Here is a 45,243-nt window from a genome sequence, read left to right as displayed (position 1 = left end):
CTCTTGCAAGGCGGCCGGGCTTCCCTGCGTCCACTCCATTACATTGGGCGTATGGCTGAATTCACCGCGTTGCAGCAACTCGCCCATGCCCACCGGGTGGGCATCACCTTCCGTGGCTGGGATGGCGAGGAACGCAGCGTCACAGCGGATACGCTGACCAAGGTTCTCACCGCACTCGGTGTGCCCTGCGAAACGGACGACGACGTCATGCAGTCCATGGACGATTGGCACCTTGCACTGTGGCATCGCACACTGCCTCCCGCCGTCGTCGTTCGCCAGGACTCCGTGACCGCGGTACCGGTGACCGTGCCCGCCGGTCTAACGCCGCGCGTGTGGGTCGAACTCGAGGACGGATCGGAGCGGGACGTTGCCTGCACGGTCATCGAGCGCAGGGCAGATCAGGAACAACTGTCCGCAACCATCCCCGGTGACCTGCCGCAGGGCTGGCACATGCTGAGGGTGGCGGATAAATCCTGTGTGCTTGTGGTGACACCGCAGCGGCTCACCACCACCGATCGGCTGGACCGGACATGGGGCCTCATGGTGCAGCTGTATTCGGTGCGGTCGGAGAAGTCATGGGGAGTGGGGGATCTGTCGGATCTTGCCTCTTTGGCCGAGGTTGCTGCGGACAAGGGCGCCGGTTATGTGCTGATCAATCCGCTGCATGCGGCCGAACCGAAGCCTCCGGTGGAGCCTTCCCCGTACCTTCCCGCCACACGCAGATTCCTCAACCCGCTGTATCTCAGGGTGGAGGAGGTCCCGGAGGCCGCGGGGCTGCCGCTGGCTGAGGTCGCGGCACAGTTCGAAGACGCCAACCGCAACCCGCACGTGCTGCAGCGGGATCCGGGTTTTGCTGCCAAACTGCAGGCTTTGGAGCTTGCCTTCAACCAGCCTCGCATGGCTGAACGATCACAAAAGTTCGCGGATTTCTGTGCAGGGGAGGGCCCTGGGCTGGACCGGTATGCGTTGTGGTGTGCGCTCGCGGAAACACTCCCGCCGGGCGCTCCGGAGTGGGTGGATGAGGTGTTTGCTGAGCAGCAACGCACCGTTCTTGCGGACCGGATCGAGTTCCACAAGTGGCTCCAATGGCTGTGCGACCAGCAATTGGAGGCTGCCCAGGCCGCGGCCATCGACGCGGGAATGAACATTGGAATCATGCATGACCTCGCCGTCGGTGTGCACCCCGCGGGGGCCGACGCCTGGACGTTGCGCAACGTCCTTGCCCCGGGCGTTTCAGTAGGCGCCCCACCGGACATGTTCAACCAGCAGGGCCAGAACTGGAGCCAGCCGCCGTGGCATCCGGAGCGGCTTGCCGAGTCGGGTTACGCCGCCTACCGGGACATGCTCCGCACTATTCTGCGGCATGCCGGCGGCCTGCGCATCGACCACATTCTTGGTCTCTTCCGATTGTGGTGGATCCCGGCAGGCGCCGATCCCGGTGAGGGCGCCTACGTCTACTACGACAGCGACGCGCTGATCGGAATCCTCGCGCTGGAAGCGGAACGGGCGGGCGCCGTCGTCGTCGGTGAAGACCTGGGGGTGTTTGAACCGGGCGTCCAAGAGGATCTGGCCGAGCGCGGAATCCTGGGCACATCAATTCTGTGGTTTGAGCATTCGGATGCTGGCCCACGCCCGCCCGAGGAATACCGGCGTGCGTGCCTCACCAGTGTCACCACCCACGACCTGCCGCCTACCGCGGGATACCTTGCCGGCGAGCATGTCGACCTGAGGGAGGAGCTGGGCCTCCTCAACCGGCCGATCGAGGAGGAAAGGGCGTTGGATAGGGAAGCGCAGGAAGCGGTCCTTTCACTGGTGCGCTCGCGGGTTCCTTCCATGCCCGACGACGGTGCGCCGTTCGCGGTGCAGCGCACGGTTGAGGCGCTGCACGCCTTCATTGCCCAAACCCCTTCCCTGCTGCTGGGCGTTGCCTTGACCGATGCTGTGGGTGAGCGGCGAACCCAGAACCAGCCGGGCACGTCGGACGAGTACCCCAACTGGCGGATACCGCTCGCCGGGCAGGGGCGCGCCGTGATGGTGGAGGACCTGCCGGGCAATGAGCGTTTTGAGTCGCTGGTGAGGGCACTGGGTCCCGGGTTCAGCCGATAGTCCGTGTCCGCCGATGAAGCGGTGGTCAAGCGAGCAGATGTCCCAGCCGCGAACCCTGCACCAAGTCATCGAACTTCAGCTGCTACGGACAAGACGGCGTTAAACCGGCGGCGCCTCCGAAAGCCGAACGAAGCGAGCCCCTTGCACCAGCATCCCGGGCAAGGCAGCCGCGACGCCGGCAGCGGTCCCGCCCAGCGGCCGGTTGGCGTGCGCAATGACAATGTCCCCGGCAGAAGCAGAGCCGACCGACTGCGCAACGGTCTGCGCCGGGAACGTAGCTCCCGCGTCACCGTTGATGCTGAAATTCACCGGCACCAGCCCAAGCGCACGGACAACTTCGGTGGATACGTCGTCCAGGAATGCGGTGCCCGACCTGAACCAGAGTGCGGGCTTCCCTGTGAGTTGCAGGAGCAGTTCCTGGTTGACCATTACCTCGTCATACACCTCGCCGGAGTTACGCGTTCCCGGTAGCCCGTATGCAGTGTTGCCCGTCATTGACAGGGGGAGGTGCTGGGAGCCGTGGTTTGCAACTTCGATCAGCGGATCCGCAGCCAACTCCTCGGCGAGTGCCGGGTTGGCGTGGACCCAGCGCGCATTGAGGAAGAATGTCGAGGGCACCTGGTGCGTCCGCAGCGCGTCGATCAGGGGCCGGTCCAATGCCTCACCGCCGGGTCCGCCGCAGCAATCGAAGGTCAGCGCTATGCCCTGCGAACCAGGCGGAAGCCTGAGCGCAACGCCCGGAGCTTCCAACCCCCAATACCCCGGAGTGCGCGCGCCGAACTGGGCAATAATCTGGTCCCGGTTGGGCAGCACCGGCGCAGCAGGCGATGGCGCGGGAGGGGGCGGGGCAACGGAAGGCGATGGCGGCGGGCCGGAAGGGGACGACGACGGCGAGGGGGGAGCAGGCGACGAGCTCACCGAAGGACGGCTGCCCTGAGGCGTCTCGGCGGCGCAGGCGGTGAGGGCCACACCGGCCAGCCCTGCCAGAACGGCACGCCGTCCCAGCCAGCCTGGATCGCGATTTCCCTCCATGCGGTCCAGTCTCGCATGCTAGCCAGCCATCCGGCTCACGGGAGTGCGGGATGCGAACAAACTTGTAGTGAAACGAACACTTAACGAGCCTGCACAGTTCCGGCACGTCCGGGACCGTGCAGCCTGCACCAGGTACTGGATGCCGCTGACGGTTTGGCCCGCCGGGGTATCTTTGGCAGGGGTTCCAAGTGGAGGAAAGAGGCACAGTGCTAGAGCTGTTCGAAGGACCAAGCATCATCTACACGGTGATGGGTCTTGTGGTGTTTGCCGCCGCACTCCTACCAAGGCTGCTGCACAAGGCGCCGGTCTCAATGCCGATGATCTTCCTCGGAGCAGGTGTCCTGGCCTTCACTTTTATCGACTACCTGCCCAACCCGGACCCCGTGGAATACGGCGAGATCACAACGCACCTGACGGAAGTCTGCGTCATCGTTTCGCTGATGGGGGCGGCGCTCGCATTGGACCGAAGAATTGGATGGCGCCGCTGGGCCACCACATGGCGCCTTCTGAGTATCGTGATGCCATTGTGTATCGTCGGACTCGCATTTCTAGGGTTCGGCGTGCTTGGCCTTGGTCTGGCCAGCGCCATTCTGGTGGCGGCAGCGCTGGCACCCACAGACCCGGTGCTCGCTTCGGAGGTGCAGGTTGGAGAGCCCGCTGACGATGACGAGGAAGCAAACGATGAGGATGAGGTCCGGTTTGGTCTGACGTCCGAAGCCGGTCTGAATGACGGACTGGCTTTCCCCTTTGTCTATTTGGCGATTGGAATCAGCCTCGTCGGGGCATCACCTTCGGATTGGTTTCCTCAATGGTTCGCAGTTGATGTGCTGTGGCGCATCGGCATCGGCGTACTGCTGGGGATAGGAACGGGTAAGCTGCTTGGAAGGCTCTTCTTCTCCGCGCAGTATGATTCCTTGCGGCTCTCAAACCATTCGGAAGGTTTTGTAGCGCTGGCAGCAACGTTCCTCGCCTACGGTTTGACCGAAACCTTCGAAGGCTATGGCTTCGTGGCCGTCTTTGTTTGCGGAACCACTATCCGTGCTGCAGAAAGAAACCATGGGTATCACAAAGTGCTTCACAGCTACGTTGAGCAGCTCGAACGCCTGCTTTCCGTGGTCATCCTGGTTCTTCTGGGCGGTGCAATAGCCCGCGGGTTGCTGGCTGGCATTGGGTGGGTCGAGGTGCTCGTGGCATTGGCCTTCCTCCTCCTCATTAGACCGTTGACCGGATTTCTGGGACTGACCGGTGGTAAAACGGGCAAATGGGAGCGCATTGCCTTGGCATTCTTCGGCGTACGGGGAATCGGTTCGCTCTATTACCTTGGATACGGCTTGAGTAATGGTGAGTTCACTGCTGAAGCCGATGAACTATGGGCCTTCGTGGGTCTCGTGGTTGCGATGTCCGTGGTGCTGCACGGTGTAACCGCGACTCCCGTGATGAGCGCGTTGGATAGGTTACGCCAACGCGAAGCCGGCCGACTTGGTGACGAGGGCGAAGCTCCGCGCACCGCGGTCTAACCGCTTGCCTTCCACCAGAACCCGGGTTCATCCTTTCGAACTAGGCCAAACGGGGGAGCCGCCGCACCCCTCCTGCTGGCTACACTGGCACCCATGACTGATCCGGCGCGCCCCCACCACCGAGAGCCGCAACAGTGAACCTGCCGGTCTGGTTGAAATCCCACACTCCCGACGCCGGGGAAAGCCGCTGGGAGCGGCCCGGACCCACCGCGGACCAGCAGCGCAGGGACGTGATCGGCGTTGTCATCTTCTTGCTGATCAGTGCATTGGCGTTGGAACTTAGCCGTGGTTTTGGTTCAATGGCGGAGGAGGACAGCCCCATCTGGCTACAGCACGCGGTGCTGGCGCTGATGATTTTGCCGCTGGTGCTGCGGCGGAAGTATCCGGTCATTGTGATGCTGGTGATGTCTGCGCTGTTCATTGGGCTCAGCCTGTGGATCCCGCTGTTGTCCGTGCAGATTTCCTATCAGGCGGCGTACTTCGCATCCTTGTACTCGGCCGTGGCGTGGGCCAAGGACCGGCGGACGCTCTGGCTGGGAACCGCAGTGGTAGTGCTGGCCATGGCACTGTGGGTCATCCTCGCCTTGACGGTCGCCAACACCTATGACGGTCTGCTGGAACAGGCCCGGGAAGGCGACGAAACCTACCGCGGGATCCTGGATCCGTTGACTTCGGTGTCGCTGTACAACGTCATTGTGAACTTTGCCTACTTCGGCGGGGCAATCCTCGCTGGCATGTCCTCCTGGCGTAACGCCCTCCAGCGCACTCAACTCGCCGGGCAGTCCGAGCAGATCGCCCGGCAATCGGCTGAGCTTGCGCGACGCGCCGTCATCGAAGAGCGATTGCGGATTGCCCGCGAACTGCACGACGTCGTAGCGCATCACGTGTCGGTGATCGGCGTTCAGGCCGGCGCTGCCCGCCGGGTGATGGACAAGAGGCCCGACGTCGCTGCTGAATCCCTGCGCACCATTGAGCAGGCCAGCCGCCAGGCGGTGACAGACATGCGCAACCTGCTGGGCGTGCTCCGGTCGGAAACCGGCGTGCTGACCGAAACGGATGACGGCGGCCGGAGGCCGGAACCCGGGCTCGACGACCTGGAGGAATTGGCTAGGCAGCACCGGGAACTTGGCCTCAGGGTGAGCTTTGACCGGGTGGAGGATGTCCCTGGCGCACTCGCTCAAGTCTCCGCACCGCTAGCCCTATCCCTTTTCCGGACGGCGCAGGAATCGCTGACCAACATCCGCAGACACTCGACGGCAGGGTCCGCCGTGATGACCCTGCGCACCGGACTCTCCGGCGAACAGCGCTGGGTTGAGCTCGAAACGGTGGACAATGGAAGACCGCGCCCCCGTGCCGAATCCGGCTCCGGGTTCGGGTTCCAGGGTATCCGCGAACGCGTGGCTCTGCATCGGGGAACGGCGGAAATTGGGCCCAGGTCCGACGGCGGCTGGCGCGTCCGTGCCCGGTTCCTGCTTCACTGACATTCAGAGGACATTTCATGGACATTATCCGCGTTCTGCTCGCCGACGACCAGGCACTGGTCCGTGCCGGTTTCGCCACCATGCTCTCCGTTGAAGACGATATCGAAGTGGTGGGCCAGGTAACGAACGGCCGGGAAGCAGCGGCGTTCGCAGCCGAACACGACGTCGATGTCATCCTCATGGACGTCCAGATGCCCGTAATGGACGGCATCAAGGCCACCGAGCTGATCACCAGGGCAGGGCGCGGGAAAGTCATCATCCTCACCACCTTCGAACGCGAAGATTATCTCTTCGATGCCATCCGCAGCGGGGCCAGCGGGTTTCTGCTGAAGAATGCTGAACCCGAGGACCTGATTGCCGCAGTGCAGGCCGTCGCGGGAGGGTACGCGCTGCTTGCGCCCGAAGTGACCGTCCGGGTGATCGAGCGTTTCGCCAGGCAGCTCGACGCCGAAGGCCGGGATGCTCCCACAAGCCAACCAAGCGGTGAACTGCAGAAGCTCCTGGAATCCCTGACCCAGCGGGAGAAGGAAGTCCTGGCCAGCATGGCCACCGGACTGAGTAACGCCGAGCTCGCCCAAAAACTTTTCCTCGCCGAGGCCACCGTTAAGTCCCATGTTTCATCGCTGCTGGCCAAGATCCAGGTCCGGGACCGGGTGCAGGCAGTGGTTTTTGCTTACGAGAGCGGGCTCATCCGTCCGGGGGAGTAAAAGTTCAGTCCTTCGGCCCATCCGCTCGGCGGCCGGGCTGCCTAGGGTTGACTCCAGGAAGACAAACAGGAGGAGCAACCCATGCTGCAGGTTCGGAACCTCACTCGGCGGTTCGGTGAGAACACCGCCGTTGACAACGTAAGTTTCACTATCCCGTCCGGGAAGATGACCGGATTTGTTGGAGCAAACGGCGCCGGCAAGACCACCACCATGCGCATGATCATGGGCGTTCTCACAGCACACGCTGGTGATGTGCTGGTGGATGGCCGACCCATCACGGCCGCTGACCGGGCCACCTTCGGCTACATGCCGGAGGAACGCGGACTGTACCCGAAGCAGCCCATTCTCGATCAACTGATCTACCTGGGCCAGCTGCACCGAATGACCGCCTCCGATGCCAGGGCGCAGGCTGAGGAGCTGTTGGAACGCTTCCAGCTGGGAGGCAGGGGGAAGGACAAGCTCGAGTCGCTGTCCCTGGGAAACCAGCAGCGCGTGCAGATCGCGGCATCGCTGCTTCACCGTCCGTCCGTCCTCATTCTTGATGAACCCTTTTCCGGCTTGGATCCAGTGGCCGTTGATTCGATGGTGGAGCTCCTGCGCGACCGCACGGACCAGGGGGTTCCGGTTCTTTTCTCCAGCCATCAGCTGGATCTGGTTGACCGGTTGTGCGACAACCTCGTAGTGCTGCAGCAAGGGCGGCTGGTTGCCTCGGGCTCCGGTGATGATCTCCGGGCAAAGGCCCCGCGCCGCCACCGGCTGTCAGTCTCGCCGGACGCCGGCTGGGTGCGGGAGGAAAAAGGGGTGACGGTCATCGACGTGGCAGGCCAGGAAGCGGTCCTGGAACTCGAGAACGACGACGCCGCGCAGCACCTGCTCGCCGCGGCCATGGCACGCGGCAGCGTGCAGGAATTCAGCCGAATCAGGCCCAGCCTGAGCGAAATTTACCGGGAGGTATCACAGTGAGCGGCACCCAAACCAGTGTGAGGGATCCACACGGCCGCGCGCCGTCGTCGTCCCCGGTTTCATTGCCACCCGGCACCCAGCCGCCATGGCTGATCGTCACATTGCGCGAGGTCCTGGTCAAGGCTAAGGACCGCGGCTTTGCAATCAGCACAATGATCACGCTGGTGCTGATTGTCGCGGGCGTGGTGTTCAACGCCTTCATGGCCAACCGCGGCGAGGACTTCACCGTAATGGTCACCTCCGATGCTGGGCAGGCGGTGATCCAGTTGGCCGACGAGGCAGGCCGGGCCGACGACGGCAACGTCACGTTCACAGCGGTCACGGCGGATGATGACGACGGCGCGCTGGAGCAGGTTCGTACCGAGGACGCGGATGCAGCACTGCTGCAGGAATCCGACGGAATCTGGACGCTCACCGGTAAGAACGAGGTTTCCACAGGCCTCGCCCAGCAGGTAGGGGAGTCCTTGGACGCCTATGTGCTGGACCAGAACGCGGCAGCTGCCGGGACCACCGGTGAGGACCTGCTCGCGGGTTCCGAGCTGGAGGAGTCGCTGCTGGAGGGCAGCGCAGAAAACCAGCTGCTCGCCACCATTGCCGGGTTCATTTTCAGCTTCCTGTTCTACATGGCCTCCATCATCTTTGGCATGGCGATTGCCAACTCGGTAGTGGAGGAGAAGCAGAACCGGGTGGTGGAAATCCTGGCTACTGCCATACCCATCCGGCAATTGCTCTATGGCAAGGTGCTCGGCAATACCATCCTCGCCATGGTCCAACTGGCACTCTACGGCGGGGCCGCGCTGCTTGCGCTCAACCTCACGGACACCGCAGATCTGGTGGGCAGCATCATTCCCGCCTCCGGCTGGTTCATGGTGTTCTTCCTCTTTGGCTTCCTGATCCTGGCGGCAATCTGGGCGGTGCTCGGATCCCTGGCCAGCCGCCCTGAAGACCTGACCAGCAATTCAGCACCAGTGATGGCATTGATTTTCGCTGCACTGTTCGCCGGGCTCTTCGCGTCCGGGCAATTGCTGGTGGTTGCGTCCTATGTGCCGGTGGTGTCCTCGGTTGCGATGCCTATTCGGATGTTGAACTCGCCGGTGGCATTGTGGGAGCCGCTTCTGTCACTGGTGATTGCCCTCGCCGCCGCGGTAGCGCTGTTGCACTTGGGCGAGAAAATCTACCGCCGCGCAGTGATGCAGAGCGGCGGGGCATTGACACTGCGCAAGGCGCTGAAACTGGAGCAGTAGCGTCCATTGTGCGGGGACCTTTTCACGCACACGGGCGTTGATACATGCGGGCACCCAAATGCTTTGGGTGCCCGCATAGGAAAGAGGTTTCGCCATGGCAGGATTCAGCTCGTTGAGCAAGATCGCGAGGGAGCTCGCGAGAAACCCGAAGGTCAAGAGCGCCCTCACCAGTCCTCAGGCGAAGCAGGCGGGCAGCCGGATAGTGGACAGGGCTGCCTCGATTGCGGACAAAGCGACCAAAGGCAAACACCAGAGCAAGATCGAGAGCGCCCGGGAGCAGGCACGAAAGCGTCTGGGACCCTCCGGCGACGGACCTCACGAGCCGGGCCGCCCAGGCTTCTGACTCGAACCGGTGTCCACAACGGCCGCGCGACCCGACCGCTCACCGCACTTTTTCTGCCGCTTATCGCAGCAGCGGTCGATCTTTGCCTCAAGCAACTGTGACGTAGCGCACAATGTCCAATGGTGCGTATTACCGTCCTAGCACCGTTTGCTGAAGTCACAGAGGAGCATCGATGAGTTGGCTCGACAGGGAACACACCATTGCACCACCCGGATTCAACCGATGGCTTATTCCACCGGCGGCGCTCGCGGTTCATTTGTGCATTGGCCAGGCCTACGCCACCAGTGTGTACAAGAACTCCCTCGTTGAGCACTTCGACGCCAGCCTGACCGAGATCGGGATCATCTTCTCGATCGCGATTGTCATGCTCGGGTTGTCGGCCGCCGTGATGGGTACCTGGGTGGACAAGAACGGTCCGCGCATGGCGATGTTCACTTCAGCACTGTTCTGGGCCGGTGGGTTCCTGGTCGGTTCCCTCGGCATTTTCACCAATCAGCTGTGGCTCGTGTACCTGGGCTACGGTGTCATCGGGGGAATCGGGCTAGGCATCGGCTACATCTCGCCCGTATCCACGCTGATCAAATGGTTCCCCGACCGCCCCGGACTTGCCACGGGCATGGCCATTATGGGCTTCGGCGGCGGCGCGCTGATCGCCAGCCCAGTTTCCACCGCGCTCCTCAAATTCTATGACCCCAATACGGGTGTGGACGGCGCGGTCGCCAGTGGCGAGGCCGTTGGCAGCCTGTTCCTGACCCTCGCCGTCGTCTACCTGGCGTACATGATGTTTGGCGCCTTCACCATCAAGGTTCCGGCCGCGGACTGGAAGCCGGAAGGCTTTGACGCGTCCAAGGTGAAGACCAAGGCATTGGTCACCTCTAATCACGTGTCAGCAGCCAACTCGATCAAGACCAAGCAGTTCTGGCTGGTCTGGATTGTGCTCTTCTGCAACGTCACGGCAGGTATCGGGATCCTGGAACAGGCTTCGCCGATGCTTCAGGACTTCTTCCGCCAGCCTGATGGGTCCACCGCGGTGACTGTGGCCGTAGCCGGCGGATTTGTGGGGCTGCTGTCCATCGCCAACATGGGCGGGCGCTTTGTCTGGTCCTCCACCTCGGACATCATTGGCCGCAAGAGGATCTACCTGGTGTACCTGGGAGTCGGAGCCGTGCTCTACACCGTGCTGGCGCTTGCCGGAGCGAGCACCACGCTGCTGTTCGTCTTCCTGGCCTTCTTCATCATTTCCTTCTACGGCGGCGGATTTGCCACCGTACCCGCCTACCTGCGCGACCTGTTCGGAACATTCCAGGTGGGCGCCATCCACGGGCGGCTCTTGACCGCGTGGTCGGCGGCGGGCATCGCCGGACCGCTCATTATCAATGGGTTCCTCGACGCTCAAGGAACTCCGGGCGAGCTCACAGCGGCCGCCTACCAGCCGGCGCTGTTGACCATGGTGGGGCTGCTCATCATCGGATTCATCGCCAACCTGATGATCAAGCCTGTGGATTCCAAGCACCACGAACCCGCCAAGACAACACCCAAAGAATCCGCAATGGAGGCATGAGATGACAGTCAAAGCACGACTCATAGTTGTTTGGGCACTTGTAGGACTGCCGCTCGCCTACGGCGTCTTCCAGACGCTGACGAGGGTGCCCGCGCTGTTCGGGTAGGCCTCAGACGCAAAATCGCCGAGAAGGGGCGCAGGTTCGTTGGGATAACCCGGCGAATCCTGCACTTAACCGACTAATCTGTATCCGTATGACTGAGGTATCCGGCATCATCGATGCCGCCCTTCAACGGGAAGCGTCCTGGGAGCGGGCGGAAGCGCAGAACCAATTCGCCACCGGCCTCCAGTATTACGGTGCGTCAGTCGGCGCGGTTCGTGGAGCTGTGCGCGATGCAGGGCGCAAGTACCCGGACCTGACCCACGATGAGGTCACCGCCCTGAGCTCCGAACTGTGGGCTGTGCCCGTTTTCGAACGTCGTCTGGCGGCAGCGGTGCTCCTGCAGTCGAACGCCCGGCTCCTCACCAACTCGGACCTGACACGGATCGAGGGCTTTATACGTGAGGCGCACCTGGCTGCGCTGGTCGATCCGCTTGCCGCCGACGTCGTCGGTCCGCTGATCCAGGGGCTGACCGGGCAGGAGCGAACCCGGGCGGAGTCAGTCCTTGATCGCTGGAAGGTGGATCCGGAACGCTGGCTCCGGCGGGCGGCGCTGCTCGCCCCGCTCCGCACCGTGCGCGCGGGAGGGGGTGACTGGAAGTCGCTGGTCCGCCGCGCGCACAAAGAGACAGCGAACGACGACGACGTCGCCCCGGCTCAAACAGGGTCAGCCGCGGCCGCGAATTGGGACATGTAAAGCCGGTAGTAGGCGCCCTGTGCCTCGAGCAGTTCAGCGTGGCTGCCCTGCTCCACAATCCGGCCATCCTCCATCATCAGGATGGTATCCGCATCGCGGATGGTGGAGAGCCGGTGCGCGATGACAAAGCTGGTCCGCTCAGTGCGCAGGGCTGCCATGGCGTGCTGCACCAACAGCTCGGTCCGGGTATCCACCGAACTGGTGGCCTCGTCCAGGATCAGCAGCGACGGGTTGGCCAGGAATGCCCGGGCAATGGTGATGAGCTGCTTCTCGCCCGCGCTGACGTTGTTGCCCGTTTCGTCGATCACCGTGTCATAGCCGTCTGGAAGTGCGCGCACAAAACGGTCCACGAAGGTGGCCTTCGCCGCCTCCATGACCTGCTCCTCCGTGGCATCCAGGTTGCCGTAGCGGATGTTCTCGTAGATGGAACCGCCAAACAGCCAGGCGTCCTGCAGCACCATGCCCACCCGGGACCGCAACTCGGCCCGGCTGATTTGCGTGATGTCCACACCGTCCACGGTGATCCGCCCGGAATTCAATTCGTAGAAGCGCATCACCAGGTTCACCAGCGTGGTTTTGCCTGCACCGGTGGGGCCCACAATGGCAACAGTTTCCCCGGGTTTGGCGGCGAAGGAGAGATCCTCGATCAGCGGCTTGTCGGGGGTATAGCTGAAGGTGACGCGCTCAAACTCTACGTGTCCGTCCGTCTTGGCCGGCAGTGATGTGGTGGCGGTGTCCGGCTCCTGCTCCTCGGCGTCGAGCAGTTCAAACACCCGCTCGGCCGAGGCAACCCCGGACTGCAGCATGTTGGCCATGCCCGCCATCTGGCTCAGCGGCTGGTTGAACTCGCGGGAGTACTGGATAAACGCCGTCGCATCGCCCAGCGTCATGGAACCGGAGGCCACCCGCAGGCCGCCCACCACGGCGATCCCCACGTAGGAGAGGTAGGAGATGAACTGCATGACCGGCATGATCATTCCGGAGACAAACTGGGCACCGAAGGATGCCTTGTACAGCTCCTCATTCTTCTCGTCGAACTGGGCCAGCGATTCCTTCTCGCGTCCGAATACCCGGACCAGGTCATGCCCGCTGAAGGACTCTTCAATATGGCCGTTGAGCTGCCCGGTGTTCTTCCATTGAGCAGCGAACAGCTTCTGGCTGCGCACGCCGATCAGCCCGGCACCCGCGGCTGACAGCGGCAGGGCTATGAGTGCAATCAACGCCAACTGCCAGGAGACCAGGAACATCATCACGGTGATGCCGATCAGGCTCAGCGCCGACATGATCAGCTGAGCGAATGCCTGCTGCAGCGCCTGCTGGACATTGTCGACGTCGTTGGTCACGCGGGAGAGCAGGTCGCCGCGCTGCCGGGTATCGAAGTAGTTCAACGGCAGCCGGTTCAGCTTGGCTTCGACGTCGCGGCGCAGGTTGTAGACCACGCGCATGACCACCTTGTTCAGGTAGTAGCCCTGCAGCCACATGAACAGGGAGGAGACCAGGTACATAACCAGGACAATGGCGATCAGCCTTCCCAACAGCATGAAGTCGATCCCGGCCCCCGGCGTGAGTTCCATGCCGGAGAGCAAATCGGCGAACTGATCCTCCCCCTCCGCGCGCAGACCCTCAATCACCTGCTCCTGGCTGGCGCCGGCCGGCAGGTCCTGGCTGATGACACCGTTGAAGATCACGTCCATCGCGTTGCCGAGTACGCGCGGCGCAATGACATTGAGCACGACGGCGATCACCACCATCGCGAGCACCACCGCAATGGCTGCCTTCTCCGGTTTCAGCAGCCCGAAGAGCCGCTTGGCGGCAGGCCAGAACTGCTTCGCCTTCTTGGCCGGCGCACCGCCGAACATATCGCCGTCGGCCTCGGTGGGCTGGTATTTCTCCTCAAGGACCTGCGCTTCAGCGTCGGCCGCCGCACCGGGAGTGGGCGCCACTACCGGATCAATGGCCGGGCCGGTATCAGGCTTGGCACCCTTGTTCCTGCTCATGCCACCTCCTCCGCCGTGGTCTGTGATTCAACGATCTCCTGGTAGGTGGGTGAGGTCTCCAGCAATTGCTCATGCGTACCCCGCGCCACTATCTGGCCGTGCTCCATGACCAGGATCTGGTCGGCGTTGATGATCGTGGCGACGCGCTGTGCCACGATGATCACCGTCGAATCCCTGGTTTTGTCCTTCAGCGCCGCACGCAGCCGCGCATCGGTGGCCACGTCCAGCGCGGAGAATGAGTCGTCAAAGAGGTAGACCTTGGGCTTGGCCACCAATGCCCGCGCAATGCAGAGCCGCTGGCGCTGCCCTCCGGAGACGTTGGTGCCGCCCTGCGAAACCGCCGCATTCAGACCGTGCTCCTTGGCTTGGACAAAATCCGCGCCCTGGGCCACTGTGAGCGCTTCCCACAGGTCGTCGTCGTACGCGTCCGGATTCCCGAACCGCAGGTTGTGGGCAATGGTGCCGGAAAACAGGTATGGCCGCTGGGGGACCAGCGCCACACGCTCAGTGATGTCATGGCGCGCCATCTCGGTGACAGGAACGCCGTCGAGCATGACCTGGCCGCCGCCCACGTCGAAAAGCCGGGGCAGCATGGAAATCAGCGTGCTCTTTCCCGAACCGGTACTGCCCACAATTGCGGTGGTCTGCCCGGGCCGGGCGATGAAACTGACATCGTTGAGCACCGGCGCCTCAGCGCCCGGATACGCGAAGGTGACATTGCGGAACTCGACCACGCCGGCCTTATCCGCCGGCTGCTGTGGCTGAACTGGCTCGTGGATGGAGGGTTGGATGTCCAGCACTTCGCTGATGCGCTCGGCACAGACTGCGGCGCGGGGAATCATCATTGCCATGAAGGTGCCCATCATGACCGCCACCAGGATCTGCAACAGGTATTGCAGGAACGCCGTGAGCGCACCGACCTGCATTTCTCCGGCGTCCACCCGCAGCCCGCCGAACCACAGCACCGCGGCTGTCGCCAGGTGCAGGATCATTCCGATGGCCGGGAACATCAGCACAAAGAGCGCACCGACTGCCAGCGACACGTCCGTCAGCTCCCTGTTTGCCTTGCCGAACCGCTGGGCTTCAAACGGTTCGCGGACAAAGGCCCGCACCACGCGGATGCCGGTGATCTGCTCCCGTAGAACGCCGTTGATGTTATCGATCTTCACCTGCATGGTGCGGAACAGCGGCATCAACCGCCAGACCAGGAAGCCAACAACCACAAACAGGGCGGGAACGGACACCCACACCAGCCAGGAGAGCTCCAGGTCCTCGCGCACCGCCATGAAGATTCCGCCGATGCACATGATGGGAGCGGCAACCATGAAGTTCAGCCCCAGCAGCACGAGCATCTGTACCTGCTGCACATCATTGGTGCCGCGGGTAATCAGGCTCGGCGCCCCAAATTCGTTGACCTCCTGCGCCGAGAAGCCGGAGACCTTGTGGAAGACGGACTTGCGCACGTCCCTACCCACCGCCATGGCCGCCTTTGAACCGAAGTAGACCGCCGCGATTGCGGCTGCCACCTGGATCAGGCTCACGCCGAGCATCGTCATCCCGGTATCCCAGATGTACCCGGTATCGCCTTGAGCCACGCCCTCGTCGATGATCTGGGCGTTCAGGCTGGGGAGATACAGTGCGGCAATGGTTGCTGCCAACTGCAGGACCACTACTGCCAGGACCAGACGGGAATAGGGCCGCAGATAGTGGCGGACCAATTTGATCAGCATTGCCGGTTCCTCGAATTGCGGGCTGACAGGAGCTCGGTCCTCTTGAGGGGCAGCCGGATGGGCCGCGGGAAGACCGCACTTCAGCGTATGCCCGGGATTCAGGTCCGTCTATCAGCCGAAAGGAGGATTCTCACCAGCCGGGGTCATCCTGTGATCTCGCGCACAGTCAGGGTTCTGAGTCTCTTGTTGCCTAAGGCCACGGCTAGGATTGGACGCGCAGGCCGTCATTACGGGCGCCATGCAACTCACTATCGTTGGGGAACACCTTGAAGATCATGAAAGTCGCGGCCATCGCCGCTGTCGCCCTCGCTGCCCTCACCGGGTGCGGCGAATCCACCGAGTCGTCCGCCGCCCCCTCAGAGGCCGCGCCCACGCCTGCGAGCTCAACGGCTCCCGCGCAGAACGTCTCCGCTCCCGCCACCAATGACCTCATGAGCGAAGCCACCGCTGATGGCGCAAAGGCGTTCCTTCACCACGTCTTCGAGCTGAAGTCCTACACGCAGCAAACCGGCGACGCCGAGCCGCTGCTGGCCATTCTCGACGGCGCTGATGCTGCGGTGTCCGATGCCGAGGCGTTCAAGGCCATGTACGACGACGGCGGCTGGGTCCTCGGCGGACAGCCGAAGGTCAAGCAGATCATCATCACCACCCCCGCAGAAGAGGTTGTGGAGGGCGCCGAAGTTGAGGCGCTGATCCCAGTCAACCCTGATCCCTACACCTCCTTCAACGAGGCCGGTGAAGTACACGAAACCCGCCCGTTTGACCCAGCAGGCTCCATCTACTCGGCCACCGTCGTCTACGCTGACGGCGCCTGGAAGGCAACCTCTCTGGAGGAAACACCAGACGTGGAACTGCCCGCTGCAGAGTAGCGGCTTTCTGCGTTAGGGCTCCCGTCCGGCTTCGGTGCCGGATGGGAGCTCTTTCGTCTACTCGCTTGCGGGAGCTGCGGTGCGCGCTGACTGTTCTGGGTGCGTGCGTGCGTGCGTGCGTGCGGACCGGATCCTGCACTTTCTGGGCATGAACGACGACGACGGCGCCTCCCAACCCCGGAAACAAGCGGGAGTGTGGTGCACTCGCCCATAGAAACCTGCAGGATTGTGTCCGCGGGTGGTCGAGGCGGAGGGGCTTTCCGGTACCCCTTGTGGCCTTGACTCCACCCGGATTGATGGCTTGCCGGAACGTCGCTGATGTTGCCGTCACCATCCGCCGTAGCTCCGCGAAGCTTGTGTACTGCCGCACTCATGACTGGACCTCAACTGTGGTTGAAGATATAGCGTGTGGGTCATGACGCCTGTAGAGACGAATGGATTACGCCCAGCTTTGGGCCCGGATGATTTCGGGCGTCAGGGATTCGGTGCAATGAGGCTGAGCGATAAATCGGCTGGCCGGCCTGACCGCGATCCCGTAGGCGTGTGAGGCAAGCCTGCGAAGGCTCGGTGTCGACGTGATCGACTTGTATTACCTGCACCATCGAAGCGAGGGCACACCGATCGAGGAAACCGTGGGAGCCATGGCCGAACTGGTCAAACAGGGCAAAGTCCGTGCGATTGGCCTGTCGAACGTGACCGCCGAGGACCTTCACCGCGCCCACGCTGTCCACCCGGTCGCTGCATTGCAGGAGCAGTGGTCGCTGACGGAGCGCAGCATCGAACGGCAATTGCTTCCCGCGGCGGCCGCCCTCGGCGTAGTGGTGGTTGCCCACTCTCCGGCCGGTCACGGACTGCTTCATCGTGTGGGAGCCACAGCCGCGCGGACCGCTGCGTTGGAGGAAGTCGCCGCTGCGCACGAGGCCGCACCGGGGCAAATCGCATTGGCCTGGGTGCATCATCGACAACAGGTACATGGAGTGCCCGTCGTCCCAATCCCCGGGACGGGCAGCGTCACTCACCTTCGGGCGAACGTCGCGGCGGCTGCCCTCCACCTGTCCCATGAAGAACTACTGACGCTTGATTCCTAGGGCGTTGAATTGTGATCAGAATTCAGCGACACGGGATCCACCAGCATTCCCGATGACTCCCGGACCCACCACAGCCCGGTGGTGCGCCTCTCGCCTCGCGCGGAGAAGCGGTAATGGAAGACCCGCGCCCGAAGATACCGTGGCCGGGCGCCGTCGAACGGATCGCTGCGCAGCAGCTTCAGTATCCGCGGATCCGCCTGCAAAAGCTTCACCAGCAGCGGCGTGAACCATCCGCCGTCGGATCCCAACGCGAGAAACCACATCATCCAGTCCAGCCGCAGGTGGTAGGGAGCGTACTGCCGCGGCCGTCGCGAGGGATCACCAGGTTTGCCCTTGAACTCGTACTCGCGCCATTGGGCGCCCGGTCCGGCGTCGTCCATGGTCCCTTCAATGATCACCTCGTAGCGGACGCGGGTCACGCTGCCGAATGCACCATACGCGTTGCACAGATGGAACCGGTTGAAGCTCGCGTTCATCAGCTGCCGCCGTGCGAACAGGTTCCGCAGCGGCTGCCAGCTCAGGTAGGTGACGAGCAGGGCCATGAGAACGACGACGACGGCGAACCACGCCGGTGCGGGTGCGTACGTGACATTGATCGTGACGGCTGTTGCGTAGAAGGAATCCGGCACAGCGGCGAAGGCCAGCACAATGCTGATCCAGTTCAACCAGGCGAAGTTTCCGGAAATGACCAGCCAGAGTTGAGTGACGACGATGATCACCGCGGCTGTACCCGCCACCGGCTGCGGGGCGAAGAGGAAGAACGGCACCACCAGCTGAGCGAAGTGGTTCCCGGCAACCTCCATGCGGTGCAGCGGCTTGGGCAACAGGTGGAAGAACCGGCTGGCCGGGCTGGGCATGGGCTGTGTTTCGTGGTGGTAGTAGAGGGCGGTGAGATCGCGCCAGGACCGGTCGCCGCGGATCTTGATCATCCCGGCACCGAATTCCAGCCGGAACACCAGCCACCGGATCGCCAGCAGCACCAGGAACGGCGGCGCCACCTCGTTGGAGCCCAGGAACGCCACCAGAAACCCGGCCTCCAGGAGCAGGCTTTCCCAGCCGAACCCATAGAAGGCCTGTCCCACGTTCACGATTGAAAGGTACAGGCCCCAGATCATCAGGAACGCGAGCATCGGCAGCCAGGGCGGACCGGACTGCGGCAGCCCGGCGATGAGGATCGCCGAAACCACGGCTCCGGCCCACGCCACAGCCAGGAGCAGCCGGTCGGAATAGTGCCAGCGGAACAGGGTGGGGCCTGCGCGCTTGCCGGCACGCGCAAGGAACCTTGGTGCCGGAAGCAGCCCGTGTTCGCCCAGTAGCGCAGGAAACTGTGCAATGGCAGAGAGGAACCCGATCAGGTAGACCGCTGCGACCCCGCGCTGCAGGATCTGCCGCCCGACTTCGTAGCCTTCAGCGTCGAGCACGTCACTCAACCACTCCATTCCTCAACGATTGTGTGACGCGCCGCGTGCGTCAAGATGGGCAACCCGGATGACGCACGACGGCGGCAGACCCGCCGGTGCGCAATACTGGCTCCATGAATCAGACCAACTCTGTGACACTGCGTTTTCTGGCCGCACCTACGGACCTGGGCCACAGCGGGTCCGTTGACGCCGGCACCGTGCTTGAGTGGGTGGACAAGGCGGCGTATGCCGCAGCTGTTGGGTGGGCGAAGTCCTACTGCGTGACCGCCTATGTGGGCAACATCCACTTCGCTGACCCCGTCAATGTGGGGGACATGGTGGAGGTGGAAGCGACCATCGTCTATACAGGCCGATCATCCCTCCACATCCAGACAACGGTGTCCTCGGGTGATGTCCAGGCCGCAGAAGCCACCATGCGCAGTCAGTGCCTGGTGATCTTTGTGGCGGTGGGACCGGACGGCAAACCTGTGCCCGTGCCGCCGTATGTGCCGTCGTCGCCGGAGGATATCCGGCGACGGGATGAGGCTGAAGCCCGCATCGCGGTGCGTGGGGAGATTGTCGAGGCGATGCGCGGCCAGGAATACACGGCGGAGGGCACCGCGGAACAGGTGACCCTGCGGTTCCTTGCGGCGCCCACGGATGTGAACTGGGGTGGGAAGGTTCATGGCGGCACGGTGATGAACTGGATCGATGAGGCAGCTTATGTATGCGCGTCGCGGTACTGCGGCATGGACACGGTGGCGGTCTTCTCGGGCGGGGTGAGGTTCTACCGGCCGCTGCTTATCGGCGATGTGGTGGAAGTCGACGCCCGGCTGGTCTACACCGGAAACAAGGGCATGCACGTTGCTGTGCATGTGAGGTCCGGCAAGCCGACGGACGGTGAGATGCAGCTGACCACGTACTGTCTGACTGTGATGGTCGCCCGGGACGAGGGCGGAACGGCGGTTCCCGTACCGGCCTGGAACCCACGCTCCGATGAGGACCGGCGGCTTGCAGCCCATGCGCGGAAACTCCTGGAAATCCGGGGCCGGGCACCGGGCAACCGGCTGCCCAATCACCTGCTTGGGTGACTGACCGTCAGGACACTGAGATTCAACGCATATTCGATCATCGCCGGATTTGGCGCAAACGGCGTTTGGCTGCGCCGTTTCGGCCTTCTGGAGCCGATTCTCAAACGAGGTCCCGGCGAATAGTCCTTACCGCCGGGTGAACACCTGAGGAAGGACGACGATCTGTTGGTGCGGGCGGATCCCGAGCGGGTAGGCGAACTGCTTACAGTCAAGGGAGCGCGGCCAGCCGGGATGGGCCGGCAGGAAATTGTTCCCTTGCGGTGGTCAACTGGCGTGCAGATACTGGCCGATCGCTCTGCGGATGGCCTCGGAGACGCTAATGTGTTCTTCCGCTGCACGAAGCAGGAGAGCTCGTTTGAGCTCCGGATCCAGCCGGACAGACTCAACTGAAGAAGCAGCAGTGCCCATCAAGGGCCGGCCGCTCCGTCTGCGCTGGATTTTGCTGGGGTCATAGCCTTGCTCGGCCTCGTCAGCCATCCTCCCCACCAGCTCGTCGGTGATTGGAGTGCCGTCTGCCCTAGTTCCATGTGTGTGCATTTCTATTCTCCTCTCGCCAATAGAGTCCGGTACTTAGCCCTCATGGGCATCGCGTGTATAACGATAGGTCCGCGCGAACCGTCCATCACCACGAGTTCGAGAATTTTCCCAGTTCGGTCCGGACCCAGCACCAAGTATCGGATTGGGTCGTCGTCGACTTCGTCGATAACCAGCGCATTTCGTATTGCGTGCTGGATGTCCTCTGGGTCGACGTCATGCCGCAGCGCCGACGAAAAGACTTCCATCTGTAAATCGTACTACGAAACTCCCTCTCCATCCGAGACCAACTCAACTGGCCTCGGATGCATGATTCCGATGGAATCACGTGTTTGGCTCCCCGATCGTGATCCGGTAACGCCGGACGGCGCTGTGTCCGGTGTCGTACACATCCTCCAGTACGCCGCCCTGGCGCTCAATCGTCCTGGCCGACCAAACGTTGTCCGCCTCGCAGACAACCAGCAGCCCGTCCATGCCGAGCGTGCGGGGCTCCTCGACCATCCGGCCCAGCGCCCACGTGGCAAGTCCGCGACCACGCGCCGACGGCCGGATGCCGTAGCCAACGTGCCCGGCCCGCTGCACGTCGATATTGGACTCGTGTCGCAAAGCGATTCCGCCAAGTACCTGGCCGTCTTCGAGGATCCAGCGGTATGTGCAGCGCACCGGTTCCTCGGTCAGCCGCCCCAACCAGGCCGCAAAGCCGGCTGGGGAGTGGACCTCGTCAGTTGGCAGCAGTCCGAAGCCGTCTTCATGGAGACCTGGACCCCACTCGGCGTGGGCATCGCGCCAGACGGCGTGCAGCCGTTCGGCAGGTGGGATCAGTTCGGGCATACCGCAACTGTATCGATCCGAACGTGTCGCTTCGATGGGCCTACCTGATCAGCTCCGCCCACAGGGCGTTGACGTCGTCGTTCTCGCCTGCCGCTTCCCGCAAAAGCAGGCGGCCGGTCGACTCAAGGTGTCGGCGCATCGCCTCACCGGCGGCGCGACCATCGCCACGTTCGACGGCGGAAACTATCGGCAGGTGCTCCCGGTACACCTCATCGAGTGAGCGGGAATTCTTCATGGTGGAAAGGCCCACCAGCCGGGTTGCGTCGCGCAGGTTCTCGATGATCCGAGTGACGTGGGCGTTGCCGGCGAGATCGAGCAGTAGGCCATGGAGCCGTTGATCGTGCAGCAGAAAAGCTCCCTCATCCCCGGCGACGACCGCCTGCTGCATCGCCTCACGCTCCACCCGCAGTGAATCATGATCCGAGGGTTTCGCCAGCCGGGCAGCCCGGGAAGCCGCCGGAACCTCCAAAGCAATCCGTACGGCCATGATCTCGGCCAGCTCCCGCGCCCCGGGAAGCACCACACGGAAGCCACGATTCCGCTCGATCGCCAGCATGCCGGTCTCGGCCAGCCGCAGCAGAGCCTCCCGGACAGGGCTGCGCGAAACGCCAAGCTCATCGGCCAGCCGGTACACCGAATACAGTTCGCCCGGCACGAAGGTGCCGTTTCGGACGCCGTCCCGGACCGCCTCGATGGTGCGTTCGGTTAGCGAGGGTGGACGCCCCGGGTGGACAACGGATGACATGAGACCAGACTAGCGCTTGGCAGAACATGAATCAGGAGTAACATGTTACTTATGTCGACGACGCTTGCATCACCGCGGTCCCTGGTTTCCGAACTGCAGTCCCGCGGTGTGAGCGATGCCCGCGCCGACGCAACCTCCCGTGCCGCTTACTCCAGCGACGCCTCGCTCTACCGGATTCAGCCCGCCGCCGTCGTCTTTCCCCGGCACCTGGATGAGGTGTTGACCACCCTGGAGGTCTGCCGGGAGCGCGGTGTCCCCTTCACCTCGCGCGGTGCGGGCACCTCCATTGCCGGCAACGCCATTGGCCGCGGGGTGGTGATCGATTTCAGCCGCCACCTGAACAAGGTGCTGGAGTTCGACGCCGAAGGCCGCACCGCCGTCGTCGAACCTGGCGCCGTCCACGCCACCCTGCAGAAGATCGCCTTGGCCAACGGACTGCGGTTTGGTCCCGATCCCTCCACCCATACCCGCTGCACGGTGGGCGGAATGATCGGCAACAACGCGTGCGGCTCGCGCGCCCTGGCCTACGGACGCACCGCGGACAACGTGACCCATCTCGACATCGTCACCGGTTCAGGTACGCGGCTGCACCTCGGGTCGGAGGGCACGCCGTCGTCGTCGGAAACCGACGCCCTGCACTCGCTGGTGAGCGCCGAACTCGGCACCATCCGGACGGAACTGGGCCGGTTTGGCCGCCAGGTCTCCGGCTACTCGCTGGAGCACTTGCTGCCCGAACGCGGGTTCGACCTGCGCCGGATGCTTGTTGGCAGCGAAGGAACGCTCGCCGTCGTGCTCGAAGCGGGAGTCCGGCTGGTTACCGACCTGCCGTATAAGACCATGGTGGTGCTCGGCTTCGAAAACATCGGTGCCGCTGGCGACGCCGTAACCTCCGTGCTGCCGTTCACACCAACCGCGTGCGAAGGCCTGGATTCGCGGATCGTGGAGGTAGTGCGCGCCCGCAAGGGACCCCAGGCCGTGCCCGAGCTGCCCAGCGGGGCCGCTTGGCTTTTCGTAGAGATCTCCGGGGATGACGCCCTCGAGGTCGCGGACCGCGCTGCCTGTGTCAGCCGCATCGACGCAGCAAAGCACTCGCGCATCATCGAGCATCCACGCCAGGCAGCCGCGCTGTGGCGGATCCGCGAGGACGGCGGAGGACTGGCGGGCAGGTCGCCGGCGGGGGCACCCGCGCATGCCGGGTGGGAGGACGCCGCGGTCCCGCCGGAAACACTGGGCGACTACCTCCGTGACTTCGATGACCTCCTGCTTGCCCACAACCTCACCGGCTTTCCATTTGGGCATTTCGGCGACGGCTGCGTGCACGTCCGCCTCGACTTCCCTTTCCAGAACGACGACGGTACGGCCGCCTTTCGTGCGTTCCTCACGGATGCTGCAAAGCTCGTGGCCCGCTACGGCGGTTCGCTGTCCGGCGAGCACGGTGACGGCCGCGCCCGCAGCGAACTGCTGCCGTTCATATACACGCCGGCGGCGATCTCTCTGTTCGGCAAAGTCAAGGGCATCCTGGACCCGGACAACATTCTGAACCCCGGCGTGCTGGTGGACCCGGAACCGCTGGATGCGAACGTCCGGGTTGCGGAGGCAGGCCCGCTGCGCTCGGGCCTGGGATTTGGTTACGTGCACGACGACGGCGACTTCAGCCAGGCACTCCACCGCTGCACCGGGGTGGGCCAGTGCCGCGCCGCGCATAACGATAACCAGACCGTGATGTGCCCGTCCTATATTGCGACGCGGGAGGAAAAGGACTCCACCCGCGGGCGGGCGCGGGTGCTGCAGGAGATGATCAACGGCAGCGTCACCGGGGGAGTCAAGGGTGGCAAACCGAACTGGCGGGCGCCGGAAGTGCACGATGCACTGGACCTCTGCTTGTCCTGCAAGGGCTGCGCCTCTGATTGCCCGACCGGGATCGACATGGCTGCCTACAAGGCTGAGGTGCTGCACCAGAGCTACAAGGGTCGTTTGCGGCCTGCGTCGCACTACTCGCTGGGGTGGTTGCCGCGGTGGGCACGGCTGGCGGCTTTCGCGCCGCGCCTGGTGAACTTTCTCATGGGACTGCCGGGCCTGGGCAGGCTCGGGCTACGCCTGGCCGGCGTGGACCAGCGCCGAACCATTCCAGCCTTCGCTCCGCAGACGTTCCAGGCGTGGTTCAAGGCACGTCCCGTTGCCGTATCGGAAACCCGCCCGCCGGTACTGCTGTGGGCGGATTCTTTCACGAACAGCTTCTCGCCCGAGGTGGGTAAAGCCGCCGTCCGGGTGTTGGAATCAGCCGGATACGAGGTCCGGATACCGGGCGGGCCCGTGTGCTGTGGACTCACGTGGATTTCAACCGGGCAGCTCGATTCTGCCCGGAAGATCCTGCGGTCCACGATCGATGTACTGGGCAAGTCGGTGGAGGAAGGCATCCCGATCGTGGGGCTTGAACCGTCCTGTACGGGCGTGCTCCGTTCGGACGCCGTCGAGCTCTTGGGCCCCAACGCCGCTGGCGCCGTTGCCGGTGCCACGCACACTCTGGCGGAGTTCCTCGCAAAGGCACCCGGCTACACACCACCGTCGCTTGAGGGGACAACCGTCGTCGCGCAGCCGCACTGCCACCATCACGCGGTGATGGGCTGGAGCCCGGACGCGGCACTGCTCGAAGGTGCCGGCGCCACCCTGCAGAAGCTGGGCGGCTGCTGCGGTCTGGCGGGTAACTTCGGCGTGGAACGCGGGCACTACGAGATATCCGTGGCGGTGGCCGAGCAGCAGCTCCTGCCGGCGGTACGCGCGGCGGAGGCCGACGCCGTCGTACTGGCTGACGGTTACTCCTGCCGCACCCAACTTGAGGACCTGAGCGACCGCAAGGGTATCCACCTGGCGCAACTGTTGGATCAGGCGAACCGACTGTAGATGACAGTGGACGCCAGCCTAACTCAGTGGACGGAATCGAGCCGTCGGCCGCTTATCCTGGTGGGTTTGATCCCGAAGAACACGTTGCGCTGTCCGGGAGCCCAGGGTTCGTCGGCGCGGCTGCCCCAGAGGGTCGTGAGAAGTTCTGGATCGGTGATGCGTTCGATCGCGCCGTTGATCAGGATGGTCCACCCGCTGCGCGTTCCCGTGTCCAGGTGGTCCAGCTGGAACGCGGCCGCTCCAGCTGGCCGCGGGCAATCACGCCCTCCTCCGAGGTGCGGAAATATACGCCGCGGTCGTGCACGATGTAGTTCAGCGGGAAGATGGTGACCAGTCCCTCATGCAGGAAGCCGATGCGACCGGTTGTCTGACCTGCCAGCAGTGCCCAGCACTCGTCGGTGCTGAGGGGCTGGGACGCGCGCAACAGCCCCGGCGAATCCCAGAATTCATCCTGATCAAGCGGTGTAGTCATTAGTGCCTGTTCTCTCTAGTGAGTGATTGGATGCGCTACCAGGCCCCTAGCGGCGGATTCCTCGGAGGAAGTACAGGATTGGTCCAAGAAAGTTGACGGCTATGGCAACCGCCCACAGGCTCTTGCGCCCGTTGACCTGTGCCTCCGGCCGGTTGGCCAGATCGGTCCATGCCGTGGCTGCGAGGGATAACTGCACGGACGCCAACGCCAGCACAGCAGTCTGCTGCTTCACCGTCAGGTCCTTCCACCTCCTGAGTCTTGACCTTTTCATCAGGGGATCACCGCCCCGCCTGAACCAGCCGAACTACTGCGCCGGCGACGAGGCCGAGGCCCGCGGCAACCGTTACGCCCAGCGCACCAAAGCCGGCGGCCAGGGCGAGGCCTCCACCGGCCACCACCCCCAGCGCAACATACTGGTCAGGATCAATGAGTTGCGTTTCCATTTCCCCACCGTAGCTTCGCTGATTCGGCGCTGGTAGGGCCTTTAGTCCGCAAACTGACCCTCCTGGTTCCGGACCACTGGGCAGATTGGGGCCTTATAGCACTGGAGCGCCCTGCCCCGAGGCAACAGGGTGGAGATCATGAGCTTGCAGCCGGTCCTTAGTTCTGCCCAACTCTCCACCATCCATGCCTGGTGGCGGGCGGCCAATTATCTCTCAGTCGGGCAGATCTACCTGATGGATAACCCCCTCCTTCGGGAACCGTTGAGGCCTGAACATATCAAGCCCCGGTTGCTGGGACACTGGGGGACCACCCCTGGGCTGAACTTCATCTACGCACACTTGAACAGGGCCATCATGGCGCGTGATCTGGACATGATTTACATCATGGGTCCGGGGCATGGTGGGCCGTCTCCAGTCGCGGCAGCGTGGCTCGAAGGCACTTACAGTGAAACCTACCCGGAGGTTTCCCTGGATGTGACCGGTATGCGTCGCCTGTTCCACCAGTTCTCATTCCCGGGGGGCATCCCTAGCCACGTGGCTCCAGAAACCCCTGGTTCCATCCACGAAGGAGGGGAACTTGGCTACGCCCTGTCCCATGCGTACGGCGCAGCTTTCGACAACCCTGAGCTCACCGTTGCAGCAGTGATTGGCGATGGAGAGGCCGAGACCGGACCTCTCGCGGCAAGCTGGCATTCCAACAAGTTCGTTGACCCCCGCAGAGATGGTGCCGTCCTGCCGATCCTTCACCTCAACGGTTACAAGATCGCCAATCCGACCATCCTGGCACGAATCAGTCACGAGGAGCTGGACGATCTGCTGCGCGGATACGGCCATGCCCCGCACTATGTTGAAGGCTCGGATCCGGATCAGATGCACCAGGACTTCGCCCGCGTACTCGATGCCTGCCTCGACGAGATCCGGGACATTCAGTATCGGGCGCGCGTCGAGGGCCAGGCTGAACGCCCCCGATGGCCCATGATCGTGCTCCGGTCGCCCAAGGGGTGGACCGGCCCCGTTGAAGTTGATGGGGTCAAGGTGGAAGGGACCTGGCGTGCGCATCAGGTGCCCTTCAGCGAAGCGCGGGAGAACACCGAGCACCGGGTGATCCTCGAAAAGTGGATGCGCAGTTACCGTCCGGAGGAGCTGTTCAACGACGACGGTACGCCGGTCGCGAGTATCCGCGGATTGCACCCGGACGGTCCCCGACGGATGAGCGCCAACCCCCACGCTAATGGAGGGATCCTGCTTCAGGACCTGCACATCCCGGATTTCCGGGGCTACGCCGTCCAGATCACCAGTCCAGGGACGGGCGCGGTCGAGGCGACGACGGTGCTCGGTACCCTGCTTCGGGACGTGATGAGCGCAAACATGGAATCTTTCCGGGTCTTTGCCCCAGACGAGAACAATTCCAACCGATTAGGTGCGATCCTCGAGGCTACGGGCCGAGCATGGAACGCCGAAACCGTTCCCGGAGACGATCATCTGGCCCGCGACGGAAGGGTAATGGAGATCCTGTCCGAGCACACGTGTCAGGGGTGGCTCGAAGGCTACCTACTCTCCGGTCGACACGGGTTCTTCTCGTGCTACGAGGCGTTCATCCACGTCGTCGATTCGATGTTCAACCAGCACGCCAAATGGTTGAGCACCACTAACAGCATTCCGTGGCGCCGCCCCGTGGCCTCCCTGAACTACCTGCTGACCTCCCATGTGTGGAGACAGGGCCACAATGGGTTCTCGCACCAGGATCCAGGGTTTATCGACCACGCGGTCAATAAGAAAGCTGATGTTGTCCGCGTGTATCTCCCGCCCGACGCGAACACGCTCCTGTCGGTGGCCGACCACTGCCTGCGCAGCCGCCAGTACGTGAACATCATCGTTGCAGGTAAGCAGCCTCAGCTGCAGTACCTCGATATGGAGTCAGCAATCCAGCACTGCACCAAAGGAATTGGCATCTGGGACTGGGCCAGCTCTGATGCAGAGGAGGAGCCCGACGTCGTCATGGGCTGCGCCGGCGATGTCCCGACGATGGAAACGCTGGCCGCGGTCGAGATCCTACAGACCCACTTCTCGGACCTCCGGATCCGGGTGGTCAATGTGGTGGATCTGATGCGGCTGCAAGACCAGACTGCACACCCCCACGGTCTGTCCGGACCGGAGTTCGACTCGCTGTTCACCTCGGACAAGCCAGTGATCTTCGCCTACCACGGGTATCCGTGGCTCATCCACCGGTTGACCTACCGTCAGACGAATCACGACAACTTCCACGTGCGCGGATACAGGGAAGAAGGCACCACCACGACGCCGTTCGACATGTGCGCGATGAACCAAATCGACCGTTTCAACCTGGCTATCGACGTGATTGACAGGGTCCCTCGCCTGAAGGACATCTCCTCCCACTTCCGTGAGGAGTTGAAGAACAAACTGATCGAGCATCGGCAGTACATCCGAACCGAGGGTGAGGATATGCCCGAGATTCGGGATTGGGAATGGACGCCCAGGCCCTGACTGCTAGTTCCCGGGATGCCGGGAGATCAGAATGTTTCCTTTGGCGTGGTGGAGAATGGCCTGCGCCGTGGAGCCAACAGCGCCAATGAACTTCCCCTGTCCGGTTTCGCCGACCACCACAATCCGCGCCGATGCGGCGGCGTTGAGAATGGTGCCAGGTACCGAGTGGCCGGTTACCAGGGCCGGTTCGATCTCGAGGTCCGGCACTGCGGCCCGTGCCCGGAGGACAGCAGCGGAGAGAATCTGCATGGCTAACACGTCCGAGCCCGGGTACGAGTGATTGCGCCCAAACAGGCGGACATCATCCCGCACGTGCATGATCTTCAGTGGCGCCCGCCATAGTGCCGCCAGCGCGATCGCATCGTCCAGTGCAGTCTCACTCTTTGGCGACCCGTCGACCCCGATCAGCACAGGCCCAGTCGAGGCCTCCTTAGCGCGAACGACCGCCACAGGACAGTGAGCGGTAGTTGCCAGTTTCAGGCTGACCGAACCAACGAGAAGACCCAGGAATCCGCCCAGTCCGCGGCTGCCGACAGTCACCAGATGGGCATCCTGTGACGTCCGGGCGAGGACTTCCGACGGGACCCCAGAGATGAGGCTTGTCTTCACGTCGAGCCCGGGAGCCAATCGATTCGCTTCAATTTCACCTTCGGAAAGGACAGCCTCGGCAGCATGCTTGATTCCGCTGTCCGCGATGCCCTCTACTGGCCCGAGATCATGGGTAAGCAGGGGCCAGATCCACCCAAGCACTACATGCAGCGTGCGCTCCTCCAGCACCGCCTGTGCTGCCGCCCAGCGCAGAGCTAGCCGTGACTGATCCGAGCCGTCATATCCGACGACGATGCTCTCCTTCATGAGGTGCCGGGCTTTCCAGCTGCTGATTCATCGGTCGTCGCGCCGTGGGCGATCAGCACCGGACACTGTGCATGTTCGGCGACAGCGGAGCTGACAGACCCGAGCAGCAGTGCGGCGAACCCGCCATGTCCTCGGCTTCCGACGATAAGCATCTGCGCGCCCTGACTCTCGTCCAGGAGCACTCGTGCCGGCGACCCCTGACGGGTCAAGGCACTGACTGTTGCGGGCGGATAGCCGACGAAAGCCTTTGAAAGTGACTCCGACAGTATGGTCTCGGCAACACTTTTCGGATCCCAGCCGGAAATCGGGAACTCGTAATAGGTGTACGGGACCTGCCACGCTGCCACGGCTCTGATGGTAGTGCCGACAGTGGGAACGAGACGTGCGGCCCACTGCAACGCGAGGATCGAGGACGGCGAACCGTCCACTCCAACGACAATGAATTTTTCCGGGCTGGGGTGGTCATTCATTGAGTTGTCCGTCCGTTGTGAGCGGGGCTTGGCGCGCAGTTGCGCACAGGTCCTTGGTACCCAGCATCCATTGATCGGTTGGAAGCTCACAGGGGCTTTGGTCCCGTATCGCCCCGGCGGCGGTCAAACCTGGGCCATTCCCCTTCCTGTTTCACCCAATCTCCGGTGAAGCAGCCGGATACTGTCCGGATTCTGGGAGGGGTTGGGCGGCCCGGTTTCGGACGACGTGGCTTCGGGCATGTTCGACGGCGGCGTCCAGAGCGGTAAAGAGATGCTTTTGGTGACGCAGGGATTGGAGTACCCCAACTTTGGTGATCAGACGAAGGTGACGGTCCTGGACTCCCTTGACCAGCACTGTGATTCCGCGGCGCTCAAGGGTGTTCACCAGGTCAGCGATGACGCGTGCCCCTGTCGCGTCCAGCGACTGGAGCTGGGACATTCTGATGATTACCACCTCAACATTGCGGATGTCGCTGACCCGCTCCAGCACCCGTTCCGCGGCGGCGAAGAAAAGTGCACCCTCGATCCGGTAGATGGCAATCCGCGAGTCGCCATCCTGGGCCGGGCCGGAGATTTCTTCGCGGTGGACCCCGCCGGACTTTACCAGCGACCGTAGCGCGAAGAAGGCTGCCACCAACACCCCGATGCCCACCGCCTGGATAAGGTCGAATGAGACGGTGACAACTGCTGTCACGATGAGCACTACGGTATCGCCGCGGGTTGAACCGACCACGCTGCGCAGGGTGGAAAAGGAGACCATCCGCACGGCGGTAACCATCAGGACACCAGCTAACGCGGCCAGCGGGATTCCTGAGACAGGGCCGGTGGCCAGATAGACCACGAAGAGGAGGACCAGAGCGTGAGTGATTGCCGCGAGCCTGGTACACCCTCCTGATCGGATGTTCACGGCTGTTCGGGCGATTGCGCCTGTGGCGGGCATGCCGCCGAAGAATCCTGAGGCAACTGAGGCAAGACCCTGGCCAAAGAGTTCCCTGTCTGCATCGTAGGACCCAGTATCGGAGATCGAGGCGGCCACACGTGCGGAGAGCAGTGACTCGATCGCGGCCAGGATGGCGATGGTTGCGGCCGGAGCGGCCAGCACCACGATCAATCCCCAATCCCAGCCCGGCGCTGCTGGGGCGGGTAGGGAATCGGGCAGTGCTCCGATTCTGACGACGGGCATAGCCAGCACCTGAGCCAACACGCTGGCGACGACGATTCCGACGATCGAGCCGGGAATCCTGGAATGGATTCGTGGGGCAACAATCATGATGAGGGCCACAAGGGCGACCAGGCCAACCGCCGCCATGGATTCTGCGGGGGAGGAAGCACCGATGGCCTGGAGAGCGGAGATCGCTGAGTTGCTGCTGGGGCCAGCATCCTCGCCAATGGCGGCTGGCACCTGCTGAAGGAAGATGATGACGGCGATTCCCAGGGTGAATCCCTCGATGACGGGCCATGGCAAGAAGGACACGACCTGCCCGAGCTTCAGCACGCCAGCAGCGATCACCATCAGACCAGCCATAACAGTGACGAGGGCCAGTGCTTCAATTCCATGCGCCGCTATGACCGGCCCCAATACCACGACCATCGCGCCGGTAGGCCCTGAAACCTGAACGTGGGAGCCACCGAAGACCGCCGCGACCAGCCCCGCGACGACTGCGGTGATGAGACCACTCGCCGCTCCTGCCCCCGAGCTGACGCCGAATGCCAGGGCCAGCGGCAATGCGACGATTCCGACGGTGAGGCCTGCAATGAGGTCGCCCCTCCAGGAGCGCGGTACCTGGGAATAGTCCCGGACGGTGGGTAGCAGGGTCCGTAGGGTGGAGAGGACTCTCACTTGGAGCCGTCGCCAGCGGCCGAGTGGCCGGCTGACGCCGAATACTCAAGGTCTTCCTTCGTGGCATGGAGAACGCCCTCGAGGAGCCCCCGGGCAACCGCCAGCAGTTCGGCAACCAGAGGATTGGCAAGCATGTAGAACTGTTGGAGACCCCGCCGCTCCGATTTCACCAGATGATAGCGGCGCAGCACTGACAGGTGCTGTGACAGATGCGAGGCTTCCAATCCGGTAGCTGACAAGAGATCAGACACCGACACTTCGGGTGCGGCAGAGAGTAACTCCAGCACGCGGATACGCACCGGGTGGGCGAGCCCCTTGAAGAGATTCGCCTTCACCTCATAAAGCGGCGCACGAAAATCGGCCATCTTGTAAGTCTCGGGGTGCACGTCCATTGGCATTTCACTCCACTGATTGACTATTTGATCATTCTATCATCCAGATCAATCTTGAGACGAAAGCCCTAGGAGTTCACGGCGCCGGCCGGCTGAACTGGTCGTCCACCGTAGCCATTGAGCCATCGTTCAATCTGAGCGTAGGCATCCTTCCGCGCCGAATCTTCGGACAGGAAAATGTCGTGCATCGCGTGCTTGATCCGCACGATCGTCACGGTTTCTCCGAGGGACAACGCCCGGTGCGCTACGGCGTGGACGTTCAAAGCCACGTCGGCCCGGGTAGCCGACTCGGACCACCGGGGTTCCAGGTAATCTTTGTCCGATAGCATCACCAGCACCGGGCAATCGATGTCCAAACCGTCAGCAACCGCCGCTTGTGTCTGGAAGATTGCGTTGAGGAATGCGGGGGTGACGGGAAAACCGCGCGCCGGGCGCCATCGGGCGTTGTAGGTCCAGGCTCCCTCGAAGGAAGCAGATACAGCGCGCGAATAGATGCCTGGGTCGATGACTGGCAGCGGTGCCAACGGATTGAACCGTGCACGTAATTGAACAAGCGGCGCGATGGCCCGGCGCCCGAGCTCAGCACCTTGGAATTCCAGCCAGGGACTGTTCAACACGAGTGCCGACGCGACTCCCGGGTGTCTGTGGGCCCACCAGCTCAGGGTGAGGCCGCCCGCAGAATGTCCCATCAGGATCAATGGGCGGTCAGTTCCGCGTTGAGGGCCGGAGCCCGGGCCTGTCCCCGACTCGGCATCAATTACGCCGAGCGCCGCCATGATGTCGTCGTCGTACTCCGCAAGGTCACCCACCAAACCGGGGGATTGGTCGGTGCGCAGGCTTCGGCCGTAGCAGTGCAGGTCGACGGCGTAGAACCGCGCGCCGTGGCGGTGCCAGAATCGGGCAAGCTTGGCCTGAAAAAAGTAGTCCGACCAGCCATGGACGTACAGGACGTCTGCACCGTCCGCGGCCATGTCCCGGACGGGCTCTGTTTTCGGCCGGTACCGCACTAGGGTAGCTGGCCCGGCATCAGTAAGGGGAAGAGTCAGCTGCTCAAAGTCCTTGCCCAAACCATCAGGCGTCCAGTGTTCGTCCATCACGGCACACCCTATCGTGGTGCGGGACCAAAGACCCTTACGCCTGGGTGCACCGCGGGTAAGACTGGGATGGCTGCTGCAATACTGTCGCGCTCACTGGGAAGGCAACTCCATGACGTCTGCACCGCTGCGAGACACTACTTCATTGCCGTCCAGCTATCGGACGCATCGTAGCGTCGATTTCAAGAAGGACCGAAAGTTCGCCACCACCATCCAACTGGTTTTTATGCTGGTTGTTCTGGGCGCCGTGGCAGCCGCTTTCCTCCTGGAACTGCCTCTGGGAACGACCTGGACTCCCGCCTTCACTATCCCAATCACGCTGGGTGCTTGCCTCGCCTACATGGCGATTCACGAAGCAACGCACGGCGTCGTCCTGCAAGCGGTGACGAAAGTGAAGCCCACCTACGCCTTTCGATTTCCGTTTCTGACCACCGGCAACCGCGCTTATCTCACTCGCCAGAATGCAGTGGCTGTCGCCGTCGCGCCAGCCATTATCTGGGGAATAGTGCTCATCGCAGCGCAGCTCACAGTTCCGCAGGACTATCTGTTGAGCGCCTACATTCTCCTGACTCTGAACTTTGCTGGTTCGGCCGGCGACTACGTCGAGGTGGCCGTCCTGCTCCGGCAGCCACAGGATGCGTTGGTTAAGGATGATGGGAATCAAATTCATGTGTTCGTGCCGAAGATTTCCCGTGCTGCGAGATGATGCCAGTGGGGATAGCGCGTCGCTCGCTGCGAGGCCGCTCCCATCGACCGCGCACAACCGTTTCTACCTGCAGCTCTGCCTCGATTGACGTCCCGCATCCCGGGGAGCGGGATAGGAGAGCTGGGGCAGACGACTATCCGCGCCGCTGATGGACCCGACCGGATCGGGCTATCCGCCGCCGACGTTGCAGTGCGCGTCAAAGGCGGCTTGACCAACGATGCTCCCGATCAATCCAGCCGCAGCCTGTGGGAGATCTTCAGGGCCAACGTTTTCACCCTGTTCAACGCCATCGTCGCCGGAAGCTTCGTGCTGCTTCTTATCCTCGGTCAATGGCGGGATGCGCTCTTCGGCTTCGCCGCCGTCGGGAACGCGCTAATCGGGGTGGTGCAGGAGTACAGGGCCAAGAAATCCCTTGACCGCCTCGCTGTCCTCAATGCTCCGCGATCCCGGGTGCTCCGGGACGGGGTTGTTCAGGATGTTGATGTTCAGGAAGTCGTCAAAGATGATGTGTTGGTGCTTCGCGCTGGAGATCAAGTCACGGCCGATGCGGTGGTGGTGCAGGCAAGTGGCCTAGAAGTCGATGAATCGTTACTCACCGGGGAATCGGAACCTGTCGGGAAGGACGTCGGCGCCGAAGTGTTGTCCGGTTCCAGCGTGGTTAGCGGACAAGGCAGGGCGGTAGTCACCCGGGTCGGTGCTGAGTCTTTCGCAAGCAAACTGACGGCGGAAGCCAAACGCTTCTCACTGGTCCATTCTGAGATTCGTCAGGGTCTCAATCAGGTGCTGCGGTGGATTACCCTGGCACTGCTGCCCGTGATGGCCATTGTCATCAATGGACAGATGCAAAGCCAGGGAGGGTGGCAGGTTGCCATCACAACAGGAACCTGGCGAATCGGAGCAGTGGGCGCCGTCGCGAGCGTCATCGCCATGATTCCGTTGGGCCTGGTGCTGATGACGAGTGTTGCCTTTGCTGTCGGCGCCGTCCGGCTGGCACGCCAAAAAGTGCTCATCCAGGAGCTTGCCGCGGTGGAGGGGCTCGCCCGGGTGGACATGCTGTGCCTGGACAAGACCGGAACACTGACCGTAGGCAAGATCGTGTTCGACGCGGTCCATGACACGGGCAACACCCCGCCGGCCGGATGGAAGCAGGCTCTCGGCTGGTTTGGCGCTGACCCGAACGCCAACGCCACGGCGCGCTGCCTATCCGCGGACTTCCGCGACGAAGGTTCGCTTCGACCGCTCTCCTCAGTCCCGTTTTCCTCCGCCAGGAAGTGGAGCGCTGTGAGCTTCTCTGACGGCACGCCGGCTGCCGGGACGTGGCTACTGGGTGCCCCCGAGATGGTACTTGACCCAAAGCAACCCGACGCCGGCCGGGCACTTGAGACGGCTGCCGTTCTTGCCGCCTCTGGGTTACGCACGCTGGTTCTGGCACACGCCCCCGGCGCATTGCTCATCAGGGACGACGTCGAAGTGGAGCTTCCGACTGATCACGCTCCAGCGGTTCTGCTCACTTTTCAGGAAAAGGTACGCCCCGACGCAGCGCAGACCCTGTCCTACTTCAAGGAACAGGGCGTGGAGGTGAAGATTATCTCCGGGGACGATCCGCGGACCGTTGCAGCAGTAGCCAGGAAGGTCGGTGTGACAACCGATGGCGGGTTCGATGCCCGCCAGCTCCCCGACGATCAAGAAGAGATGGCTGAAGTGATGGACCGCCATACGGTATTTGGTCGGGTTACACCGGCCCAGAAGAAGGATATGGTCCGGGCGCTGCAACGACGAGGGCATGTGGTGGCCATGACCGGTGACGGAGTTAACGATGCTTTGGCGCTTAAGGAGGCGGATATCGGGATTGCCATGGACTCGGCAGCGGCAGCGACAAAGGCGGTATCCAGGCTCGTGCTGCTCGATGGGCGATTCGACAGGCTTCCGGGCGTCGTGGCCGAGGGGCGTCGGGTGATCGCCAATATCGAGCGGGTTTCCATGCTGTTTCTGGCCAAAACCGCCTACGCGGTGATCATTTCGATAACCTTTGGCGCACTGCTCTGGGACTTTCCGTTCCTGCCGCGCCAGTTGTCGGCTACTGATGGCATCACCATCGGGATACCCGCATTCTTCCTGGCGCTGATGCCCAACGCTCGACGTTATCGAAGCGGATTCCTGAAACGCTCATTGTCATTCGCCGTGCCCGCCGGGCTCATCATCGCGCTCGCCGTGCTCACCATCAACACCTATTCGCTGTGGGAGGGATCGAGCACTATCGCCGAGCGACGGACAGCTTCAGCTCTCGTCCTGGCCCTCATCGCCCTGTGGGTACTGGTGGTGCTATCCCGCCCGCTGAACCGCTGGCGGGTGTTGATCATTGCCGGTATGTGGGCCGCCCTCGGGTTCGTGCTGGTGGTGCCACCCCTCAGGGATTTCTTTGACTTCACAATGCCCGGGTGGAACCACCTGGCCGCCTCCGCGGTGGTAGCGCTCGCTGGCGCCGTCGCGGTGGAAGTACTGTTCCGATACCACCGTCAGCGTCTTAACCCGGACGCACTTGAGCATGGGTCTGTGTCATGAGCGTTCACCATAAAACCTGGCACGAGAAGCACAAAGCCTCATTGACCTCCGGCCAACGCGCAGCCGATGTCCTGCGGAATGGGATGGGAAGCTGGCCCTTCGTGGGAGGCTTTATCGGTTTCATGCTGATCTGGGCTGGAATCAATACCTGGGCTCTTGCCGCCGAAGCCTGGGACCCGTACCCGTACATCCTCCTGAACCTTCTGCTCTCGATGCTGGCAGGGCTCCAGGGCGCCATTCTCCTCATTGCCGCGAAAAGACAAGACGCCATCTCTGCTGCCATGGCCCAGCACGACTTTGATACCAATCTCAAGTCGAAGGAAGAGATTGAGATGCTGATGGCCATCAATGCTCAACAGCTGGAAATTCTCCAGGAGCTCAGGGCCGTAGCCACTAGTGAGGCTAACGAATCCACTGACCGAGCGGTTACCCGAGAGCGCCGGGACACGGCATCCGCGACGGAAGGGGTCCAAAGCGCCGCGGAAGGGGTCCAAAGACCCTAACGCCAAACCACACCGGCAGGCGACACTGGGGTAGCTGCTGCAATCCTGCCGCACTGACTCGGGAGGCATCTCATGGAAGAATCCAACTCGCCCCGGATCGTTGTGGGTGTTGACGGTTCCGAACAATCAATTGCTGCACTGCGGTTCGCCCGGAAGCTCGCACCGCCCTTCGGAGCGGTGATCCAGGCCATCAGTACCTGGGACTACCCACCGGAATACGCCGGGTATGTGCCGATCGAGAGCGACAACTTCGACGAGATCACCCAGAAGCGGCTGGATACGGCAGTGCAGGCGGCCTATGGCGAGGACCCCCCTGAAGGTCTGGAGAAGCTGGTGGTCTTTTCCCACCCGTCAAAGGGGCTGGTCAAGGCCGCTGAGGGAGCGGTCATGCTGGTGCTGGGACGACGGGGACACGGGAGTTTCCGGGGACTGCTGATGGGGTCAGTCAGCGGCGCGTGCGTAGCGCATGCCAAATGCCCAGTCCTTGTGGTTGAGGGACCGGCCGGGGAACCGGCGGAGGAGCATTCGTGAGGGCACTGCAGTACCGCACTGTTGGTGCCGCACCCGAACTTGTAGACGTACCAGTGCCCGTGTCGGGTCCAGGTGAGGTCCTGCTGCGTGTCACAGCGGCCGGAGCGTGTCACTCGGACCAGTTCATCATGGATCTCCCCGAGGATCAGTACATCTATGGGCTGCCCCTCACACTGGGTCACGAGGGAGCTGGCACCGTCGAGTCGTGGGGTGCGGGGGTGTCCGGGCTTCAGGTTGGCGACGCGATGCTGGTTTACGGGCCCTGGGGTTGTGGGCGCTGTTACACCTGCGCCCAGGGCAAGGAAAACTACTGTGAGGTGGCCGCGACGCAGGGCATCAAACCTCCCGGACTCGGGGCCCCTGGGGCGATGGCGGAGTATCTCATTGTTGATGACCCCCGTCATCTGGTGCCACTGGGTGACCTCGATCCGGTTGCCAGTGTGTCGCTGACCGACGCCGGGTTGACCCCCTATCACGCCATCAAGCAGAGCCTGGCGAAACTGGTACCGGGCTCGACGGCGGTGGTCATCGGTGTGGGCGGTCTCGGTCATGTCGGTGTACAGATTCTCCGTGCATTGAGCGCCACGACGATCGTCGCCGTCGACACGTCAGAGCAAAAATTGGCTCTCGCCCTCGACGTCGGCGCGGACCATGCGCTGCCTCCCGGGGAGGACGCCGAAGTGCAGATCCGTGACCTGACCGGTGGCAAGGGTGCCGTCGCCGTCTTCGACTTTGTCGGTGCCCCAGTGACGACCAGTTTTGCCTCACGGGTAGTGGGTATTGGTGGGGACATCGCCATCGTCGGCGTCGGCGTCGGCACTGTCGACGTCGGATTCTTTTCCACGCCGTGGGACGCCGAGGCCCGGGCCCCCTACTGGGGGTCCAGGTCAGAGCTGATGGAAGTAGTGGAGTTGGCGCGCTCAGGGAAAATTCACGTTGAAGTCGAGGAGTTCCCGCTGTCTGAGGCGCCCGCGGCATATGAGCGACTGCGTGCCGGTACCCTTCGTGGACGCGCTGTCATCGTCCCGGATGCCCACAAGGCGCCACTGTAATGGAAACCCTGACCTCTCTGTTGACTCCGGATCGACCCATCGTTGTCGCTTTCCGAGATGACGTGACCGGGCCCTTGTTGCTGAGGTGGGCTGCAGAGCGCAGCCAACTCACCGGCCAACCCATCCTCCTGCTGCATGCGCTTCCCGATCCGTCGCTGATGCCGCCAGTGGCTGCAGGAGGGAAGCCGTATGGAAGCCTCATCGCTGAGGCCAGGCAAGCTATGGATGACGAGTCCCGGCGAGTGTGTAATGACCACCCGGGCACCCACGTCACAGCTAACGTTCACTGCGGCGATGTAGTCGACGCACTGTTGGGCTTTTCCGACGACGCGGCATTGATTGTCGTCGGTGCTGATCGGGTGGACGACAAAACAGGTGAGTACCTGGGTTCGGTTGGCCAGCAGGTTGCCCTCGGCAGCTTCTCTCCGGTGGTCGTCATCCCCAGGGAAGCGGGCGCTGGTCCCCACACCACCGCCCGAAGCGTTGTCGTGGGGGTAGACGGCTCGGCGGAGTCCCTCAGCGCGCTTCGGGTGGCTGTCGACGAAGCCGACAGGTCAGAACTGCCCTTGACGGTTGTCACATCTTCAAGCAACCAGCCAGCCAGTGAGGACTCAGCGGCCTCGGCGCTTGCCGGTTTGCTGGCCGACCTCCAGGCTGACTATCCCGACGTGGCGGTGTCCCGAGTGATTGACACCCTACGCAGTCCCGATCAATCGCTGGCGTTCCACGCTGCCAGCGCCAGTCTGCTAGTGATTGGCCGGCACGGTCGCGGGGCGAGGCCCGGAATACTCCTCGGCTCAGTGACCCATACGCTTTTGCTGACTCCGCCGTGCCCCACCATGGTGGTCACTCGTCGCTCGCTACCGGGACCCCCTGCTGTGGAGGCGCTGGTACAACATCGAAGCTTCGGCCAGTGATGCTGGTAGGAACAATCCTCATGAATCGGTCCTTGCGTCCGGGCTCCCAAGGGTGGAGCGGAAGGTGGATGGTTGACATGAGCTCAGCCGTGCGTTGAATAGTTGATGCGTGCCCTTTGACCACCACGCTCCAGGCCTGAGAGCCGTCATCCATCAAGCCGTCGGCCTCGAAGGCTATCGGTGCCCCCTCCGCTTCCCGCTGCTTCGATCCCTCAGCAGTTCGGAAGACCAGTGTCCCGTGGTCCACCTGAGCGTTGATCGGGAAAATTTCCGGATGCCCGTCGACGCACAGGGCTAAGCGTCCGTAGGCCGAATCCCGCAGGAGTTCCCAGCAGGTGTGGGCCGGCAGAAAGGATGTTGGTGTAGTCTCGGAGTCCATAGCCCGACAGTATGGTTGGACGCCTCGCTCTGCTAGGGCCGGAAGACCTTATTCGCCGGGTTAGTTAACGCAGGCGCCTTCACATTCAGCACGTTGACGGATTGAAGGTTCGGGGTTCACACTGGAGCCGCACAATGAGCGCCGAACGAACCACCCGGGTTGCTGGCCCCGACGGGGGGACTGAATCCATAAGCTCGATGGTCCACGGCGGCGTAGACCACCTTCTGGCCGGATTTGCGGCGCTGGCCGAGAACCAGGGTTTGCAGACAGTCCTTGAGCGGGTAGTGGCGGCGTCCTGCCGGCTGGTCGATGCGAAGTTCGCCGCTCTTGGCGTCATCGGGCCGGACGGCGTCTTGAGCCACTTCATTACAGTGGGACTGAATGAGCACCAGACCGCTCAGATCGGGGCGTTACCGGTAGGGCACGGGGTGCTCGGTTTGCTGATCAGGGAGCCAAGGCCGCTTCGCCTCAAGGACCTACGCCAACACCCGGCAGCGTTTGGCTTCCCGGCGGGTCATCCACAGATGACGTCATTTCTTGGCGTACCAATCAGGGTGCGCGACACAGTCTTCGGCAATCTGTACCTCACCGAAAAAAACGCCCGCGGTGATTTCAGCGAGTCCGACGAGGAACTTACTGTCGCGCTTGCGGCCGCGGCAGGGGTAGCCATCGAGAACATGCGGCTCTTCGAAGCCGAGACCCGCCGGTCCCAGTGGCTAGAGCGTGGTCAGGAAGCAGTTCGGGCGCTATTGAATAGTTCACCGGACCGGAGTCTGAGCGACGTCGAGCTCGTAGCAGAACACGCGAAGGCAGCGTCCGGTGCAGCACTTGTGCTGATCCTCACCCGTCTGTCCCCCAACAAATCACTGTACTGCGAGGTGGCGCTCGGACTGCACAGCGACGAGCTTCGTGGCAGGCTCGTAGGTGACGGTTCTGCCCTGCACGATGGGATGGGTCCTTTTGGCGATCCCACAGTGCTCACGGGTCAGCACCTGGGCAGCGTGCTGCCGAGTTCAGAGACCGAAGCATTCGAAGCAGCGATGTACACACGAATCACCGATAGAGGCAACCAATCCCGGTTCCTGATCATCGTTCGTACCCGGGACGATCCGCCGTTTTCGCCGGTGGATCAACGAATGGCAGCGGCATTCGCCTCCCAGATCTCGTCCGCCCTTGAACTGACCCAGATGCAGATCCAACGCGAACAGGATGCTGTGTTCGGGGATCGAGACCGGATTGCCCGCGACCTGCATGATCTGGTCATCCAGCGCGTGTTTGCGGCAGGGCTGAGTATCCAGAGTCTGCGCAAACATGTGGTGGGGGAGGAACCCCTGGCACGGATCGCATCTGTGACCACTGAGCTTGATGCCACGATCGGGGAGTTGCGGAACACAATCTACTCACTGCAACCGGTGACGAAGGGCGAAGCTGCGCTGAGTTCACGGATTCTCGCGCTGGTCCGCCATGCCCTCGAGGGGTCACCGGTTGAACCGGTGATTCACTTTTCAGGTCCGCTGGATATAGCGGTCCGGGAGGCCACCGCCACCCAGGTGGAAGCGATCCTCCGTGAAGCCCTCTCCAATGCGCTCCAGCACGCTCACGCGACCACCATCGAGGTGTCCCTGTCCGTGGGAAAACAGTGCCTGAACTTGCGGATCAAAGACAATGGCGGCGGGTTTGCGCAGGGTGGTCGTCGCAGCGGATTAGGAAACATGCAGCAGCGGGCTGCGGGTCTGGGGGGAACAGTCGAGATCGCCTCGCCGCTTGGACAGGGTACGTCGATAGCGGTGGCACTCCCGCTCAGCTGATGCACGTGTCCAGATTGTCACCGAAGGGACTAGCTGGGTACTGAGCTGGGCCCTTTCGGTGGGCCGGAGATATACACGGCGGCCTGCGTACGGCGTTGGAATCCCAACTTCGCCAAGACCGATGACACATAGTTTTTGATGGTTTTTTCTGCCAGAAACAGCTCGACGCCGATCTCCCGATTGGTCATGCCTGCCCCGATCAGAGCAAGGACCCTTTTCTCCTGGACTGTTAGCCCGATGAGACGCGGATCCTCGGGCTGTACGGCAGTGAAACCTGCGACGACCCGTGCCTTGACCTCTTCATCGAATAGGGATTCGCCCCTGGCAGCCCGGCGCACTTTGTCCAGCAGATCTGAGCCGACAATTTCCTTCAGGATGTAGCCAGCGGCGCCGGCGAGAATAGCACCCCGGACGGCGTCGTCGTCGTCGTAGCTTGTCAGGATCACACACTGCAACGATGGATCCACCGAGCGCACGTCACGGCACACTTCTATGCCGTTCCCATCGGCAAGTCGAGCATCCAGGATCGTCACATCCGGTGCTAGGGCCGGGATATGACGGACGGCTTCTACAGCTGATCCGGTTTCGCCGATCACCTCGAATCCCTCCCCTTCAAGGAGGTCCCGGAGTCCACGCCGGACCAGCTCGTGATCATCCAGCAGGAAGACTGTTACCGGTCCGCCGGGCTGTGACGTTTCCTGACTCATCATCGCCTTTCATTGTCCGCTCGTTGTCCTATCATCTGTGATGACACACGGGACTGGCAGTGCCATAGGACCTGATCATGTGTTGAGGCGTGGAATTATTCGACTGGCAACCGGCTTGGCGTACAGAGAACAGTTCAATATTTAACTGGAATGGCCATTGCCATCCGAGTTGCCAGGCCAAGGAGATCACCCATGAGTCAGTTCGAACTAAACCAGCTCCCCGATGTCCAGGCTAGCGGCACCGCCCTGGTAGTCGGTGCCTCAGGAATCGCGGGGTCCGCCCTGGTCAACAAGCTCGCCGGCGAGGGGTGGCAGATGCTCGCCATGTCACGCAGCGAAGGGGTGCCGAAGACCAACGTGCGGTACGTTCCTGCCGACCTGTCCTCGCCCCAGTCTCCGATAGACGCACTGGCTAGCGAAACGCCGACCCACGTGTTCTTCACCGCCTGGGCGCGTCAGGACACCGAACGAGCGAACATCCGGGTGAACGCCGCCATGCTGCGCAACTTGCTGGAGGCGTTGGCCGGCAAGCCGGTTGCCCACGTGGCGTTGATGACCGGTCTGAAGCACTACCTCGGGCCTTTCGAAGCCTACGGCGAGGGGGATATGCCTGACACACCGTTCCACGAAGAGGAGCCACGGCTGCCGGTCAACAACTTCTACTACGCGCAGGAGGACGAGCTGTGGGCCGCAGCCGCGGCGCAGGATTTCACTTGGTCGGTGCATCGCGCTCACACGGTGATCGGTCATGCAGTGGGGAACGCAATGAATATGGGACTGACCCTTGCTGCCTATGCCGCACTATGCAAAGAGTCCGGGAGCCCCCTTCATCTTCCCCGGGTCTGAAACCCAGTGGAACTCGCTGACCGATATGACCGACGCCGGTCTGCTCGCAGACCATATGGTGTGGGCTTCGACGTCGCCCGCCGGAGCTAATGAGGCATTCAATGTGGTCAACGGGGACGTTTTCCGCTGGCGTTGGATGTGGCAGCACCTTGCAGCGTACTTCGGGGTTGCCCCTGAGGGATTCAAGGGTGAGCCACGTCCGCTTGAGGTTCAGATGGCGGGAGCCGAGGCACGGTGGGAGCAGCTTGTTGAGGCACACGCCCTCGCCGAGCCCCGGCTGGACCGGGTGGCTTCCTGGTGGCACACCGACGGCGACCTTGGCCGGAACCTTGAGGTGGTCGCTGATATGAGCAAGAGCCGGGTCGCCGGGTTCACCGGCTATCGCCGCACCCTCGACGCTTTCACCGACCTCTTCGAACGCTACCGCACCGACAAGCTCATTCCCTGAGCTAGCGGCTGGCGGCGTCCTCGAGGTGCACGGAGAGTGCGGTTGGATGTGCCCATCCGTCGATCGGCCTCTGCGATGCCGGCACCGCTGATCCCATAACGGAAGACCTCGGTGTGGCGGCGGGCCAAATCGGCGTACTCTTCGCCGTCGGCCGGGACATACCCAAAAGTTGCAGCACCGTTCAGCGCTGGCTCTGGTGATCCGCGACTGATGCCCAGCTGGAGCCGGCCGCTGCTGATCAACCTATTCGCTTCGTAGCCGTCTCAACTATGTGCTGGCTGGTCGCATTCCCTACTGCGGCCGGACTCTCAGCCACACGTAGTCCCGGGGCGACAGTGTGATACCCCGGTCAAGGCGTAGTGCTGCGTCGTCCAGGATATTGACGACGTCGGGCGCAAACCCGCTCAGTGTCAGCGATTCCACCGTCTGGGGCATGTCGCTGAAGTTGGCCAGCACCAGGATAGTTGAATTCGCGCCGGGCCGCTGGTATCCCAGCACGCAGCGGTTGCTGGTGGCGAAGTCGATCAGCCGCGTTCCGGCCAGCTCAGGGGAAGCGGCGCGGACCCGGATCATCCGGCGCAGGCCAGCATAGATGGTGCCCGCCGAGGTAGAAGCGTCGTGGCGCTGCGCGTATCGGTCCGCGGGGAAACGCGGTCGGTGCACCCAGCGGCTGTCGGCGGAGTGGCCATCCTCAAACATGTACTGGTTGTCGTTGAGCTGACCCACCTCATCACCCAGGTACAGGAGGGGGACGCCGCCGGTGCTGAAGATGATCGAGTGCGCCAACAGGATGCGCTCGACGGCGGGGACCTCATCATGTTCCAGCCCGCAGAGTGATGCAGTAGTCCCGGAAATCCGGCAGTCGCCGGTGCGTGGGTTGTCCTGGAACGGGACGCCGCGGGCAAAGCTGCCGGGAAACCGGTTGACGTAGAACGAGTTAAGGAACTTCCGGTGATCGAAGCCGTTGACGCTCAACTCAGTGGCGTCCTCGTCAGCGAAGGTCCAGCCGATGTCGTCATGGCTGCGCACATAGTTCACCCACGTGGTGCCGGCCGGGATGGTGTGGCGGCGCTGAAGCGCCTGGGCCAGCAGCGACGCATCCCGCGTTGCCAGCGCGTCCCAGATCAACGCCATCTGTAGCGGGTTGTAGGAGAGCTGGCATTCGCCCGGATCAATGTAGCGGGCCACCTCGTCGGGGTGCACAATGGCTTCGGATTTGAACAGAAGCGACGGCGCGGCGAGTCGGCAGACCGCGTTGAACGCCTGCAGGAGCGTGTGTGCCTCGGGGAGGTTCTCGCTGGTGGTGCCGAGCTGTTTCCAGATGAACGCGACGGCGTCCATTCGCAGGATATCGATCCCCTGGTTGGCGAGGAAAAGCATTTCGCGGGCCATCGCCCGGAAGACCGCCGGGTTGGAGTAGTTAAGGTCCCATTGGAAGCTGTGGAAGGTGGCCCACACCCACCGCCCGTCTGCGGTGGGGACGAATGACCCAGGATGATCGTCGGGGAAAATCTCGCGGACGTGCTGCTCGAAGGCGTCCGGCATGGTGCGGTCGGGGAAGATCCAGTAATAGTCGGAGTATTCGGGGTCTCCCGCCGCGGCCTTGCGGGCCCACTGGTGCTCATCCGAGGTGTGGTTGAAGATGAAGTCGACCACCAGGGAAATGCCATTGGCGCGCAGGTCAGCTGCGAGAGCGCGCAACTGCTCCATCGAGCCGAGCGCAGGGTTCACCTCGCGGTAGCTGGAGACGGCGTACCCGCCGTCGGAATGCGGCTC

The 45,243-nt window shown here is 62.9% G+C and carries 40 protein-coding genes and 2 pseudogenes; 22 read left to right on the top strand and 20 right to left on the bottom strand.

Features of this window, described 5'->3' with window-relative positions; all coding sequences use genetic code 11:
- The first annotated feature begins 51 nt into the window (after nucleotides 1-51).
- Complete coding sequence (gene malQ / locus Y708_RS26540) at nucleotides 52-2,106, top strand: 4-alpha-glucanotransferase (protein ID WP_035776938.1); 2,055 nt, start codon at nucleotides 52-54, stop codon at nucleotides 2,104-2,106.
- Nucleotides 2,107-2,205: 99 nt separating this feature from the next.
- On the opposite strand, the gene Y708_RS0119435 is transcribed toward malQ, so the two are convergent.
- Nucleotides 2,206-3,138 carry a polysaccharide deacetylase family protein gene (locus Y708_RS0119435; RefSeq protein WP_028281199.1) on the bottom strand — a complete coding sequence of 311 codons (933 nt, stop codon included), beginning with the start codon at nucleotides 3,136-3,138 and terminating at the stop codon, nucleotides 2,206-2,208.
- 215 nt (nucleotides 3,139-3,353) lie between these two features.
- On the opposite strand from Y708_RS0119435, the gene Y708_RS0119430 reads away from it, so the two are divergent.
- The 8 genes from Y708_RS0119430 to Y708_RS26530 all read left to right on the top strand — a co-directional run bounded on the left by Y708_RS0119430 (nucleotide 3,354) and on the right by Y708_RS26530 (nucleotide 11,751).
- Nucleotides 3,354-4,655: a cation:proton antiporter gene (locus tag Y708_RS0119430; RefSeq protein ID WP_028281198.1), complete on the top strand. Its 1,302-nt coding sequence runs from the start codon at nucleotides 3,354-3,356 to the stop codon at nucleotides 4,653-4,655.
- 134 nt (nucleotides 4,656-4,789) lie between these two features.
- The gene (locus Y708_RS0119425; protein ID WP_051479199.1) at nucleotides 4,790-6,136 is read left to right on the top strand and encodes a sensor histidine kinase; all 1,347 of its coding nucleotides are present in this window, start codon (nucleotides 4,790-4,792) and stop codon (nucleotides 6,134-6,136) included.
- Between the two features lie 17 nt (nucleotides 6,137-6,153).
- The gene (locus Y708_RS0119420) at nucleotides 6,154-6,843 is read left to right on the top strand and encodes a response regulator (RefSeq protein ID WP_028281196.1); all 690 of its coding nucleotides are present in this window, start codon (nucleotides 6,154-6,156) and stop codon (nucleotides 6,841-6,843) included.
- 81 nt (nucleotides 6,844-6,924) lie between these two features.
- On the top strand, nucleotides 6,925-7,806 hold the full coding sequence (locus tag Y708_RS0119415; protein WP_028281195.1) for an ABC transporter ATP-binding protein: 882 nt from the start codon (nucleotides 6,925-6,927) through the stop codon (nucleotides 7,804-7,806).
- Nucleotides 7,803-9,050 carry an ABC transporter permease gene (locus Y708_RS0119410; protein WP_051479198.1) on the top strand — a complete coding sequence of 416 codons (1,248 nt, stop codon included), beginning with the start codon at nucleotides 7,803-7,805 and terminating at the stop codon, nucleotides 9,048-9,050. The genes Y708_RS0119415 and Y708_RS0119410 overlap by 4 nt, the downstream gene beginning before the upstream one ends.
- Before the next feature lie 94 nt (nucleotides 9,051-9,144).
- The gene (locus tag Y708_RS26535) at nucleotides 9,145-9,393 is read left to right on the top strand and encodes an Rv0909 family putative TA system antitoxin (protein ID WP_051479197.1); all 249 of its coding nucleotides are present in this window, start codon (nucleotides 9,145-9,147) and stop codon (nucleotides 9,391-9,393) included.
- Nucleotides 9,394-9,565: 172 nt separating this feature from the next.
- The gene (locus Y708_RS0119400; RefSeq protein ID WP_028281193.1) at nucleotides 9,566-10,954 is read left to right on the top strand and encodes an OFA family MFS transporter; all 1,389 of its coding nucleotides are present in this window, start codon (nucleotides 9,566-9,568) and stop codon (nucleotides 10,952-10,954) included.
- A gap of 194 nt (nucleotides 10,955-11,148) precedes the next feature.
- A complete protein-coding gene (locus Y708_RS26530) occupies nucleotides 11,149-11,751 on the top strand; it encodes a DNA alkylation repair protein (RefSeq protein WP_081747029.1) in 603 nt (200 codons plus the stop codon).
- On the opposite strand, the gene Y708_RS0119385 is transcribed toward Y708_RS26530, so the two are convergent.
- Together Y708_RS0119385 and Y708_RS0119380 are read right to left on the bottom strand one after the other, a co-directional pair.
- Nucleotides 11,712-13,610: an ABC transporter ATP-binding protein gene (locus tag Y708_RS0119385; protein WP_253905895.1), complete on the bottom strand. Its 1,899-nt coding sequence runs from the start codon at nucleotides 13,608-13,610 to the stop codon at nucleotides 11,712-11,714. The two genes, Y708_RS26530 and Y708_RS0119385, sit on opposite strands and share 40 nt — an antisense overlap.
- A 134-nt stretch (nucleotides 13,611-13,744) precedes the next feature.
- Nucleotides 13,745-15,478: an ABC transporter ATP-binding protein gene (locus tag Y708_RS0119380; RefSeq protein WP_028281191.1), complete on the bottom strand. Its 1,734-nt coding sequence runs from the start codon at nucleotides 15,476-15,478 to the stop codon at nucleotides 13,745-13,747.
- 275 nt (nucleotides 15,479-15,753) lie between these two features.
- Here Y708_RS0119380 and Y708_RS0119370 point away from each other — a divergent pair, with 275 nt between their 5' ends.
- Together Y708_RS0119370 and Y708_RS26525 are read left to right on the top strand one after the other, a co-directional pair.
- Nucleotides 15,754-16,347 carry a DUF6318 family protein gene (locus tag Y708_RS0119370; RefSeq protein ID WP_253905894.1) on the top strand — a complete coding sequence of 198 codons (594 nt, stop codon included), beginning with the start codon at nucleotides 15,754-15,756 and terminating at the stop codon, nucleotides 16,345-16,347.
- A gap of 554 nt (nucleotides 16,348-16,901) precedes the next feature.
- Nucleotides 16,902-17,435 carry an aldo/keto reductase gene (locus Y708_RS26525; protein ID WP_155853955.1) on the top strand — a complete coding sequence of 178 codons (534 nt, stop codon included), beginning with the start codon at nucleotides 16,902-16,904 and terminating at the stop codon, nucleotides 17,433-17,435.
- On the opposite strand, the gene Y708_RS0119360 is transcribed toward Y708_RS26525, so the two are convergent.
- Complete coding sequence (locus tag Y708_RS0119360; protein ID WP_028281188.1) at nucleotides 17,432-18,874, bottom strand: lipase maturation factor family protein; 1,443 nt, start codon at nucleotides 18,872-18,874, stop codon at nucleotides 17,432-17,434. The genes Y708_RS26525 and Y708_RS0119360 overlap by 4 nt on opposite strands.
- A 95-nt stretch (nucleotides 18,875-18,969) precedes the next feature.
- Here Y708_RS0119360 and Y708_RS0119355 point away from each other — a divergent pair, with 95 nt between their 5' ends.
- Entirely contained in the window at nucleotides 18,970-19,926 is a 957-nt protein-coding gene (locus tag Y708_RS0119355; RefSeq protein WP_028281187.1) for an acyl-CoA thioesterase, read from the top strand.
- A gap of 264 nt (nucleotides 19,927-20,190) precedes the next feature.
- Here the strand turns inward: Y708_RS0119355 and Y708_RS0119350 are convergent, their stop codons facing one another.
- From Y708_RS0119350 to Y708_RS0119335, 4 genes are all read right to left on the bottom strand, one after another.
- Nucleotides 20,191-20,463, bottom strand: a complete 273-nt coding sequence (locus tag Y708_RS0119350) for a ribbon-helix-helix domain-containing protein (protein WP_028281186.1) — start codon at nucleotides 20,461-20,463, stop codon at nucleotides 20,191-20,193.
- Nucleotides 20,464-20,465: 2 nt separating this feature from the next.
- Nucleotides 20,466-20,708, bottom strand: a complete 243-nt coding sequence (locus tag Y708_RS30550; protein ID WP_028281185.1) for a death domain-containing protein — start codon at nucleotides 20,706-20,708, stop codon at nucleotides 20,466-20,468.
- Between the two features lie 76 nt (nucleotides 20,709-20,784).
- Entirely contained in the window at nucleotides 20,785-21,291 is a 507-nt protein-coding gene (locus Y708_RS0119340; RefSeq protein ID WP_028281184.1) for a GNAT family N-acetyltransferase, read from the bottom strand.
- 40 nt (nucleotides 21,292-21,331) lie between these two features.
- Nucleotides 21,332-22,036: a GntR family transcriptional regulator gene (locus Y708_RS0119335; RefSeq protein WP_028281183.1), complete on the bottom strand. Its 705-nt coding sequence runs from the start codon at nucleotides 22,034-22,036 to the stop codon at nucleotides 21,332-21,334.
- Nucleotides 22,037-22,087: 51 nt separating this feature from the next.
- Here Y708_RS0119335 and Y708_RS0119330 point away from each other — a divergent pair, with 51 nt between their 5' ends.
- Entirely contained in the window at nucleotides 22,088-24,937 is a 2,850-nt protein-coding gene (locus tag Y708_RS0119330) for an FAD-binding and (Fe-S)-binding domain-containing protein (RefSeq protein WP_216699845.1), read from the top strand.
- A 178-nt stretch (nucleotides 24,938-25,115) separates the two neighbouring features.
- Here the strand turns inward: Y708_RS0119330 and Y708_RS0119325 are convergent, their stop codons facing one another.
- From Y708_RS0119325 to Y708_RS29440, 3 genes are read right to left on the bottom strand one after another with little or no spacing between them, the layout of a single operon-like run.
- On the bottom strand, nucleotides 25,116-25,409 hold the full coding sequence (locus tag Y708_RS0119325) for a pyridoxamine 5'-phosphate oxidase family protein (protein ID WP_028281181.1): 294 nt from the start codon (nucleotides 25,407-25,409) through the stop codon (nucleotides 25,116-25,118).
- Nucleotides 25,410-25,455: 46 nt separating this feature from the next.
- Nucleotides 25,456-25,641: a PLDc N-terminal domain-containing protein gene (locus Y708_RS0119320; protein ID WP_253905891.1), complete on the bottom strand. Its 186-nt coding sequence runs from the start codon at nucleotides 25,639-25,641 to the stop codon at nucleotides 25,456-25,458.
- Between the two features lie 46 nt (nucleotides 25,642-25,687).
- Nucleotides 25,688-25,852, bottom strand: a complete 165-nt coding sequence (locus Y708_RS29440) for a hypothetical protein (RefSeq protein WP_155853954.1) — start codon at nucleotides 25,850-25,852, stop codon at nucleotides 25,688-25,690.
- A gap of 138 nt (nucleotides 25,853-25,990) precedes the next feature.
- Here Y708_RS29440 and Y708_RS0119310 point away from each other — a divergent pair, with 138 nt between their 5' ends.
- Entirely contained in the window at nucleotides 25,991-28,357 is a 2,367-nt protein-coding gene (locus Y708_RS0119310; protein ID WP_028281179.1) for a phosphoketolase family protein, read from the top strand.
- A gap of 3 nt (nucleotides 28,358-28,360) precedes the next feature.
- Here Y708_RS0119310 and Y708_RS0119305 read toward each other — a convergent pair whose 3' ends face one another.
- From Y708_RS0119305 to Y708_RS26510, 5 genes are all read right to left on the bottom strand, one after another.
- The gene (locus tag Y708_RS0119305; protein WP_028281178.1) at nucleotides 28,361-29,212 is read right to left on the bottom strand and encodes a universal stress protein; all 852 of its coding nucleotides are present in this window, start codon (nucleotides 29,210-29,212) and stop codon (nucleotides 28,361-28,363) included.
- Nucleotides 29,209-29,682 (bottom strand): universal stress protein, encoded by a 474-nt coding sequence (locus Y708_RS26520; RefSeq protein ID WP_051479195.1) that lies wholly within the window; start codon nucleotides 29,680-29,682, stop codon nucleotides 29,209-29,211. Before Y708_RS26520 ends, Y708_RS0119305 begins: the two co-directional genes overlap by 4 nt.
- Nucleotides 29,683-29,833: 151 nt before the next feature.
- A complete protein-coding gene (locus tag Y708_RS26515) occupies nucleotides 29,834-31,522 on the bottom strand; it encodes a SulP family inorganic anion transporter (RefSeq protein ID WP_035776892.1) in 1,689 nt (562 codons plus the stop codon).
- Nucleotides 31,519-31,887 (bottom strand): ArsR/SmtB family transcription factor, encoded by a 369-nt coding sequence (locus tag Y708_RS0119290; protein ID WP_035776926.1) that lies wholly within the window; start codon nucleotides 31,885-31,887, stop codon nucleotides 31,519-31,521. The genes Y708_RS26515 and Y708_RS0119290 overlap by 4 nt, the downstream gene beginning before the upstream one ends.
- 95 nt (nucleotides 31,888-31,982) lie before the next feature.
- Nucleotides 31,983-33,008, bottom strand: a complete 1,026-nt coding sequence (locus Y708_RS26510; RefSeq protein WP_035776891.1) for an alpha/beta hydrolase — start codon at nucleotides 33,006-33,008, stop codon at nucleotides 31,983-31,985.
- Between the two features lie 112 nt (nucleotides 33,009-33,120).
- Here Y708_RS26510 and Y708_RS26505 point away from each other — a divergent pair, with 112 nt between their 5' ends.
- The 6 genes from Y708_RS26505 to Y708_RS0119255 all read left to right on the top strand — a co-directional run bounded on the left by Y708_RS26505 (nucleotide 33,121) and on the right by Y708_RS0119255 (nucleotide 39,279).
- Nucleotides 33,121-33,714 carry a DUF3267 domain-containing protein gene (locus tag Y708_RS26505; protein ID WP_051479194.1) on the top strand — a complete coding sequence of 198 codons (594 nt, stop codon included), beginning with the start codon at nucleotides 33,121-33,123 and terminating at the stop codon, nucleotides 33,712-33,714.
- Between the two features lie 84 nt (nucleotides 33,715-33,798).
- The gene (locus Y708_RS26500; protein WP_343212996.1) at nucleotides 33,799-36,276 is read left to right on the top strand and encodes an HAD-IC family P-type ATPase; all 2,478 of its coding nucleotides are present in this window, start codon (nucleotides 33,799-33,801) and stop codon (nucleotides 36,274-36,276) included.
- Complete coding sequence (locus Y708_RS26495) at nucleotides 36,273-36,779, top strand: DUF1003 domain-containing protein (RefSeq protein ID WP_081747027.1); 507 nt, start codon at nucleotides 36,273-36,275, stop codon at nucleotides 36,777-36,779. The genes Y708_RS26500 and Y708_RS26495 overlap by 4 nt, the downstream gene beginning before the upstream one ends.
- 72 nt (nucleotides 36,780-36,851) lie before the next feature.
- On the top strand, nucleotides 36,852-37,310 hold the full coding sequence (locus Y708_RS0119265; RefSeq protein ID WP_028281176.1) for a universal stress protein: 459 nt from the start codon (nucleotides 36,852-36,854) through the stop codon (nucleotides 37,308-37,310).
- Nucleotides 37,307-38,362: an NAD(P)-dependent alcohol dehydrogenase gene (locus Y708_RS0119260; protein WP_028281175.1), complete on the top strand. Its 1,056-nt coding sequence runs from the start codon at nucleotides 37,307-37,309 to the stop codon at nucleotides 38,360-38,362. The genes Y708_RS0119265 and Y708_RS0119260 overlap by 4 nt, the downstream gene beginning before the upstream one ends.
- The gene (locus tag Y708_RS0119255; RefSeq protein WP_028281174.1) at nucleotides 38,362-39,279 is read left to right on the top strand and encodes a universal stress protein; all 918 of its coding nucleotides are present in this window, start codon (nucleotides 38,362-38,364) and stop codon (nucleotides 39,277-39,279) included. Before Y708_RS0119260 ends, Y708_RS0119255 begins: the two co-directional genes overlap by 1 nt.
- Here the strand turns inward: Y708_RS0119255 and Y708_RS28715 are convergent.
- Nucleotides 39,209-39,658, bottom strand: coding sequence for a pyridoxamine 5'-phosphate oxidase family protein (locus tag Y708_RS28715; protein WP_081747025.1), 450 nt, complete (start codon nucleotides 39,656-39,658; stop codon nucleotides 39,209-39,211). The two genes, Y708_RS0119255 and Y708_RS28715, sit on opposite strands and share 71 nt — an antisense overlap.
- 134 nt (nucleotides 39,659-39,792) lie before the next feature.
- On the opposite strand from Y708_RS28715, the gene Y708_RS0119250 reads away from it, so the two are divergent.
- Entirely contained in the window at nucleotides 39,793-41,466 is a 1,674-nt protein-coding gene (locus Y708_RS0119250) for a GAF domain-containing sensor histidine kinase (protein ID WP_051479193.1), read from the top strand.
- 29 nt (nucleotides 41,467-41,495) lie between these two features.
- On the opposite strand, the gene Y708_RS0119245 is transcribed toward Y708_RS0119250, so the two are convergent.
- Nucleotides 41,496-42,173, bottom strand: coding sequence for a response regulator (locus Y708_RS0119245; protein WP_051479206.1), 678 nt, complete (start codon nucleotides 42,171-42,173; stop codon nucleotides 41,496-41,498).
- A 192-nt stretch (nucleotides 42,174-42,365) separates the two neighbouring features.
- Here Y708_RS0119245 and Y708_RS26490 point away from each other — a divergent pair.
- Nucleotides 42,366-43,467, top strand: a pseudogene (locus Y708_RS26490) (SDR family oxidoreductase).
- Nucleotides 43,468-43,529: 62 nt separating this feature from the next.
- On the opposite strand, the pseudogene Y708_RS31285 reads toward Y708_RS26490, so the two are convergent.
- Together Y708_RS31285 and Y708_RS26485 are read right to left on the bottom strand one after the other, a co-directional pair.
- Nucleotides 43,530-43,709 (bottom strand): annotated as a pseudogene (locus tag Y708_RS31285) (LLM class flavin-dependent oxidoreductase); the annotation flags it as partial.
- Between the two features lie 49 nt (nucleotides 43,710-43,758).
- A partial coding sequence (locus Y708_RS26485; protein ID WP_035776889.1) for an amylosucrase occupies nucleotides 43,759-45,243 on the bottom strand: 1,485 nt, incomplete at its 5' end.

Source organism: Arthrobacter sp. H5, assembly GCF_000520595.1.
Taxonomy (GTDB): Bacteria; Actinomycetota; Actinomycetes; order Actinomycetales; family Micrococcaceae; genus Arthrobacter_D.
The sequence above is the reverse complement of the archived record's forward strand: the minus strand, read 5'-3'. Positions and strand labels throughout refer to the sequence as shown.

What these genes read in the sequence shown, in the direction of transcription:
- Y708_RS30550 (WP_028281185.1), bottom strand. Translation starts at nt 20,708, where the DNA reads ATGGAAGTCTTTTCGTCGGCGCTGCGGCATGACGTCGACCCAGAGGAC.
- Y708_RS0119325 (WP_028281181.1), bottom strand. Translation starts at nt 25,409, where the DNA reads ATGACTACACCGCTTGATCAGGATGAATTCTGGGATTCGCCGGGGCTG.
- Y708_RS0119355 (WP_028281187.1), top strand. Translation starts at nt 18,970, where the DNA reads ATGAATCAGACCAACTCTGTGACACTGCGTTTTCTGGCCGCACCTACG.
- Y708_RS0119255 (WP_028281174.1), top strand. Translation starts at nt 38,362, where the DNA reads ATGGAAACCCTGACCTCTCTGTTGACTCCGGATCGACCCATCGTTGTC.
- Y708_RS0119370 (WP_253905894.1), top strand. Translation starts at nt 15,754, where the DNA reads ATGAAAGTCGCGGCCATCGCCGCTGTCGCCCTCGCTGCCCTCACCGGG.
- Y708_RS0119310 (WP_028281179.1), top strand. Translation starts at nt 25,991, where the DNA reads ATGAGCTTGCAGCCGGTCCTTAGTTCTGCCCAACTCTCCACCATCCAT.
- Y708_RS0119265 (WP_028281176.1), top strand. Translation starts at nt 36,852, where the DNA reads ATGGAAGAATCCAACTCGCCCCGGATCGTTGTGGGTGTTGACGGTTCC.
- Y708_RS0119400 (WP_028281193.1), top strand. Translation starts at nt 9,566, where the DNA reads ATGAGTTGGCTCGACAGGGAACACACCATTGCACCACCCGGATTCAAC.
- Y708_RS26495 (WP_081747027.1), top strand. Translation starts at nt 36,273, where the DNA reads ATGAGCGTTCACCATAAAACCTGGCACGAGAAGCACAAAGCCTCATTG.
- Y708_RS0119290 (WP_035776926.1), bottom strand. Translation starts at nt 31,887, where the DNA reads ATGGCCGATTTTCGTGCGCCGCTTTATGAGGTGAAGGCGAATCTCTTC.
- Y708_RS28715 (WP_081747025.1), bottom strand. Translation starts at nt 39,658, where the DNA reads ATGGACTCCGAGACTACACCAACATCCTTTCTGCCGGCCCACACCTGC.
- Y708_RS0119385 (WP_253905895.1), bottom strand. Translation starts at nt 13,610, where the DNA reads ATGTTCGGCGGTGCGCCGGCCAAGAAGGCGAAGCAGTTCTGGCCTGCC.
- Y708_RS0119415 (WP_028281195.1), top strand. Translation starts at nt 6,925, where the DNA reads ATGCTGCAGGTTCGGAACCTCACTCGGCGGTTCGGTGAGAACACCGCC.
- Y708_RS0119380 (WP_028281191.1), bottom strand. Translation starts at nt 15,478, where the DNA reads ATGCTGATCAAATTGGTCCGCCACTATCTGCGGCCCTATTCCCGTCTG.
- Y708_RS29440 (WP_155853954.1), bottom strand. Translation starts at nt 25,852, where the DNA reads ATGGAAACGCAACTCATTGATCCTGACCAGTATGTTGCGCTGGGGGTG.
- Y708_RS0119340 (WP_028281184.1), bottom strand. Translation starts at nt 21,291, where the DNA reads ATGCCCGAACTGATCCCACCTGCCGAACGGCTGCACGCCGTCTGGCGC.
- Y708_RS26505 (WP_051479194.1), top strand. Translation starts at nt 33,121, where the DNA reads ATGACGTCTGCACCGCTGCGAGACACTACTTCATTGCCGTCCAGCTAT.
- Y708_RS26520 (WP_051479195.1), bottom strand. Translation starts at nt 29,682, where the DNA reads ATGAATGACCACCCCAGCCCGGAAAAATTCATTGTCGTTGGAGTGGAC.
- Y708_RS0119335 (WP_028281183.1), bottom strand. Translation starts at nt 22,036, where the DNA reads ATGTCATCCGTTGTCCACCCGGGGCGTCCACCCTCGCTAACCGAACGC.
- Y708_RS26530 (WP_081747029.1), top strand. Translation starts at nt 11,149, where the DNA reads ATGACTGAGGTATCCGGCATCATCGATGCCGCCCTTCAACGGGAAGCG.
- Y708_RS0119420 (WP_028281196.1), top strand. Translation starts at nt 6,154, where the DNA reads ATGGACATTATCCGCGTTCTGCTCGCCGACGACCAGGCACTGGTCCGT.
- Y708_RS0119250 (WP_051479193.1), top strand. Translation starts at nt 39,793, where the DNA reads ATGAGCGCCGAACGAACCACCCGGGTTGCTGGCCCCGACGGGGGGACT.
- Y708_RS0119350 (WP_028281186.1), bottom strand. Translation starts at nt 20,463, where the DNA reads ATGCACACACATGGAACTAGGGCAGACGGCACTCCAATCACCGACGAG.
- Y708_RS0119305 (WP_028281178.1), bottom strand. Translation starts at nt 29,212, where the DNA reads ATGAAGGAGAGCATCGTCGTCGGATATGACGGCTCGGATCAGTCACGG.
- Y708_RS0119245 (WP_051479206.1), bottom strand. Translation starts at nt 42,173, where the DNA reads ATGAGTCAGGAAACGTCACAGCCCGGCGGACCGGTAACAGTCTTCCTG.
- Y708_RS0119435 (WP_028281199.1), bottom strand. Translation starts at nt 3,138, where the DNA reads ATGGAGGGAAATCGCGATCCAGGCTGGCTGGGACGGCGTGCCGTTCTG.
- Y708_RS0119360 (WP_028281188.1), bottom strand. Translation starts at nt 18,874, where the DNA reads ATGGAGTGGTTGAGTGACGTGCTCGACGCTGAAGGCTACGAAGTCGGG.
- Y708_RS26510 (WP_035776891.1), bottom strand. Translation starts at nt 33,008, where the DNA reads ATGGACGAACACTGGACGCCTGATGGTTTGGGCAAGGACTTTGAGCAG.
- malQ (WP_035776938.1), top strand. Translation starts at nt 52, where the DNA reads ATGGCTGAATTCACCGCGTTGCAGCAACTCGCCCATGCCCACCGGGTG.
- Y708_RS0119330 (WP_216699845.1), top strand. Translation starts at nt 22,088, where the DNA reads ATGTCGACGACGCTTGCATCACCGCGGTCCCTGGTTTCCGAACTGCAG.
- Y708_RS26535 (WP_051479197.1), top strand. Translation starts at nt 9,145, where the DNA reads ATGGCAGGATTCAGCTCGTTGAGCAAGATCGCGAGGGAGCTCGCGAGA.